The 55,931-nt window shown below is 66.3% G+C and carries 54 protein-coding genes, 2 pseudogenes and 2 riboswitches (2 of these 58 only partly in view); of the genes and pseudogenes, 32 read left to right on the top strand and 24 right to left on the bottom strand.

Annotated elements, in window-relative coordinates; genetic code table 11:
* On the top strand, nt 1-237 hold the 3' portion of the coding sequence (locus tag A3OM_RS0106400) for a hypothetical protein (protein WP_018042907.1). The gene continues 288 nt to the left of window position 1, outside the view; 237 of the gene's 525 nt are visible here — the last part of the coding sequence; its start codon lies beyond the left edge, outside the window; its stop codon occupies nt 235-237.
* 58 nt (nt 238-295) lie between these two features.
* Nucleotides 296-646, top strand: coding sequence for a hypothetical protein (locus A3OM_RS0106395; protein WP_018042906.1), 351 nt, complete (start codon nt 296-298; stop codon nt 644-646).
* A gap of 3 nt (nt 647-649) precedes the next feature.
* Here A3OM_RS0106395 and A3OM_RS0106390 read toward each other — a convergent pair whose 3' ends face one another.
* From A3OM_RS0106390 to A3OM_RS23560, 3 genes are read right to left on the bottom strand one after another with little or no spacing between them, the layout of a single operon-like run.
* On the bottom strand, nt 650-1,342 hold the full coding sequence (locus A3OM_RS0106390; protein ID WP_018042905.1) for a hypothetical protein: 693 nt from the start codon (nt 1,340-1,342) through the stop codon (nt 650-652).
* Between the two features lie 52 nt (nt 1,343-1,394).
* On the bottom strand, nt 1,395-1,925 hold the full coding sequence (locus A3OM_RS0106385) for a hypothetical protein (RefSeq protein ID WP_018042904.1): 531 nt from the start codon (nt 1,923-1,925) through the stop codon (nt 1,395-1,397).
* Nucleotides 1,912-2,238, bottom strand: a complete 327-nt coding sequence (locus A3OM_RS23560; RefSeq protein WP_018042903.1) for a hypothetical protein — start codon at nt 2,236-2,238, stop codon at nt 1,912-1,914. Before A3OM_RS23560 ends, A3OM_RS0106385 begins: the two co-directional genes overlap by 14 nt.
* A 54-nt stretch (nt 2,239-2,292) precedes the next feature.
* Here A3OM_RS23560 and A3OM_RS0106375 point away from each other — a divergent pair, with 54 nt between their 5' ends.
* The 7 genes from A3OM_RS0106375 (at nt 2,293) to A3OM_RS0106345 (ending at nt 6,464) form a co-directional block, all read left to right on the top strand.
* The gene (locus A3OM_RS0106375; protein ID WP_051074304.1) at nt 2,293-3,066 is read left to right on the top strand and encodes a hypothetical protein; all 774 of its coding nucleotides are present in this window, start codon (nt 2,293-2,295) and stop codon (nt 3,064-3,066) included.
* Nucleotides 3,067-3,174: 108 nt separating this feature from the next.
* Nucleotides 3,175-3,681, top strand: a complete 507-nt coding sequence (locus A3OM_RS0106370) for a hypothetical protein (RefSeq protein ID WP_018042901.1) — start codon at nt 3,175-3,177, stop codon at nt 3,679-3,681.
* Nucleotides 3,682-3,683: 2 nt separating this feature from the next.
* Nucleotides 3,684-4,292 carry a hypothetical protein gene (locus A3OM_RS26085; protein ID WP_018042900.1) on the top strand — a complete coding sequence of 203 codons (609 nt, stop codon included), beginning with the start codon at nt 3,684-3,686 and terminating at the stop codon, nt 4,290-4,292.
* A 54-nt stretch (nt 4,293-4,346) separates the two neighbouring features.
* Nucleotides 4,347-4,625 carry a hypothetical protein gene (locus tag A3OM_RS0106360; protein ID WP_018042899.1) on the top strand — a complete coding sequence of 93 codons (279 nt, stop codon included), beginning with the start codon at nt 4,347-4,349 and terminating at the stop codon, nt 4,623-4,625.
* A gap of 10 nt (nt 4,626-4,635) precedes the next feature.
* Entirely contained in the window at nt 4,636-5,289 is a 654-nt protein-coding gene (locus A3OM_RS23550; RefSeq protein WP_018042898.1) for a hypothetical protein, read from the top strand.
* Between the two features lie 45 nt (nt 5,290-5,334).
* Nucleotides 5,335-6,054: a hypothetical protein gene (locus A3OM_RS26080; protein WP_018042897.1), complete on the top strand. Its 720-nt coding sequence runs from the start codon at nt 5,335-5,337 to the stop codon at nt 6,052-6,054.
* A gap of 53 nt (nt 6,055-6,107) precedes the next feature.
* Nucleotides 6,108-6,464, top strand: coding sequence for a hypothetical protein (locus A3OM_RS0106345; RefSeq protein WP_018042896.1), 357 nt, complete (start codon nt 6,108-6,110; stop codon nt 6,462-6,464).
* 14 nt (nt 6,465-6,478) lie between these two features.
* Here the strand turns inward: A3OM_RS0106345 and A3OM_RS0106340 are convergent, their stop codons facing one another.
* Entirely contained in the window at nt 6,479-6,877 is a 399-nt protein-coding gene (locus A3OM_RS0106340) for a hypothetical protein (protein ID WP_018042895.1), read from the bottom strand.
* Nucleotides 6,878-7,022: 145 nt separating this feature from the next.
* Here A3OM_RS0106340 and A3OM_RS0106335 point away from each other — a divergent pair, with 145 nt between their 5' ends.
* Together A3OM_RS0106335 and A3OM_RS0106330 are read left to right on the top strand one after the other, a co-directional pair.
* Entirely contained in the window at nt 7,023-7,289 is a 267-nt protein-coding gene (locus A3OM_RS0106335; RefSeq protein ID WP_018042894.1) for a hypothetical protein, read from the top strand.
* On the top strand, nt 7,286-7,879 hold the full coding sequence (locus tag A3OM_RS0106330; protein ID WP_018042893.1) for a hypothetical protein: 594 nt from the start codon (nt 7,286-7,288) through the stop codon (nt 7,877-7,879). The genes A3OM_RS0106335 and A3OM_RS0106330 overlap by 4 nt, the downstream gene beginning before the upstream one ends.
* A gap of 205 nt (nt 7,880-8,084) precedes the next feature.
* Here the strand turns inward: A3OM_RS0106330 and A3OM_RS0106325 are convergent, their stop codons facing one another.
* Entirely contained in the window at nt 8,085-9,275 is a 1,191-nt protein-coding gene (locus A3OM_RS0106325; RefSeq protein WP_245257763.1) for a DUF3829 domain-containing protein, read from the bottom strand.
* Nucleotides 9,276-9,330: 55 nt separating this feature from the next.
* Between A3OM_RS0106325 and A3OM_RS26535 the strand changes: the two genes are divergently transcribed.
* Complete coding sequence (locus tag A3OM_RS26535; protein WP_018042891.1) at nt 9,331-9,465, top strand: hypothetical protein; 135 nt, start codon at nt 9,331-9,333, stop codon at nt 9,463-9,465.
* Nucleotides 9,466-9,762: 297 nt separating this feature from the next.
* Here A3OM_RS26535 and A3OM_RS23545 read toward each other — a convergent pair whose 3' ends face one another.
* The 3 genes and pseudogenes from A3OM_RS23545 to istA all read right to left on the bottom strand — a co-directional run bounded on the left by A3OM_RS23545 (nt 9,763) and on the right by istA (nt 12,722).
* Entirely contained in the window at nt 9,763-10,284 is a 522-nt protein-coding gene (locus A3OM_RS23545; protein WP_245257834.1) for a tyrosine-type recombinase/integrase, read from the bottom strand.
* A gap of 71 nt (nt 10,285-10,355) precedes the next feature.
* Nucleotides 10,356-11,225, bottom strand: coding sequence for an IS21-like element ISMex8 family helper ATPase IstB (gene istB, locus A3OM_RS0106310; protein WP_018042889.1), 870 nt, complete (start codon nt 11,223-11,225; stop codon nt 10,356-10,358).
* Nucleotides 11,222-12,722 (bottom strand): annotated as a pseudogene (istA, locus tag A3OM_RS23540) (IS21-like element ISMex8 family transposase). Before istA ends, istB begins: the two are co-directional and overlap by 4 nt.
* 98 nt (nt 12,723-12,820) lie before the next feature.
* Here istA and A3OM_RS0106300 point away from each other — a divergent pair.
* Nucleotides 12,821-13,825, top strand: a pseudogene (locus A3OM_RS0106300) (IS1182 family transposase); the annotation flags it as partial.
* A 197-nt stretch (nt 13,826-14,022) separates the two neighbouring features.
* Here the strand turns inward: A3OM_RS0106300 and A3OM_RS0106295 are convergent.
* From A3OM_RS0106295 to A3OM_RS26285, 3 genes are all read right to left on the bottom strand, one after another.
* Nucleotides 14,023-14,418, bottom strand: coding sequence for a hypothetical protein (locus A3OM_RS0106295; protein WP_018042885.1), 396 nt, complete (start codon nt 14,416-14,418; stop codon nt 14,023-14,025).
* Between the two features lie 680 nt (nt 14,419-15,098).
* Nucleotides 15,099-15,713: an LpxA family transferase gene (locus A3OM_RS0106290; RefSeq protein ID WP_026175778.1), complete on the bottom strand. Its 615-nt coding sequence runs from the start codon at nt 15,711-15,713 to the stop codon at nt 15,099-15,101.
* Nucleotides 15,714-15,733: 20 nt separating this feature from the next.
* A complete protein-coding gene (locus tag A3OM_RS26285) occupies nt 15,734-16,213 on the bottom strand; it encodes a response regulator (protein WP_280790504.1) in 480 nt (159 codons plus the stop codon).
* Nucleotides 16,214-16,416: 203 nt separating this feature from the next.
* Here A3OM_RS26285 and A3OM_RS0106280 point away from each other — a divergent pair, with 203 nt between their 5' ends.
* From A3OM_RS0106280 to A3OM_RS0106260, 5 genes are all read left to right on the top strand, one after another.
* Nucleotides 16,417-17,097 carry a hypothetical protein gene (locus A3OM_RS0106280; protein ID WP_018042882.1) on the top strand — a complete coding sequence of 227 codons (681 nt, stop codon included), beginning with the start codon at nt 16,417-16,419 and terminating at the stop codon, nt 17,095-17,097.
* Nucleotides 17,094-19,058, top strand: a complete 1,965-nt coding sequence (locus A3OM_RS0106275; RefSeq protein WP_018042881.1) for a hypothetical protein — start codon at nt 17,094-17,096, stop codon at nt 19,056-19,058. The genes A3OM_RS0106280 and A3OM_RS0106275 overlap by 4 nt, the downstream gene beginning before the upstream one ends.
* An 11-nt stretch (nt 19,059-19,069) precedes the next feature.
* Nucleotides 19,070-20,992, top strand: coding sequence for a hypothetical protein (locus tag A3OM_RS0106270; RefSeq protein ID WP_018042880.1), 1,923 nt, complete (start codon nt 19,070-19,072; stop codon nt 20,990-20,992).
* A gap of 308 nt (nt 20,993-21,300) precedes the next feature.
* Nucleotides 21,301-21,789, top strand: coding sequence for a metallophosphoesterase family protein (locus tag A3OM_RS0106265; protein ID WP_018042879.1), 489 nt, complete (start codon nt 21,301-21,303; stop codon nt 21,787-21,789).
* Nucleotides 21,786-22,655: a metallophosphoesterase gene (locus tag A3OM_RS0106260; protein ID WP_018042878.1), complete on the top strand. Its 870-nt coding sequence runs from the start codon at nt 21,786-21,788 to the stop codon at nt 22,653-22,655. The genes A3OM_RS0106265 and A3OM_RS0106260 overlap by 4 nt, the downstream gene beginning before the upstream one ends.
* A 234-nt stretch (nt 22,656-22,889) precedes the next feature.
* Here A3OM_RS0106260 and A3OM_RS0106255 read toward each other — a convergent pair whose 3' ends face one another.
* The 5 genes from A3OM_RS0106255 to A3OM_RS0106230 all read right to left on the bottom strand — a co-directional run bounded on the left by A3OM_RS0106255 (nt 22,890) and on the right by A3OM_RS0106230 (nt 29,654).
* The gene (locus tag A3OM_RS0106255) at nt 22,890-25,052 is read right to left on the bottom strand and encodes a molybdopterin oxidoreductase family protein (protein ID WP_018042877.1); all 2,163 of its coding nucleotides are present in this window, start codon (nt 25,050-25,052) and stop codon (nt 22,890-22,892) included.
* 256 nt (nt 25,053-25,308) lie between these two features.
* A complete protein-coding gene (locus A3OM_RS26075; protein ID WP_018042876.1) occupies nt 25,309-25,467 on the bottom strand; it encodes a hypothetical protein in 159 nt (52 codons plus the stop codon).
* A 101-nt stretch (nt 25,468-25,568) separates the two neighbouring features.
* Entirely contained in the window at nt 25,569-26,600 is a 1,032-nt protein-coding gene (locus tag A3OM_RS23530) for a universal stress protein (RefSeq protein ID WP_018042875.1), read from the bottom strand.
* Between the two features lie 340 nt (nt 26,601-26,940).
* Entirely contained in the window at nt 26,941-28,203 is a 1,263-nt protein-coding gene (gene hpnE, locus A3OM_RS0106235; RefSeq protein WP_018042873.1) for a hydroxysqualene dehydroxylase HpnE, read from the bottom strand.
* Nucleotides 28,204-28,217: 14 nt separating this feature from the next.
* Entirely contained in the window at nt 28,218-29,654 is a 1,437-nt protein-coding gene (locus A3OM_RS0106230) for a saccharopine dehydrogenase NADP-binding domain-containing protein (protein WP_018042872.1), read from the bottom strand.
* A 1,202-nt stretch (nt 29,655-30,856) separates the two neighbouring features.
* Between A3OM_RS0106230 and rnk (A3OM_RS0106225) the strand changes: the two genes are divergently transcribed.
* The 5 genes from rnk (A3OM_RS0106225) to A3OM_RS0106205 all read left to right on the top strand — a co-directional run bounded on the left by rnk (A3OM_RS0106225) (nt 30,857) and on the right by A3OM_RS0106205 (nt 35,270).
* Nucleotides 30,857-31,261 carry a nucleoside diphosphate kinase regulator gene (gene rnk, locus A3OM_RS0106225; RefSeq protein ID WP_018042871.1) on the top strand — a complete coding sequence of 135 codons (405 nt, stop codon included), beginning with the start codon at nt 30,857-30,859 and terminating at the stop codon, nt 31,259-31,261.
* A gap of 130 nt (nt 31,262-31,391) precedes the next feature.
* Complete coding sequence (gene rnk, locus A3OM_RS0106220) at nt 31,392-31,784, top strand: nucleoside diphosphate kinase regulator (protein WP_018042870.1); 393 nt, start codon at nt 31,392-31,394, stop codon at nt 31,782-31,784.
* Nucleotides 31,785-31,976: 192 nt separating this feature from the next.
* A riboswitch (glycine riboswitch) is annotated at nt 31,977-32,066 on the top strand.
* A gap of 319 nt (nt 32,067-32,385) precedes the next feature.
* On the top strand, nt 32,386-33,120 hold the full coding sequence (locus tag A3OM_RS0106215) for a L,D-transpeptidase (RefSeq protein WP_018042869.1): 735 nt from the start codon (nt 32,386-32,388) through the stop codon (nt 33,118-33,120).
* A gap of 58 nt (nt 33,121-33,178) precedes the next feature.
* The gene (locus A3OM_RS0106210) at nt 33,179-33,808 is read left to right on the top strand and encodes a trimeric intracellular cation channel family protein (RefSeq protein ID WP_018042868.1); all 630 of its coding nucleotides are present in this window, start codon (nt 33,179-33,181) and stop codon (nt 33,806-33,808) included.
* 100 nt (nt 33,809-33,908) lie between these two features.
* Nucleotides 33,909-35,270 (top strand): amidohydrolase, encoded by a 1,362-nt coding sequence (locus A3OM_RS0106205; protein WP_018042867.1) that lies wholly within the window; start codon nt 33,909-33,911, stop codon nt 35,268-35,270.
* A 42-nt stretch (nt 35,271-35,312) separates the two neighbouring features.
* Here A3OM_RS0106205 and A3OM_RS0106200 read toward each other — a convergent pair whose 3' ends face one another.
* Genes A3OM_RS0106200 through A3OM_RS0106180 form a run of 5 tightly spaced genes read right to left on the bottom strand, consistent with a single transcriptional unit; the run spans nt 35,313 to nt 39,980 of the window.
* Nucleotides 35,313-36,200, bottom strand: a complete 888-nt coding sequence (locus A3OM_RS0106200; protein WP_026175776.1) for a VOC family protein — start codon at nt 36,198-36,200, stop codon at nt 35,313-35,315.
* Between the two features lie 56 nt (nt 36,201-36,256).
* The gene (locus A3OM_RS0106195; RefSeq protein WP_018042865.1) at nt 36,257-37,204 is read right to left on the bottom strand and encodes an HlyD family secretion protein; all 948 of its coding nucleotides are present in this window, start codon (nt 37,202-37,204) and stop codon (nt 36,257-36,259) included.
* A gap of 54 nt (nt 37,205-37,258) precedes the next feature.
* Nucleotides 37,259-37,468 (bottom strand): DUF1656 domain-containing protein, encoded by a 210-nt coding sequence (locus tag A3OM_RS0106190; protein WP_018042864.1) that lies wholly within the window; start codon nt 37,466-37,468, stop codon nt 37,259-37,261.
* Entirely contained in the window at nt 37,465-39,510 is a 2,046-nt protein-coding gene (locus A3OM_RS0106185; RefSeq protein ID WP_018042863.1) for an FUSC family protein, read from the bottom strand. The genes A3OM_RS0106190 and A3OM_RS0106185 overlap by 4 nt, the downstream gene beginning before the upstream one ends.
* Nucleotides 39,507-39,980 carry a MarR family transcriptional regulator gene (locus A3OM_RS0106180; protein ID WP_018042862.1) on the bottom strand — a complete coding sequence of 158 codons (474 nt, stop codon included), beginning with the start codon at nt 39,978-39,980 and terminating at the stop codon, nt 39,507-39,509. Before A3OM_RS0106180 ends, A3OM_RS0106185 begins: the two co-directional genes overlap by 4 nt.
* 644 nt (nt 39,981-40,624) lie before the next feature.
* On the opposite strand from A3OM_RS0106180, the gene A3OM_RS25095 reads away from it, so the two are divergent.
* From A3OM_RS25095 to A3OM_RS0106135, 8 genes are all read left to right on the top strand, one after another.
* Nucleotides 40,625-41,385, top strand: a protein-coding gene (locus A3OM_RS25095) for an IS5 family transposase (protein WP_085984212.1) whose coding sequence is annotated in 2 segments (ribosomal slippage) — nt 40,625-40,964 and nt 40,964-41,385 — 762 coding nt in all. Because the reading frame shifts where the segments join, the coding sequence is not laid out codon by codon here.
* A 193-nt stretch (nt 41,386-41,578) separates the two neighbouring features.
* Nucleotides 41,579-41,789, top strand: a riboswitch (cobalamin riboswitch).
* Nucleotides 41,790-41,971: 182 nt separating this feature from the next.
* Nucleotides 41,972-44,134 carry a TonB-dependent siderophore receptor gene (locus tag A3OM_RS0106170; protein ID WP_026175774.1) on the top strand — a complete coding sequence of 721 codons (2,163 nt, stop codon included), beginning with the start codon at nt 41,972-41,974 and terminating at the stop codon, nt 44,132-44,134.
* Entirely contained in the window at nt 44,134-44,877 is a 744-nt protein-coding gene (locus A3OM_RS0106165) for an ABC transporter ATP-binding protein (protein WP_018042859.1), read from the top strand. The genes A3OM_RS0106170 and A3OM_RS0106165 overlap by 1 nt, the downstream gene beginning before the upstream one ends.
* A complete protein-coding gene (locus tag A3OM_RS0106160; RefSeq protein ID WP_018042858.1) occupies nt 44,874-46,268 on the top strand; it encodes a DUF3526 domain-containing protein in 1,395 nt (464 codons plus the stop codon). Before A3OM_RS0106165 ends, A3OM_RS0106160 begins: the two co-directional genes overlap by 4 nt.
* Entirely contained in the window at nt 46,265-47,752 is a 1,488-nt protein-coding gene (locus A3OM_RS0106155) for an ABC transporter permease subunit (protein WP_018042857.1), read from the top strand. Before A3OM_RS0106160 ends, A3OM_RS0106155 begins: the two co-directional genes overlap by 4 nt.
* Before the next feature lie 304 nt (nt 47,753-48,056).
* Complete coding sequence (locus A3OM_RS0106145) at nt 48,057-49,220, top strand: heparan-alpha-glucosaminide N-acetyltransferase domain-containing protein (RefSeq protein ID WP_026175773.1); 1,164 nt, start codon at nt 48,057-48,059, stop codon at nt 49,218-49,220.
* 313 nt (nt 49,221-49,533) lie between these two features.
* Nucleotides 49,534-50,073: a glyoxalase superfamily protein gene (locus A3OM_RS0106140; protein WP_026175772.1), complete on the top strand. Its 540-nt coding sequence runs from the start codon at nt 49,534-49,536 to the stop codon at nt 50,071-50,073.
* Between the two features lie 241 nt (nt 50,074-50,314).
* The gene (locus A3OM_RS0106135; protein WP_026175771.1) at nt 50,315-50,947 is read left to right on the top strand and encodes a tyrosine-type recombinase/integrase; all 633 of its coding nucleotides are present in this window, start codon (nt 50,315-50,317) and stop codon (nt 50,945-50,947) included.
* 246 nt (nt 50,948-51,193) lie between these two features.
* On the opposite strand, the gene A3OM_RS0106130 is transcribed toward A3OM_RS0106135, so the two are convergent.
* From A3OM_RS0106130 to A3OM_RS25090, 3 genes are all read right to left on the bottom strand, one after another.
* Nucleotides 51,194-53,314, bottom strand: a complete 2,121-nt coding sequence (locus A3OM_RS0106130) for a TonB-dependent siderophore receptor (RefSeq protein WP_157196448.1) — start codon at nt 53,312-53,314, stop codon at nt 51,194-51,196.
* Nucleotides 53,315-53,864: 550 nt separating this feature from the next.
* Complete coding sequence (locus A3OM_RS0106125) at nt 53,865-54,401, bottom strand: SMI1/KNR4 family protein (RefSeq protein ID WP_018042851.1); 537 nt, start codon at nt 54,399-54,401, stop codon at nt 53,865-53,867.
* Between the two features lie 244 nt (nt 54,402-54,645).
* Nucleotides 54,646-55,451, bottom strand: a protein-coding gene (locus A3OM_RS25090) for an IS5 family transposase (RefSeq protein WP_085984211.1) whose coding sequence is annotated in 2 segments (ribosomal slippage) — nt 54,646-55,115 and nt 55,115-55,451 — 807 coding nt in all. Because the reading frame shifts where the segments join, the coding sequence is not laid out codon by codon here.
* Nucleotides 55,452-55,627: 176 nt separating this feature from the next.
* Here A3OM_RS25090 and A3OM_RS25740 point away from each other — a divergent pair.
* On the top strand, nt 55,628-55,931 hold the 5' portion of the coding sequence (locus A3OM_RS25740; RefSeq protein ID WP_157196447.1) for a hypothetical protein. It continues 155 nt past the right edge of the window; the window shows 304 of its 459 coding nt (coding positions 1-304); it begins with the start codon at nt 55,628-55,630; its stop codon lies beyond the right edge, outside the window.

The following is a 55,931-nucleotide window of genomic DNA, read 5'->3' as shown; positions in this document are numbered from 1 at the left end:
CCGGTGGTCCGCCGGATCAACACCGTGTTCACGGGCGTGCATGCGGGCGATTACAGCGTCCGGGTGATGGCCGATCCGGCCCGGCCCGACCTCGTCACCACCGATCTCGCCCTCGACCGCCTGTGGAACCGCACCGTCACGCTTCTGGTCATTGCGGGAGCGCTGGCGGCCATCATCGTCGCGGCCCTCGCCGCGATGGTGCGCAACCGGCGGGCCGGCGCGGGGGCCATGGGTTGATGCGATCTCGGCTTTGGCGGGACGGATCGCTCCACACACCGCGCGAGGGGGGCGCCGCATGATCGTGTTCTGGACCGGGCGGGGCTACTGGGTCGTCTTCTTCGTGGCGCTGGCGATGTTCCTGCCCCTGATCGTCCTGCGGCAGGTCGACGGGCCGGAAGTGGACCGGGCGGTCTGCCTCACCATGAGTCTCGCGGCGCTCGCCGTTCTCGGCCTCGGCCTGCGCTGGAACCGCGGCACGACCTTCGGGCCGGCCGGGCGCGACCACGCCTTCTGGGGGGTGCCGATGCAGGTCTGGGCCGTGCCGATGCTCGTGTTCGCGGCCCTGCTCGGGACCGGTACCATCACCACGGCGGAGGCTCCGCGCGCCCGCTCTTCCTTCCAGGAATCCGGCGGCGTCGTCCGGTGAATCTCAGCCCCGCGTCACGAAGAACCAGTTCGGCGCGAGGCGGCGGTCGCTCTCGGCCCCGGAGCCGGCCGGAAACGCATCGTCCGGCCGGTACACGAACGACGTGCCCCAGGGCGTGCCCCCCGGGATCGGTTCGTCCAGGGCGATCTCGCCGCCGGGACCGCGGGTGAACCCCGCGAGCCCGAGGCGTTCGAGGGCGTGGCAGAGGGCGCGGTAGCGAGCGTAGGGAACCCCGAGGTCCCGCAGGACGTCGATCTCCCGCAGGCTGTCCGTGTCGCGCGCGCCTTGCGGACGGTACGGGGTGACGCGCCGGCCGTTGACGAGGCGGGTGCTCTCCCACCACGCCGTTCGCTCCGCCTCCGCCGGAGGATCGTCCCGCCCGCGTTCGAAGGACACCAGGGTGGGCATGGCCGCGATCTCGGCCACCACGGCGTCGAGCCGCGATCGGTTCAGGACGAAGTAGCCCGTCGTCGTTCCGAATGCCGCCCAGGTCATGCCGCCGCCGACGGCCGCCAGGGCGAGGAAGACCGCGACCCGGTGCGTCGCCGCGCGGGCGAACGCCGGCACCGCGGCGACGGCCGCGGCGATCCCCGGGACCGGCGCGTAGGCGACGAGGGCCCAGCCGAACACGACGACACCGCAGCCGCCGACGACGAGGGCCGCCCTTCGCGTCCCGTCGGACCGAGGGGCAATCATGGCGGGACGATCATCGCCGACAATCCCGGACCAGAATCCCCGACCGGCGCCGTCATCGAACGGCGGCCCGGCCGATGCGGGCGCGTCGCGCCGGGAGGTGCCGGCCCAGGAGCGCGAGGCCGAGCCAAGCCAAAACCCAAGCCAAAACCCAAGCCAAAACCCAGGCCGAAAGCCACGCAGCGAGCCAGATCTCGTACAGGTGGGCGTCGAGGGCGGCTTCCCCGTCGAGGCCGAGCCAGCGCGCGAGCCCGTGCGGGACCGGAAGGTCGGTCCAGAGGAGGACGCGCAGGACCGGGATCGAGAGCAGGCCGACGGCGAGGACGAGGCCGGCCGCCCGGTAGAGGGGCCGCGCCGCGCCCTCCACGATGCCGACGAGGCCGCCGACGAGGGCCGTGCCGAGCCAGAGTTCGACGGGCCGTAGGGTCGGATCGGTTCCGGGCTCCGCGGGCAGGAGGGGAAACAGCAGGAAGACCGGGGCGAGGCCGAGTGCCAGCAGCAGCCCGAGGAGCGGAACGTGCAGCAGGCGCAGGACGCGGCGGCGGACCGGATCGCCGGCGTCGGGCCCCCGCTCAACCGTCCGCATCGCGCGCGCCGTCGAGGGCCTTCAGGACGGCAGGGTCGCCCCGGTGGCGCCGTCGCAGGGTCCGCCCGTCCGCCTCGGCGGCGTCGCAGCGCAGGCGCTTCACGGCCGCCGCGATGGCCCGGCCGCGCGCCGCGTCCGTGGCCTCCTCCCCGCCCCAATGGTTGCAGTCCCGCAGCCGCGTCACGTACGCCGTCACGTCGCCCGGCAGAGCGGGCTCGGCCCGGACGGCGAGCGGTCCGAGGAGCGGCGCGGCGAGAAGCGTTGCGAGCGGCCCGGCAAAACCCTTGGCGACCTTGGCGAGAACGGTCCGCATGGCACTCCATCCTGCCTTTCCTCGGGGCTCCCGCGCCGTATACAGGGAACCCGCATGAGACGCAGCCTTCTCCCCGCCACCCGCTCCGCCACCCGCTCCGCCGCCCGCTTAGCGCTCCTCGCAGCGTGCCTCCCCGCCCCGTCAGTGGCGGCGGGATGGGAGGCGGCGCGGTTCGAGCCGCCCGCGAAGACCGAGACCGCGACGTCTGGAGAGGGCAAGATGTCGGGGGAGGGCAAGCAGATCACCTGCACCACCTACCGCGATCTCATGGTGCGCGAGAGCGACACCGACACGCCGGACCCCGAGGACGCGAGCCTCGTGCCGCTCGTGAACGGCGCCGCCCCCGCCTGCGCCGCCGCGCCGGGGCCGGGTGCGCGCATCCTGGCGACCGCCGGCCAGCGCTTCCTCGGCCGCACGGGCGGGTTCCTCGTCTTCGAGCAAGCGAGCACCAACGGCACCGTCCCGTTCGCGGTGCTCGACGCGGGCACGGGCCGCACCCTGATCCGGGACACGACCGCCGAGGCCGGCATCGACACCTTCGCGGTCGCGGACGGGACCCTGCGGCTCGGGTTCCTCCGCGGCGTGCAGGGGGCCTGCTCGATCCCGAAGCACGGCGCCGGGTGCTGGGCGCGGATCGCCCGCGACGGGCCGCTTCCACCCGCCGTCGCGGCCCTGCCGGCACCCGTGAAGGCCTGCGCCGGGAGCTATCGGGCCGGAAAGGCCCCGAAGGACACGCCCAGCATCGTCTCGTTTCCCGTACGCCTCACGGGGACCGCCCCGCCCACCGTCGAGGCCGGCGGCCCGGTGCGCTGCGCCCCGACACCGTGAAGGCGATCTCCCCGTGAGGGCGGCTCTCACTTTGACAGCGTGCCCGCCCCGTCATCGAACCGTCACGCCAAGCCCGCATCCGAGGCCGTCCTACCGAGGAACCACCGCATGATCTCACGCCGCCACGCCCTCGCCGCCGCGCTCGCCCTGTCGGTCCTGTCCGCCCCCTCGGCCATGGCCGAGCCGACCATCGGCCTCGCCGAGCGCCGAGCGATCGCGGCCTACCGCCAGGACCGCTACCCCGCGCAGGAAAAGGCGATCCAGGAGGCGGCGGGCTTCGCCGTGCCGGTGGAGGTGGCGTGGGACGACCTCACGCTCCCGGGCGACGCCAAGTACTATTCCGACCCGGACTATTTCGAGAAGACGATCTTCGAGCCCCTGGCCGTTGGGCTGAAGGAGGTGGCCAAGGACAAGATGGGCCGCGACGCCCTGGCCGCGAAGCTCAAGACCATCCGCGTCCGCTTCGACGAGAACACCGCGCCCGCCTCGAACTACGCCAAGCGCCTCACGTTCGACGGCGGGGTCCTCGACGTGAACTGGCGGCCGTTCACCAACGTCGCCGACTCGAAGGACCGGGTCGAGGCCGTGGTGAAGCTGCTGGAGAAGGGCCTCTGACGGTGCGTGGCACCGCCCTGGGCCTCGCCGCCCTGCTCGCCGCCTGCGGCGCGGCGGCGGCCGAGCCGGCCGCCCGGTCCGGCACCTACGACAGCCTGACCCTGGCGGTCTCCGGCAATGCGGTGACGGGGGTCTTCGCCGAGCAACGGGGGGCGGCCGAAGCCGGGAGCCCGCAATTCGCCTGCGTGTTCCTCCTGCGCGGCACCCTCGCGGGCGACCGGGCCAAGGTCGAGACGTGGTTTCCCGACGAGCCGGAGCGCATCCCGGGGGACCTCGCCTTCACCCCGGACGGCGCCGCCCTGACCCTCGCGGAGGATCACGGCGGGTGTTCGATGACCACGGGCACCATGGTGGGGACCCCCTACGCGCTCTCGCGGCGTGCGGCGTCGACCCCGGACGGATGGATCGGCGTCGGCCTCGTGACGGCCGAGCGCACGGCCTTCCGGCCGGAACCCGGCCCGGCGCCGGCCCGGGCGCCCTACCTCGTCCGGCTCGATCCCGTCGCGGTGCTGGAGCGGCGGGACGCCTGGGTGCGCGTGCGCTACCGGGGCGAGAAGGCCCCGGTCATCGGCTGGCTGCCTGCGGCCGACCTCGCCGTGGTGACGCCCTGACCCCCTCGCCGCCCGAACGGGCCGAAGGCCCGCCCCCGACCCCAGGACGATCCCATGCGCCGAACGCTGTCCCACACCCTCCTCCCGCTGATCCTCGTGGCCGGCCCGGCCGTCGCCCAGGCCCCCGCCGTGCCGCCGCGCCCGGCCACGACCTGGGTGCCGGTTGAGGAGCCCATGAGCGCGCTCCTCAACGGCGGCCACCGCATCGTCTCCGCCTCCGGTCCGAGCTTCACCCTCGAGCGGGGCGGCAAGTACGTGGTCTGCGAGGTGTGGCCGGCGGGCGGGATGCGCGGGGCTGCCGAGACCACCTCGACCTGCCACCGCGTGAACTGAGGCCGGCAGGATGGAAGCCACGAACGCGTCCCTTCGCGCGCGGTTCGACGCCCTGTGGGCGCGGACCGTCGGCACGCCCGGCGCGGCGGCGTGGCGGGCCCTCGACGCGGGCTACGGCGCGGCGGACCGGCACTATCACGGCTGGCCCCACGTCGCGGCGCTGCTCGCGGGGCACGATTCCGTGCGGGCGCATCCCGATTTCGCGGGCGTCGACGGCGACGCCGTCGACCTCGCCATCGCCTTCCACGACGCCGTCTACGACACCGCCCGCGCCGACAACGAGGCCCGCAGCGCCGACCTTCTGCGTGCCGAGGCGGGGGCGGCCGCCGGGGATGCGCGCGTCCGGGCCGCGATCGCGATGATCCACGCGACGGCGGCGCACGGCCCGAGCGCGGACCCGGCGACACGGCTCCTCCTCGACCTCGATCTCGCCGTGCTCGGTGCGCCGCGCGCCGTCTACGCGGCCTACGCGGCGGCGATCCGCCGGGAATACGCCGCCGTTCCCGAGGCGGCGTGGCGGCTCGGGCGCGCCCAGATCCTCGACCGCTTCCTCGCCCGGCCGCGCCTCTACCAGACCGACCTCTTCCACGACCGCTTGGAGGCGGCCGCCCGCGCCAACCTCGCGGCGGAAGCGGCCGGGCTCCGCGCCGGGCCCACGGAATAGGCAGACTCGCGGAATAGGCGGACTCACGGAATAGGAACGTCCCGCATGCGTCCCTCGCGTCGCGTCGCGCGCCTCGTCGCGCTCCTCGGCCTGCCCCTCGTGCTCGCGGCCTTCGCGGCGGAGGGCCGGTTCGGCATCACGCGGTACCGCCTCGCCGGGACCGCGTACGCCGTGCCGCACACCTACGAGTTTTCCCGAAATTTCCGCCTGCCCTGGCTCGACGCGCTCCCGGGGCTCGGCCGGGAACCGGCGGATTCGCTCTGGCTGATGCTGCCCGCCGCCGAGGTCGCGGCGGGCCTCCCCGGCTACAGCCCCCTCAGCCACGGCCATACCGGTCCGTTCGCCACCGACCTCGTGGTCCACGTCGTCGGCGACCCGGACGGGCGCCGCTTCGCACCCCTCCACGCCCGGCAATGTTGCATTTTCGATGCGCGGCTCGCCGAGGGCGCGCCGTGGCGGCCCGACCCGTCCGGCGGCGAGCGCCTCGTCCATTCCGAGGGCGTCGACCACCGGCGCTTCTACCGCCTCCCGTCCCGGCACGCGGCGCGGCCGGCCGACCAGGCCCCGCCCGGCTGCCTCGCCTCGGACACTTCGGACAAGCGCGAAGTCTCCACCTGCACCTACCTCGTCCACCGCGACGGCCTCACCTACGATTTCTCCCTGCGCCCGGAGAATCTGGCCGTGGCCGACCGCGTGCCGGCCTACGTCCTGGCCCGCCTCGCGGCCTGGAAGCGTCCGGCGCCGGCCCGGGAGGAAGCCCCCTGATCCGCCGCGACCCGGCCTACTGGCAGCGCCTGCGCAAGGACCGTCCCTCGAACGTGGCGGCCGGGCTCGCCGTCGTGGCGGGCCTCGCCGCCACCGTCTCGGTCACCGCCTGCCTCGTGCCGGGACCGCACGGCGCCGCCCGGGCCCAACCCCTCTATTGGCTGTCGATGCTGCCCCTGGTCTGGTGGGCGAACGGCCTGGTGCGGTTCGAGCCGCGTGCGGTGCGGTGCTGGCGGGCCGCCCTGGCCCTGGCCTGCCTCGGCGCCGGCGCGGGCCTCGCGGCGGCCCTGTGGCGGGCGGAGGATTGGACGCTGCCCGCCCTCGGCTTCGCCGTCACCCTCGCGAGCGCCGGAGCGAGCCTCGCGGTCCACCGCGACAGTCTGGTCGCCCGCGAGGGGCCGGCGCGCTGAGCGCCACGGACCCGTCAGCGCTGGCGGATCGGCCGCAGGGGGCCGTGGAAGAAGCCGGGCTCCATCCCGATGGCGGCGGCGCGCTCACCGATCACCGCGAGGCCGCTCAGCAGCCCGGCGACAGGGGAATCCAGCAGGCCCGGATGGTTCAGGGCCTTGCCGATCTGGCGGCCCTCCCACCAGAATTCCGCGAACAGCAGGGCGAGGAGGCCGAGCAGCCCCCAGGTCTCCAGGCCCTGCCCGAGGAGATAGACGCCGTAGGGCGGCGACAGGATCGTGCTGAGCTTGGCCAGACCGATCACCCCGGCAAAGCCCAGGACGAGGATCAGGAGCAGGCGGACCAGCAGGCGCCGATACAGGCGCAGGGCCAGGTTGAGTTCCTCCACGGAGGAGTGGTCGAGCGTCAGGGACATCCGGGTTCCTCCCATGCGGTTCTTCCCGCCTGATACGGTCCGGGATGTGTGACCGACGGACGCCCGCCCCGCAACCGGCGCCGGGGCGGGTGACATCCCAGGGCCGGACGCCCATGCTCGCCCGTCGATGCGAGGAGCCCGAGCCGTGCTGGTGATCCTGGACCGCCTGTTCTCCCGATCCGGCGCGCAAGCACCCGCGACGGGCCGCCTCACGCCCGAGCGGGCGGCGGCAATCGCGGCGCGCGCCGCGGCGGGAACGGGCCTCGCCACCACCGGCACGGCCGTGCCGACCCGGACGGACACCGGCCTCGTCTGGGACGTCCGCGAGGTCGCCTATGGCAGCGGCTGGCGCGTGTGTGTCGACGACGCCACGGGCGCGCCCGGCCCGGTCGGGCGCTGGGGCCTCCGGTGAGCCGGGCGGTACGGGGACGAGCGCTCGCCGCGCTCGCCCTCCTGGGGCTCGCGGCCGGCCTCGCGCCGCAGGCCGTGCGGGCGCGCGACGGGGGCGCCTACCCGCTCGCCTGCCGCGACGTCCACGCGGATTTCGCCCGCACGGAGCACTGCGCCCGCCGCGCGGGGGACTTCGTCCGCATCGACCCCGTCCGCCTCGCGCGCATGCCGTTCCGGGGTGGGGTGACGGAGATCGTCGTCGATGGAGTCGGCTCGCTCTGGGCGCGCCGCGACGGGCTGGCGCTGCCGGTGTTCCCCCTCGACAACGGGCCGGATCCCTTCGCGCAGGGGTTGGTGCGCGCTCGTCACGCCGGCAAGGTCGCGTTTCACGATGGGCGCCTGCGCCGGGTGCTGGCCACGAATTTCGACTGGTCGTTCCCGTTCAACGCCCGCGGCGAGGCCCTGGTTTGCCAGGGCTGCCGCTCGGACGGGCGCGAGCCATCCGCCATGGTCGGGGGCCGATGGGGGTTGATCGACCGGCGCGGCCGGCTGACGAGGCCGTTGGCGGAAGGCCGAGGCGCCGCCCGGCGCTACTTCGACTGGCCCCGATGAGGAGCGGACGACGCGATCGCGATCCCGCGCAAAGGTTTAGCGACCGCTCTCCGTCCGTCCTCATTAAGAGACGCCGGTGCTACCCGTGGAACGTACGCTCCTTGACGTCAACCTGCTCGTCTCCCCGCAGACTTACGGAGGCGTAAGGACGAGCGTTTACCTCGAAGGAGACATCAGTCCTGTCTTCAGCGATCTTCGGCTGACCTCAGCCTGGACGCACCCGACTCTCATTCTTATGGCAAGATTCTAGATCGCGTACCGAGCGGTTGTAGGTCTCGTTGAAGCGTTGCGCCGGTTGGCTCGGATCACTCTTGGCGCGAATGTCCCGGGCGACGTCCCGGCCATGCCCAATCACGCTTGCAACCGTATCGGTGTAGCCGGTGCAGGATGAGTTCGCCTTCGGGCTCATGCCGTCGAGAACCGTGCCGAGGTGGCGGTTGGCGTTTGAGACCTCGCCGAGTGCGGCCAGGAAGGGAGCGACATCCGCCTTCGGTCCCAGTGCCTCGAACCGCCGGACTGCGCGGCGCAGGGTGAGGCTGGTGGAGAGGAGGCGCCGTGCCGGCGCATCCTCCGGCAGCGCCGCCAGGCGGAGCTCATCCCGGGCGATCTCGCGCTCGAACAGGGCCGTGCCATACGCGTCCATCGCCTTGGCGGCCGCGTCGACTCTGGGAACGAGGATCGCGTGCTGCTCGCGGGCGAACTTGAAGCCATCCTCTTTGAACTCGCGTGTGGTCTGATAGCGCGTGAGCGCCTTCAGGATGGGATTGACCTCACGCAGGGCTGCCAGCAGCCGGGAGGCTTGAGCATCCACCTCTGGCACGACGCCCGGCAAGGCAACGGCCTTCTCCAACTCGTCGATAACCCCATCGAAATCCACGATGCCGAAGTGGTACCAGGCGTTGGCGCCGAACTTCGTTCCGAGCTTGAGCACCCGCTCGTTGTCGCGCCGGTAGTCGGCCAACTGCTGCTCCAGGGGATGCGACCGGACGAGGTGGTTCTGGGCCTCGGTGTAAGCATTGGCCTTTGCCAGCGCCTGAGCCTCGGGCGTCGGCGCCGGGCGGGCGGTCGCCCGAGCCGAGCCCGGCGGTGGCGGCGGGCTCTGCAACAGGGCCTGTGAGGCCGCGGGTGCGGCGGGAAAACCGCATTTGAATGCGTCGACCAAGCTTTTGCGCACGGCCTCATGAGCCTGGGCGCACTGATAGGCCACGGTCGGACGCGCCGCCTCGTTGCGCAGGACCGAGTCGCGGAAGCTCTCGCGCATCGTATTGATGCCCTGGCGGATGCCGGGGCGAGCGGCTTCCGGTACGCCGGGGCTGGCCGCGCATTGGGCATAGGCTTCCAGGAAGGCGTCGCAGCTCTCGACGCCCACCGGTGTCACCGGCGTGACCGCCACCACGGGTGTGGCCGAGATCCCCCACAGGAGGGCCAGCGCACAGGCCGAACGGTGAGACATGCCGAGCTTTCTCGTGGAGGCTGTGCTGCGCATTCTGGTCCTCGAAGTTGAAGCGCTTGGTCATGGAACGACGACGCTAGGGATTACGGATGGCGACATGGACCTCGTTGCATCGATCAAGTCGGAATTGTAGCCGAGGAGATGGTCCGAACCCTCCTCGGCGATGCCTTTCCTAATAATTACGTGGGCCTGGCTGGTCTCCGCCGGGGTTCTTCATCCCGGGGTAGATCGGCAATGCTGGATGACCGCTTTGTCGATCTGCCGCCAATCAGCGGACAAACCGCAATCCACCTGGGGCGGAAAGGCTGGGTTGGTTCGAGAACGCCTATATCTGGGACGGCATCATGTCGGGGTAAACGACTGCTTCAGGTGCGCTGCATTCTTGGAGCCTGCATGGCCTCCTCAACATTGCCGTTGAGGAGGCCGGGCTTCAGATTTCGGTCGCTTCCGCCAGAGCGAGCGCGTCTTCAACGTCCACGCCAAGGTAGCGTACCGTGCTCTCGATCTTCGTATGCCCGAGCAGAATCTGCACAGCGCGTAAGTTGCCGGTTCGCTTGTAGATCAATGCTGCCTTTGTACGGCGTAGAGAATGTGTGCCGTAGTCCTCGCGCCGTAGTCCTATGCCCGTCACCCATTCATCTACCAGACGAGCGTACTGCCGGGTGCTTATGTGCGCCTCGTGGTCGATCCGGCTGGGAAAGGCGTAATCGTCAAGCCCGCCCCCTCGGCACCTCAGCCAAGTCAGAATGCTGGTACGTGCTGGTTCGAGCAGTTCGAATTGCACGGGCGACCCAGTCTTTCGCTGAACGACAATGACGCGCGCCCGTACATGCCCGCCGCTGACAATCTCGCCGATCTTCAGTTTGACGATGTCACAACCGCGCAACTTGCTGTCGATAGTGTAAAGGGCGGACCAATTCCAGGCCGCTGTGGCGGAGTAAAACCAGGCCAGTGGCGGCCGGCAGCTTGAACGATGAAGGGGCCCGATCGGGCCCCTTCATCGTTTATCGCCGATCCTGAGGCTCAAGCCGGCAGGATCTCGCCCGTCTCGGGATCGTGGGGATCGATGGTGACCTGGTTTTGCTCCGCCCTGCCATCGCCGCAGCCGCGTCGGCTGCGGGAGGCCTTGAGGCGGTAGCTGTCGCCGTTCAGGCTGAGGATGCTGACGTGGTGGGTCAGCCGATCGAGCAGCGCGCCGGTGAGCCGCTCCGAGCCCAGGACCGAGGTCCAATCCTCGAACGGCAGGTTCGAGGTCACCACGGTCGAGCCGCGCTCGTAGCGTTGCGAGAAGGTCTCGAACAGCAACTCGGCTCCTGTGGCCGACAGCGGCACGTAGCCGAGTTCGTCGACGATCAGCAGCTTCACCGAAGCCAGTTCGCGCTGCAGCCGGAGCAGGCGGCGCTCGTCGCGTGCCTCCAGGAGCTGGTTGACCAGAGAGGCCGCGGTGGTGAACGCGACCGAGAAGCCCTTCTGGCAAGCTGCCAGGCCGAGAGCCAAGGCGATGTGGGTCTTGCCGGTGCCGGAGTTGCCGAGTGCGATGACGTTCTCTCGGCCAAGGATGTAGCCGCAGCGCGCCAGCTCCAGCACGAGCATCTTGTTCAGGCTCGGGATCGCGGCGAAGTCGAAGGTGTCGAGGCTCTTCACCGCCGGGAAGCGTGCCGACCGGATCCGGCGTTCGACCATGCGCCGTTCGCGATCGATCAGTTCCAGCTCGACGAGCCGCAGCAGGTAGCGCGGGTGGTCGATGCCGCCCTGGGCGCACTCCCGGGCGACCTTGTCGTACTCGCGCAGCACCGTGGGCAGCTTCAGCTGCTTGAGGTGGTGGGCGAGCAGGATCCCCGGCATGCCGCCGGTGGTGCCGCCCGGCATCGTCTCGTCACGTGCCGCGCTCATGCTGCCACCTCCGGCACCAACACCGTGTAGTCGGCGGCCGCGGTCGTCCTCACCGTCATCCTCGGCAGATGCGGGTAGGCCGCCAGGTCGAGCCGGGGCGGTCGTCGTTCGAGCCGGGCCAGCGCGATCAGCTTGACCGCGTCGAAGCCGATCGCACCGAGGCGGATCGCGTCGGTGACGGACGAGGCCACGACGTCCTTGGGCATCGCCTCCATCAGGCGCAGCACCTGGATGAACTCCCGCTTGCCGCGGTTACCCATGCGCGCCTCCAGGAGGTGGCGTAGGTGCTGGAACGCCTCGGGCAGATCCCAGCCCTGGAGCGCGGCCGCCTGGTCGAGAGCGTTCGGTTTGATCTCGATCAGCGCGAGGTAATGCAGCGGGTCGGACACGAACACGCCGGTGCCGTAGCTGCGCTCATGCCGCGCGATCTCGATGCCGCCGCATAGGATCACGACCTCCTCGACGAAGCCCTTCACCAGCACGTCCCGGAAGCCGTAGGCGGTCGGCACCGAGTAGTCGTTGCAGCGGTAGCGAACCAGCGCGGTCGAGGAGACCCGCCCACCCCGCTTCTCGCACGGCTCCAGCGGGACCGCCGGCAGGGCACGCAGGACGGCACGATCGGCGACCAAGCGCGTGCCGATGCTCTCGGCATGCTGTCCGGCCCGCTCATCCTGCCGGGTCCGGCAGCGGCGCTCCAGATCCGCGTTCAGCGCCTCGAAGGAGGCCGCCTCCGGGGCCGGGGTCATGAAGTTGGATCGGGCGTACTTGACCAGCCCCTCGACCTTGCCCTTGTCGTTGCCCCTGCCGGGACGTCCGAAGCGATCTCGGAACAGGTAGTGGCTAACCAGCTCGGTGAAGGCACGGGTAAGTTCGCGCTGGCCTCCGCCGCAGATCTTGGCCACCGCGATCCTGGTGTTGTCGTAGAGAATCGATAGCGGCACGCCGGCGAAGAAATCGAAGGCGGCGACGTGCCCGTCGAGGAACGCCTCGGTGGTCTCCCGCGGATACGCCTTCACGAAGCAGGCGTCGGAATGCGGCAGGTCCATGCAGAAGAAGTGGATCTTCCGGCGCACGCCGCCGATGGTGGCGATCGCTTCGCCGAAGTCGACCTGCGCGTGGCCGGGTGGGTGCGCCAACGGCACGAAGGTCTCCCTCCCGCTCGCGCGTGCGATCCGGACGTGGTCCTTCCAAGGCCGTGTAGCCGCCGCCATAGCCGTGCTCGTCGCGCAGACGCTCGAAAATCCGCTTGGCCGTGTGACGCTGCTTGACGGGTGCGATCCGGTCCGCCTCCAGGATCGCATCGATCACCGGCAGCAGCGGCCCCAGCTTCGGCTTCTCGATCGGCTTCGAGCGCGTGTAGCCCGGCGGCAGCGAAAACCGGCACATCTTGGCAATCGTCTCGCGATTGAGCCCGAATACCCGGGCTGCCTCACGACGAGAGTGGCCGTCTATGAAAACAAACTGCCGAACGGCCGCGTAGACTTCCACGGCAAACATCCTGGGCCCCTCCCGAAAGAGAAGCCTCTCAAACTGGCCGACTTTTACGCCGCCCGCATCAGCACGCCGCCGACGCTCCAGTGGATGGTTTTGTCACCGCCCTACACAACCGCGACAAGAACTTCACCGCCGCCAAGGTCGAAGCCCGGATGGCGCAGGTCGAGGCGAGCATCGGCCGTTACCTCGCGGCGCTGGACCGGGCTGACCGCGAGCCGAGCGACATCGCCGAGGCGCGCACGACGCGGCTCAAGGAGAAGATCGCGGGCTTACGCGAGCAGATGCAGGTTCTCCAGGCGAGAGGCCGGCAGGTCGAGGCTGCGCCCGATCGCCAGATCTCGCTGACCGATCCCGATGCGCGCTCCATGGCGACCAGCGGCAAAGGCACCGGCATGGTCGGCTACAACGTCCAGGCGGCCGTGGATGCCGAGCATCACTTGATCGTCGCCCATACGGTGACCAACATCGGCAATGATCGGACCCAACTCGCGCCGATGGGGCTTCTGGCGCAGGCAGCGACAGGATGCGACACGCTTACGGTGCTGGCCGACCGGGGCTACCTCAACGGCGAGCAGGTCCTGGCCTGCGAGGGGACCGGCGTGCTGCCCTGCGTGGCAAAGACCCTGACCTCGGGCCATGCCAAGCGTGGCCTCTTCACGGGACAGGACTTCGTCTACGACGCCGAAAACGATCACTACACCTGTCCCGCCGGCCAGCACCTGACCAAGGGGCCGGCCCAGTCCGATCGCCGGGCCGAGGGCGACGAGTTGGACCACTACCGCAACCTGACGGCCTGTCTCGATTGCGCGCTCAAGCCCCGCTGCACGCCGGCGGAGACGCGGCGTGTCAAACGCTGGGTGCACGAGGGCGTCCTCGACGCAATGCAGGCGCGGCTCGACCGAATGCCAGACGCGATGAAGATCCGTCGCCAGACCGTCGAGCACCCATTCGGCACGCTGAAGGCCTGGATGGGAGCGACCCACTTCCTGACCCGGACCTTGGCCAGGGTCAGAACAGAGATGAGCCTGCAGGTTCTGGCCTACAACATGAAGCGGATGATCCAGATGTTCGGGGTCGGTCCGCTGATGGCGGCGATCCGAGCCTGAAGGCCACCACTTCGCTCGGCGACACTCTCAGGACATTCGCCTTGAACCTGAGGGATCTGCGTTCTCACACGGCCTCGGTCGGTAAAGGACGAGGCCAGGACGGGCCCAGCGTTTGTCACCATCACGAGGGCGGCCGGCAGAACGAGGTTGATCCGCATACGGGTCTCCTTGAGGGGCGGCCGCCCCGTGAGACGATCCTACTTCAGCAACATCGCGAGGGAAGCGCCGGCGGGCGAGGAGAGCTCCTTGGCGTCGATGGTGCCCTCGGCATCCGGGTCTGCGGCCTTAAAGCGCGCAGCCACCACGGCGAGGTATTCCTTCTTGTCGAGGGTGCCGTCGGTATCTGGGTCGGCGGCCTTCATCTCGGCGGCCGTCATCAGGCCGGCAAGCTCCTTAGCATCGAGGGTGCCGTCCTTATCGGGGTCGAGCATGTCGAACTTCATGGACGCGGCGGCCTGGGCCTCCTTGAGGTCGATGGTGCCGTCCTTGTCGGGATCGAACGCCGCGACGGTGGCGGGGGCGGCGAACGCCGGGGCGGCGACACCGAGGGCGAGGACGGTGGCAAACAGGGCGGCAGGCAGGCGATAGGTCATCGAGAGATATCCTTAAGTCAGCTTGAATCACAGTATGCGACTTCAAGACGTCGTCGCGCGATAGTCTTCGGAACGGCGAGTCGTGCCGAGTCGTGTCGCACTTTCGCTGGCCGTTACCTAATCTACCCGGGATAATCCGGCAAGTTGGACCTCCAATTTTTCTTGGAGCATGGGATTTAAGTGTGGCCGTGGATGCGTGCCGATGCGGCTGCGGAGCCTGCCGCCAATGTGAAACGGCACTGCCCTGGGGGCCGCGCCGCGTTTTGCGCCGACATAAAGAGGTTCGGACGAGACGTGTCACATACCAAACCGTTTGATACCTTCGGGATGGCGGATTTGGGTTTCGCTCAGACGCCACGCGGGCTGGCTGCTACGGCGACCGCTTTGATCAAGCGGAGACCCTATCAGGCGTCTGATGCGGTCTTTGAGCGCGTGGATGGTAGGACTCGGATAGACCTACATCGCTGCCAACGAACAAGAGGGGGCGGAACCGAAACGTCCACTTCACGGCGGTGGGCTGAGGTCCGCTCGCTACCCCGAGCCGAAGCTGCTGGACGGCCGATGAATGACCGCTTGTTAGAAGCGCCTATGGCCAACCAACCGACCGGTTTGGGTCGGGACCCGTCCGTCCGTTCTATGACCGGGTCAGGTGAATATCCGCCGGTCCGCTTTCGGAGCGATCAGGAAGTTGGGCGCTGATCGATCAATCCAAGGCGGGAGACCACCGTTCCGGGAGCAAGAATGGCGCCGGGTGCAACGACCGCATTCGCGCCGATGCGGCATCCGTCGCCGACAAGCGCGCCGAACTTCAGCGTGTCCGCTTCCAGCGTCTTGCCGTTATAGCCGATACGAAGGCGGGGATCGGCCAACTCGTTCCGGTAGTTCGCGATGATCGAGCCCGCTTCAAGGTTGACATCCCGGCCAAGGATGCTGTCGCCGACGAAGTTGAAATGGGCGAGCTTCGACCCTTGGAACATAATGGTCGTCTTGAGTTCGGACCCGGGTCCTACGATGCAGTCGCTGTCGAGCCAGCATCCACCTCTAATCAAACTTCCCATCGCAATAAGACAGCTTGGTCCAACGATCAGGGGGCCTTTCATCACGGCACCGGGCTCGACCTTGGTGGTGTGATGGAGGGCGATATCGCCCTTGATCTCGTAATCGGCATCGAGGGTCTTCAGAAGTCTCGCGACCATGCCAGCCAAGTCAGGGATGACATCCCACGCCTCTCCCGTCGCCCACTCGGCAAAAGGCGAACGACGCCAAGCCGCAATATGCGCATCAACGATGTTCATTCGGCACGCGCTCGTGGTTCTCACAACTCGTAGGGTGCCAGACCGTGTACCGCGTGCCTGCCTCGGTCAATCGTTTGCCACGGGCTCGAACGGCAGGTTTGGAGCGCTGCGAAGGCGTTGTTGAGCGTCCGAGTTGGGTCGATTTCTGCCGTGGTGATGGGGTGGTGCCAACAGTTAAATCTGCTTCGAGCGGGCCCTGGCTTCGTAACACTCAGGTTCCGCGTGGTCCCAGCAGGATGACCGTTGCCCACGACGGCGTTCTCGGCGTAGCCGGTGATGTAAAGGACCTTCAGGCTCGGTCGACCGACCCTGGCCGCGTCGGCCACCTGGCGTCCGTTCATCCCGCCGGGCAGGCCGACGTCGGTCACCAACAGTTCGATGCGCACGTTCGAGCGTAGGACCTTGAGACCTGCCGGGCCATCCGACGCCTCGATGGCGGTGTAGCCGAGATCTTCCAATACCTCAGTGACCAGAATTCGAACGGTGGGTTCGTTATCGATATCGCTTGCGTCCAGGTCACCGCCAGCCGTCCGTCTGTAGCTGGAGGTCGTATCGAAACTTGCCGGGATCCGCCTTGACGTCGCCGATAGGCGTTTCGGTACGACTTGCCCGGGCGTATGCCGGCCCCCGCAGGAACTCCTAAGGCCACGTTTGCATTATTCCCCGACGCGCCTCGCCCTATGCGTGCGCAGGGCCGGTACCGATGACCGCAGGCTTATCCGCCTCAACCCCCATTACGCCTAACAAGGCCTCTGCCACCCCCGTCCCACCCGGCAATCACTACCGCGACGCGATCAGGCTGCTGTTCATCCTGGCGTTGGGGAGCGAGCCGTCCGGTGAGGGACCGGACGCGATACACGTCTTCCGGGGTGAGAAGCGGGCGATGGCCATCGACTTCCTGGTACGGTATCCGGACTACTTAGCAGACGAGCTCCTGAGCCTTTACGAGGCGGAGAGCGACCCTGACATCCTCACCGCGGTCCAGGGGATCTTCGACGCCGGCGAGCCGGACGTCAGGTTGGTGCGCATGGTGCGATGGCATCGGGGAGCGTTCCAGAACATCGAGACCCCCCTCGCCATCCTCCAGTCCCGCCACCTCGTCCGTGCCCTTCGCCAGGCAGGCCGACAGCGGCGCCACGACTTCATCGTCGAGCCGGCCGCCTTCGCGTTCATGCAGGACGTGATCGACCAGCAGCCCACGCTCGCCTGGTACAAGGAGCGAGCCGAGCTTGTGCTGAGGCTCGCGGGCCTGCGCAGCGGCTCCAGCCTCAAGGACGACCAGTACCTCCATCCGGAATACAGGGACGCGCCAATGGGGACGGAGATCCCCTCTATCCAAGGGAGGGTCCTGGCACGGCTCGAACGCTTGAGGGGGAAGGCATGAGCACGGCGACCACGAGCGTGGAGGACTGGATCGCGACGATCGCCGAGCGGGCCAAGGTCCCCTTGGACGAAGTGCGGGCGGTGCTCGACCGCCATGGCATCGAGGCTCAGGCGACCCTCCCTCGGCGACGACGCCTCTGTCTGGCGGCGCTGAGGCTCAAGGGTACGAAGCGTCTGTCAGAAGGCGATGAGCCCATCAATTTCGACAAAGGCGACCTGACGCCGGGGCTGTGGGCGATCCTCTCGCACGGCAATTTCCGCGGCAAGTCGAGCCTGCTCAACATTGTGCAGGCGGCGCTGCGCGGACAGTTCCCCCTGCACATCAAGCCAGATGTCTGGTCCTGGCTAACCGACATCGAGGTTGAGTTCCTGGTGGACCAGACCCGCTACCGGGTGGTCGCGCGCAAGCCCCTTGGAGAGAAGGACCCGCTCCTCGTTCGCGCGACCCTGTCCCGTCTGGACGGGGAGACCTGGTTCGACATCTACTCCGGACCGGCCGACGAGGCTTTTGCCAACGCCGTCGCCGACAACATGATGGACGAGTTCGGTTTCGCGAAGTTCCACGCCTTCAACAAGGACACCGGCTCGCACACCCATGGCTGGCAAGCCATCGCCAGCAGCCTCTTCGTTAACGGACCCGGCAAGGCGGTGTTCGGCGAGGTCGTCCAGGACGGCATGCCGTTGCGCTTGCTGCAGATGTTCATGGGATTGCCGTGGGTGTCGACCTACACGGCGGCCTCGACAGCCATGAAGAAGGTCACTGGCGAACGTGAGAAAGTCCAGGCGGCGTCGCCAGCCCGGGATAAGCTGGTAGCCCGCCTAGCCACGGTTGAGGATGAGCTCGGAAAGGCCCGCTCCGCGGTGAGGGAACGGGTCGACCGCGTGGCCCTGCGTCGGGAGCTGGTGACGAGGGACCAGATGCTGGTCGGTCTCCAGACGAAGGTCGAGGAGGAGCGTGACCGTGTCGCGGAGCTTGAGCGGCAGGCGGATACGGCTCGTTCGTCCTCAGCCAACCTCAGGCGGACCCTCCAGCAGATCGCGGACGAACGTGCGGCGGGACTGGTGTTCCGCGAACTCCGTCCCGTCTGCTGCCCGTCCTGCGACACCGGAATCGACAACCGCCGCTATGCGAGCGCGAGCGCCGAAGGAACCTGCGCGCTTTGCGGGACCACCCATGTCGAGGCCGAGGACGACCCGGAGTTCCTCAACGACCTTCAGGCTGACGCACGGGAGGCCGCTGCCGTCCTCGCCCGCCTTGAAGCCGAGCTTGAGGCGACCCGGAGGCGCCGCCGCGGCTTCGAGGGTGACCGCGACATTGAGCGCCGCAGGATCGAGGAGATCAAGGTCGAGCTCTCTTCGACCGAAGATACGGATGCGGAGGTCAGGGTTCGCACCCTTGAGGCGCAGGCGGCGCAACTTGCCGAGATCATCGTCGAATACGCCCCGGCGGCGGCGGTTCCGGCGACCGACGATGCCGAGGTCCTGAAACATGTCGCGAAGGTCACGAAGGACCTCTACGACGACATGCAGCGCGATCTGTTGAAGGAGGTTTCAGGGCACCTCACCCGGCTATCCCGTGACTTCGGCATCAAGAACGTCGAGGGCATGGACTGGACGGCAAACGGCGTCCTGAACATCCAGCAGGGCGGCACCCCCCTCACGTTCCAGAGCCTTGCCCCCGGCGAAAAGCTCCGGTTGCGGATCGCCGCGGCACTCGCGGTCATCGAGGTGGCACGACTGCGCCATTACGGGCGCCACCCTGGTTTCCTCGTGCTCGACAGCCCCGCCGCGCAGGAGATGACCGCCGACGCGTTCGCGGCCCTGATGGCGAGCGTGCGCACCGCCGTGAGCCAAGCGGACGACGTACAGGTCGTGGTCGGTGCCGTCGCACGCCCCGAGCTCCTCGATGTTGTCGAAGGCCGACGGACGCTTCACGCTGTGGGAGACCGATTCCTTTTCTGACGGGACCCGCCGTGATAGCGGACTTCGTGCAACGGCTTCTGGCGGATCTCGAAGGCGGCGCGGGGCTGGATGGTTTGACCCCCTCCCAGTTGGCGGACCGCGTCCGGACCGATGCGGATGGCATCGATGGAGCCGACGTCTTCGTCGCGCTCGTCGGCCATTCAAGGTCTGAGTTCGCCATGCCGGCCGTGACGGAGCTCGTCAGGTCGGGTTTCGATACCCTCTCCATGGTCGAGATCGCGTCATGGCTCGGACGTGGGGGAGTAGTGCCCGCTTCCTCCGGCCGGACGCTCGGACAGGCGTTCCTCACCAGGGCCAAGGATAAGGCGTCCGACTACGGATCGCGTGCCCATGCACTCAAGGCCGCGATGGTCTTGGCGCAATCCGACCGGTCGCTCCTGCGCCGGCTTCAATCGGACCTCCTCGACCTCGATCTCACGGACGATGGCGATTTCCTCCGACATGCGGCGCGCATCGCCGGTGCGGTGCTGGCCCATGAGGAGGACAAGGACCTTAGGGACATCCTCAACAGGCTGGTCGACGTCGAGGATGCCGAGGACGAGGCGGCGATGGAGCTTGGCTTCGACACCTTGCGGATGGGCCTCGACGCGGAAACCCCCGATGCCGCGATGACCGCCTTTCGAGGTGCGAGGGACTGGTTCCGGAGGGCGGAGGACGCGAGCGGGGGCAGGCCGGATGCAACGCTCTATCGACGGTGCCTCGATGCGCTGGTGACGTTCCAGTCGGGTCACGCGGTGGACGACCTGCGTAGCCGGATCGACGGGATCAAGGCATCGGCTTTCGCCTACACGGCTTACCTGACCACACCCGACCGTCCCGAGGAAACGTTATCGTGGCTTGGTTCCAGGACGGAGGCACGCGTCCGCTGGTCGATGCTGGCCCTCCGTCTCGGGGCACTCGACACCAGCCTGCTCAAGCGGGCGTGGCTCGACGCTGCAGCCGTCATTCAGGAGGAACTGCTTGCCGTCTACACCGCGAGCCGCAGCTTCCTGACGCAAGATGCCGAGAGCGGCCTGGAAGCGGTTCTTCAGCCACGCATCGTCGGGGCGTTGAGCAGGGAGCTGCATTCCCTGGCCCTGCTCGACCAGTGGCTTGAGGAGAACGCCGGATCCGGCCTGGTGCCCGCAGCCGCGAGACTGCGTGAACAGGTCGCCGACGCCAGGGAAGCCGTGGTCACGCACCGCCCTACCGAGGCGGCGGCCGGGAGCTCACCGACCGCCGCCGTCATTGAGCTCCTGCCCGAACCGTTACGCCAGTCCGCCCTGGCACGGGTCGCTGCGGGCTTGGCTGTGCTCGTCGAGGCCACGACGCCAATCGTCGTGCGTGGATTGTTCGAGACGGTGACGAACGACCTTCAGCGCAACGAGGATTATCGTGGCGACCCCGACGGCCGCATGCTGTTCGACATCGTCCTGTGGCTGACGATCCAGTTCGTTGTCATGCGCAGCAATGTTGGCGTGAGCACCCTGGCCCGCGGGCGGTACCTGTTCGAGCGGGACCGGAGCAAGCTGCCCGTCGAGAAGGACCTCCAGGACGATTACTACGAGTTCCTGATGGGCACCGTGCTTTCCGAACTCTGCACCGCGGAGAGGCGCGACGTCGGCGGGGGACGGGCCGACATCCATTTCGCGTTCACCCGCACCAAGACGGTCGCCGAACTCAAGCGCAGCGCGATGAAGCTCGCTAACGGGAAGCTCGTCGAGCGCTTCGGCCTCCAGCAGGTCTCTTACGAGGTCACGAATGTCCGCTATGGCATACTGATGGTGCTCGACCTGCGTGACCTAAAGGGGGGGCAGCCATATGTCTCCGAGAGGATCTCGGTCCATCACATCACCCCGGGTTGGGGATCGAGCGAGCATGCCGTCGTGCTCTTTAGGGTCCAGGGGTGTCGGGCCCCCCCGTCGAAAGTTTGACGACGCCGCCTTCCACCTCCGCCTTGATCCCTCTGCCTCAATGTAAGTCGATCCGTCCTGACGCCTTGTAGGGCCATGGACAGTCCGGAACCGTGACTTGCCAAGGCCATCCGTCCAGGTGATCACGCACTGGAGACAGGAACCGTTGACCATGAAACGTACGCCGCCGCCCCCGACCGACTAATTCCGGAGAACGATGCCGTGCGCCCAGCCTCCGCGACCGCGAGAGGTTTTTACTCCTATTTCACCCCGCATGCTTTGGACCGCCGACAGCCGCTTTGGGCACATGGGCATCATGAGCCCAAAGGATGCACATCCCACGGGTGTTCGCCTCGATCCAGGAGCACGACGAGGCCCTGGTCGCGAGCTGGAACGCCGCCGTCCGTCCCGAGGACACCGTCTGGCACCTGGGCGACTTCGCCTACCGCTGCTCGAAAGTTTACGCCCGAGCGATCTTCGCTCGATTGAACCGCAAGAAGCACTTGGTCCGGGGCAATCATGACCGCATCGGGGCTCGCCTGCCATGGGCTGGTCCAGTGACTGGCGTCGCCCATGTCGTGGTGCACGATCCGGTCACCGCCCTCCCGCAAGGGCTCTGGCTGAGCCACTACGCCCATACGGTCTGGCCGCGCATGCATCGCGGCGACATCCACCACTACGGGCATTCCCATGGCACCCTGCCGGGTAATGCCGCGCGTACCGATGTCGGGGTGGATTGCTTCGATTTGGCACCGGTGACCCTGGAGCGGATCCGCGAGCGCCTCGCCGAGAACGCCGCCGCAGGAGGTCGGCCATGACCGTACCGGCGGCGAGCCGCCTTTGGGTCTGGTCCGACCTGCATCAGGATTGGCCGGAAAATGCCTGGGACCCTGCCGCGCATGCCCCGGCGGACGGCTTCGACGTGGCCGTCGTGGCAGGTGACGTGCACATGTCTCTGATCCGGGCTCTGAACTGGCTCGGCGACCGCTTGCCCGGTGTGCCGGTGGTCTACGTGCCCGGCAACCACGATTTCTGGTGGGACCGGGGTGAGGAACGCTACACGATCTACGACCAGCTGACCCGGGGGCGTGAGCAGGCGGACGCGCTCGGCATCCATCTCCTGCTCGACGACGCGGTCATCATCGACGGCGTTCGGTTCGCAGGTGGCACCCTATGGACGGACTTTCGCCTAGGGTCGTTCAATCGGAACCACGGTATCCGTACCGCCCAGGGGCGTGGCGGGATGGTCGATTACCGCCGGATCCGCACGGGTCCGAGGTCGCGCAATCGCATCGAGCCCGAGGATGTGCTCGCGATGCACCGGGTCACTCGTGCCTTCATCGAGGACACCCTGGCCGTAAGCCATCCCGGTCCCACGGTGGTGGTGACCCATCACGCCCCGCACCCTGCGAGCCTACCGAGGGCCGACGCGGACCTTCGGTGGTGCGATGCCTCCGACCTGTCGGACGTCATCCTGGACCGGGGAACGGACGTCTGGGTCCATGGTCACGTCCACCATGCCTCCGATTATCGGGTGGGCCGGACGCGGGTCGTCTGCAACGCGAGGGGGCACATCGAGGAACGGACCGGGTTCCGGCCCGGGAAGATCATCGAGGTGGCCTTACATGCCTATCCGGGATCGCCGAACGCGGAGCAGGAAGACGACTCGTTGGGTAACGAGTAGCGCGTAGCGTTACATACTATCTGCTACGTTTTGGGCACCAATTCGGGGCAGAGCTACGTTTTTGTCTCGGTCCGCCCTTCGATCATGTCGATGGCTGAGGTATCCAATTATACCTGAGATCTTGCACCGCTCGCTCATGACGATCTCGGCGGGGTTCGACGGGACACCCGCACAAAAACAAGCGCCCCGCAGGGCGCTTGCGCTTGTCTTAAAGATTGCTGTCGAGCAATGGCCTCAATTAGCCCGCGACACCTCAACAAGGTTGTCTGAGTACGATGGAGCATGCCCCATGTCGGTGAAGGCTGACGACGAGATGCTGTTGACCGTGCCCTCGTTGAGCTGACGCCAGTAGCCCAGCGTCGCCACCACGATGCCGGCCTTCACGTCCTCGGTGATCCGCGCCACGCCCTTGAAGGCGCCGCGGTCGTTGGCGACCTGCACCCGGTCACCATTCCGGATGCCCCGCGCATCAGCGTCGTGCTGGCTGATCATCACGAACTGCTCGCCCTGGCCCTTCTGCTTGTCCTCCATGTTCGCGTAGCAGGAGTTCAGGAAGTAGTGGCTCTTGGGCGAGACGATGTTGAGCGGGAAGCGCTTGGCGAGCTCCGGATCGTTGGTGTGGGACTCTCGCGGACCGAGGTAGTCGGGCAGCGGATCGAGCGCCTCGCCGGGCTGGAAGCCCTCGTACATCTGCCGGAACGGCGGCGCGACGAAGTTCGTGGCACCCTCGACCATGAACATGCACTTGCCGGTGGGCGTCGGGAAGTTGCCTTCCTTATGCGGGGCGCGGTCGTCCGGCGTGCCGACTTTAAGCCGGGCGAAGCCATGCTCGCGCATGTACTGTAGGTCGATGCCCTCGCAGGCCGAGGCGTTCCAGTCGACGTAGTGCTCAAGGCACTCCGTGTCGGTCCACTTGAAGTTCTCCTCCTCGAACCCGAGCCGGGCGGCAAGCTGGCGGAAGATCTCGTTGTTCGGGATCGCCTCGCCGGGCGCATCCGCACATTTGGTGTTGTAGGTCAGGTAGAGGTGGCCCCAGGACAGGATCATGTCCTCCATCTCCGCTCCCATGGTCGCTGGGAGCACGATGTCGGCATAGGAGGCGGTGTCCGAGATGAAGTGCTCGGCCGAGACCATGAACAGGTCCTCGCGCATCAGCCCGGCGACGATCTTGTCGGTCTCGGGCGCCTGCGTGACCGGGTTCGAGTTCCAGCACATCATCGACATGATCGGCGGGTCGAGCTTCAGTTCGCCGGTGAGCGCGCGTCCGATCTGGAGGTTGCTGATGACGCGTGTGCCCTCCGGGATCAGGTCGGGACGGCACATCACGTCGAACTTGTAGGGATGCTCCCACACACCGAACTGGGTGACGCCGCCGCCGACATGGCGCCAGGCGCCCGTCAGGGCCGGGATGGACGACACCGCCCGGATGGTCTGGCCGCCGCCGTAATGACGCTCCAGCGCCACGCCCATGCGGATGCCCACCGGCTGCTCGGTCGCCATCTCGCGGGCGAGCTTGCGGATGTCCTCGGCCGGGACGCCGGTGATCTCGGCGGCCCATTCTGGCGTACGCGGAGCGGCACGCTCCTTCAGCTCCTCGAAACCGACCGTGTAGTTGTCGACGTAATCCTGGTCGACGAGGCCCTGCTCGATGATCGAGTTGATGAGCGCCATGGCAAGCGCGCCGTCCGTGCCGGGCTTCGGTGCGATGTGCCAGTCGGCGGCCTTGGCCGTGCGGGAGGCGTAGGTGTCGATGACGACGACCTTGGCACCCTTCTTCTGGGCGTCCTTGACGATGGCCCAGTGGTGCAGGTTCGTGCTGACCGAGTTGCAAGCCCAGATGACGATGTACTTCGAGTGGATGTAGCTGTCGGGATCGAGCCCGGCCGTCGGGCCGACGGTGAGCAACCAGGCCGTGCACGAGCCCTCGCCGCAAAAGGTACGCTCGGTGACGGTGGCGCCCATGCGGTTGAAGAAGGCGTCGCCGCCGTTCAGCCCGTGCACGAGGCCCTGGTTGCCGAGGTAGCTGTAGGGCGCGATGGCTTGCGGACCGTACTGGTCGATGATCGCCTTCCAGCGCGTCACGATGGTGTCGAGTGCCTCATCCCAGGTGATGCGCTCGAACTGCTTGGAGCCCTTCGGCCCGACCCGCTTCATCGGATAAAGCAGCCGGTCCGGGTGGTAGTGGCGCTTCTCGTAGTCCTTCAGCTTCACGCAGAGGCCGCCCCGGGTCATCGGATGATCCGGGTTACCGCGCACGCCGAGCAGCTCCCCGTCCTTGACCTCGAAGATCATCGAGCAGGTGTCCGGGCAATCGTGCGGACACCCGCCGAAGAAGGTTTCGGTCAGGCTCTCGGCCTGGGCAACAAGCAGGGAATCGGGCTTGACGATCTCGTTCATGTTTCCTCCACGGCCGAGCGTCCTGCCTTATTGTTCCTGGCAGGCCGGCCCAGCACATTGGAAAGATGCACTAAATTTCGAACGATTCCAATTCCAGGTCCCGTGGGTCACCGTCCCCTCCGGTGCGGACTTCCCTCCGCCACGGACCGCGCGATGCTGTGCCGGTCCAACCCAGGTCTCGGACCGGTCCGTCACGGCGTGAATACCCCCGTCGATGCGAGACGTTCCGGGGGTGAGCACGGGACAGCGATTGAGTTCACCAACGGGCGAATACGACGACTGCAGTCGCCGCAAACGCAGCGACAAGACAACCTTCGATGAGGTGTGGCATACCGAGGCGATCCAGCCAGCGTTCCACGCCCAGCACAAGCAGCATGACCCCGATGGCCAGGGCTCTTGCAGCGATGATCCTCATCGAGCCTCTCCGAGCAAGATCGCATCACTGGCTCTTGCCACCGCCCCCGTAGACCACCTGTCTCCATCCATGAGAACCGAGGCGGCAATCCTTCGATGCGGTCATGGCTGGGCGCGATGATGGGAGGCGACCGACTGTAAGTCCGGCGACGCGCCGGCGGCATGGTACGGCTTCGCACTTGTCGGCCTGCCTGTCGCGAATACCCACCCATTCGCAAGGCTTGAGGTGAGTGGCCTGCCCCCGGGCCATCCGGCACGGGTTGGCAGCCGCGACCGTCGCTCAAGAGGGGGACGAGGCGGGGGGACAACCAGGACGTCCGGACCTGCGGTCAAAAGCACGTCCTCTGTGACGCTTCCGAGAAATGCCTTCCTCAGACCCGTTCGAGCATGCGTGCCGATCACCACCAGATCCGAGGGGATCCGTTCGGCAAGGCCGGTGATGGCCTCGGTGGGGGAGCCCTCCTCTATCCGTCTGGACCACTCACGATTGGCAAGGCCGCCATTCGTAAGAAGCGTCTCGACATCCTCCGTGGACCTCGAACGGCAAGCCTCGACGTAGCTATCGATCTGATCGCGCCCGACCCCAAACCCGGACAGCTTGGACTTCCCCGGTGCCTCGAAGGCATGCAGGACGGTGACGTGAGCGCGGTCCACGAGCGTGAGTGAATCCGCGTATCGCAGAGCCCGCGCCGACGCCTGCGAAAGATCGACCGGGATGAGGACCCTCGCGTAGGGGAATGCGGCGAAGCGTCTTGCGACGAGGACGGGGCATGGAGCGCTCCGGACCAGGTTTCCGACGGTTCGTCCCGCGGTGCGACTGCCCGCCCGATGCGAGGAGCCGACCACGATCAGGTCGACATCATGAGCCCCCGCGGCACTCCGGATCTCATCTGAGGGGCAGCCTAGGACGACAAGCGGCTCGCATGGGACACGGTAGAGTTCGGGGACCACGGCCACCTGTTCAACGGTCATGCGTTGGGCCTCTCGAATATCCCGCGAGGTTTCCCGTCCACCCGGGCCGTCCACGACGTGCATCAGAATGACCGTCCCGCGGCTCTGTGCGGCGAGGATGCCTGCGCGACGCACCGCCCGTTGCGAGCGGGGCGAGAAGTCGGTGGCAACGAGAATACGCATGGATCCTTCTCCTGAGAGCGCTGACGATGACGAAAAGCTGTGTTGGTCGGCAACCTGACGTGCGTTTCCACGCTCGCGCGAGATCGAGCGAACTCCGGCCGCTGTTTCAAGCAGCCAGGAAGCCATCAGGGATTGTCGGGCTGGTTTGTATGAATGGTCACCGACCCCGAGCAGAGAGCGTTCGCCGCTCTCCAGCTTCGGGGCTTAGCGGCCTGCGACGAGGCGGCTGGCTCTCTTGTTCAGAGGATGATCCGAAATTAACATAGCAACTACTAGATAATCAATATCGCAAAGTATGCAAGTTTTATCCAAGAATATGGGCTCGTTATCCAAGAACGGGTCAGCCATTCGCTTCCATCACCGTCTGAGCTGCCTTATCCCCCGACCGAATGGCTCCCTCGATGCAAGCGGGCAGACCCGTGTCCGTCCAGTCGCCTGCGATGAAGAGGTTGCGGAATTCCGTTCGCGTCCGGGGCCGGAGCCGGGCCGCCTCAGGCGTCGGCGCAAAGGTCGCTCGCTTCTCGCGGATGACTTGCCAGGGCGGCGGCATGTCCGAAAGGCCCGACATGTACCTGCCTGTGACGTAGGAGATTTCGGTCCAAATCCGATGCGCGAGTTCCGGTCGGCTCAAATCGCCTACGTCCGTTGCGCTAACGGTAACCGAGATTCGATCCGGATAGGCGAAGATCCAGTCCGACAGCCCGTTAACCACGCCCGTCAGCCGCGGCATGGCGGGAGGACAATTCACGCCGAAGTGGACGTTCGCGATCCCCCGGTGATCCGTCGGGACCTCCAACCCCGGGATGGCGTCGGCCGTCGCTTTTGGGGGAAGCGCGAGGATAACCTGATCCCGAGGCCGCAGCCGCACAGGGCCGTCGCCGAGGACGAGGCCAGCGACGCGCCCCCCTTTATACGCGAGGCGGTGCAGACGGCTGTTATGGCGGACCACCGCCCCCCGCTCCTCCAGGAAGCGTAATGCCGGGTCGACGAAGGCCTTCGAGAGCCCGCCCTGGGCGACGACAGGCCGGCAGGAATGCCCGCCCTCGACGAAGGTCTCGCGCAGGACCTGAGCGGCAAGGGTCGCATCCGCGTCCCTTGGGTCGATGTTCAGTGCGGCCAGGAGGACGGGGCGCCAAAGCCGCTCGTAGAGTGTCCCCTCGCAAGCGAGGACATCCGAGACTTTCGCACCCGGCCGTGCCGAAAGGAGGCGAAGGATCGGTGCGTAATCGGTAGCCAGGGTACCCGGGACGCGCCGGCTGGGATCGAGGATCCACCAAGGCACGCGCCCCTTGTTAAGGCGCAGTGTCCAGCGCTCACCCGCGGCGAGGTCAACGAAGGGAAACTCTGCCCGCGCATGCACGGAGACCGCGTTGCGGCCTCCGATGCGGTCAAGGAAAGCAAATGTCGCCCTATTGCCCGACAGGACAAGGTGGTTGCCATTGTCGATTGTCATCCTGAGTTGCGGATCGTGATAGGACCTGCAGCGGCCGCCGGCATGACCAGCGGCCTCGTGGACGATCACCGTACGCCCAGCTTCCGCGAGGCGCACGGCCGCTGAAAGCCCCGAGAGCCCCGCGCCTATGACGTGAACGACCCCAGTCATCGCGTACCCTTCCGTTAACGGACGAGGACGTTGCGGAACTGCCAGGGATCAGTTTCGTCGATGTCTTCCGGGAAGAGGCCGGGGCGGCCGGCGAGTGGGGTCCAGTCGGTGTAAACGCCAACGACGGGGCCGAGATACGGGCTCTGGACTTCGAGACAGCGGCGGAAGTCCATCTCGTCGGCCTCGACGATGCCGGCCTTCGGGTTCTCCAAGGCCCAAACCATACCGGCGAGCACCGCCGAGGTCACCTGAAGGCCGGTGGCGTTCTGGTATGGGGCGATGCGCCGGGTCTCCTCAATGGAGAGCTGCGAGCCGAACCAGTATGCATTCTTCTCATGGCCGTAGAGGAGCACGCCGAGCTCGTCGATTCCGTCGAGGATCTCGGTTTCGTCCAGGATGTGATGCCTCCCCTGCACCTCGGCCGCCTTGCCGAACATCTCGTGCAGGGAGAGGACCGCATCGTTGCAGGGATGGTAGGCATAGTGGCAGGTCGGCCGATAGGCGGCGCGCTCGCCCTCCAGCACCGTGTAGTAATCCGAGATCGAGACGGCCTCGCTGTGGGTCACGAGGAAGCCGAACTGCGCCTGGGACGTCGGTGTCCAAGAGCGCACGCGGGTGTCGGCGCCGGGCTGGAGCAGGTAGATGGCGCAGCGAGAGCCCCTCTCCTGGTCGCGGGCGTTGTCCGGACGCCAGGTCTCGTGGGTTCCCCATCCGAGCTCGGCCGGCTGGTTGCCCTCCGAGACGAAGCCTTCCACCGACCAGGTGTTCACGAACACCCCCTGCGGTTTCGGGGTATTAGCGCGCTGGGTGTCGCGCTCGGCGATGTGGATGCCCTTGACGCCGACCTCGCGCATGAGGCTGGCCCAGCCAGCGCGGTCCTTCGGCTCGGGGATCTCAAGGCCGAGATCGCCGGCGACATTCAGGAGTGCCTGCTTGACGAACCACGAGACCATGCCGGGATTGGCGCCGCAGCACGACACGGCGGTGGTGCCGCCTGGGTTGGCGGCGCGCGCGTCGAGGATTTCCTGGCGCAGCGCGTAGTTGGTGCGGTCGCCCTGGCTCCGGTCCTTGTCGAAGTAGAACCCCGGCCACGGCTCGGCGACAGTGTCGATGTAGAAGGCGCCCAGTTTGCGGCAGAGCTCCATGATGGCGCGGGAGGACGTATCGACGGATACGTTCACGCAGAAGCCCTGGCCGCCGCCCTCGGTAAGGAGCGGGGTGAGGACGTCGCGAAAATTCTCCTTCGTCAGGGCCACCTGCTCGAAGCGCAGGCCATGCCGGTCGGCCAGGGCCCGGTGCGCATCCGAGGGCTCGACGACAGTGAAGCGGTCCTTGTCGTACTCGAAGTGGCGCTCGATCAGCGGAAGGACGCCGCGTCCGATGGACCCGAAGCCGATCATGACGATGGGGCCGGTGATGCGACCGTGGACTGGCCAAATGGGTTCGGTCATCGTTCTTATTCCTTTGCGGAGGGGAAGGTTCGGCGAGGCTTCAGGCGTGAACGCCAAGTTATTCGTCCAAGGGATTGGAATAATTAAGGATGAGCGGCGCCCGGATCGGACGAACCAATCCGATCACCATGACCCGTCCTGGATCATCGATAGAATGGCTCGGCCGTCCGCCATGCCATTGCGCCGCCGAGGCTGAGCAGCCGAAGTGAAACCGGCGGCTTTTCCCGAGATCGGAGTTAAAATGAGGCTGGCTGAGAAGCACCTAGCGTGAGGTCCAGGCCCCACCGGAAGACCACGACGTCGACGGACGGCGACAACAGGCGGAAACGACCGGCTTGCGCCCACGCCGATATCTCGTCGCTAGCTGAGGCTATGCTACGAGTTTCCACCAAGCCTGTCCGAAAACGGCATCTGAGCTAGGACTGGAATTTATTGGAAAACTATCCCTGGAACGGGCCCCGCCTCAAAAGGCTGGCCAAGTGCCAGGGCTTAGGAGCCTGCTTGCAGACTGCCCGCACGCCCCAAGAGACGAATGCTTTGTAAAAGGTTTGACATGATGGGGCGGAGCATAGGCGAAGCCGTACGGGTGTCAATCGACGCTTTCCGCAGGCCGAACTTTCTAAACTGGAAGGTGCGGCGAAACGGGAATTGACAAGCGGGTGGACTTCCGAGAGGATCGAAAGATCATGCGCAATTCTTGGCCTCCCCATCGGGACCTGCTCCGGGCAGGTAGACTTATCGCGGGCGAATAGCCCCGAGCCGGAGGTGCCTGCGTGCACTGACCGCTCGGGGATTGCGAGCTAGCTCAATTTAGAGCTAACCAATATAATCAAATATTTGACCGGCGGGAGGAGCCTATATGGCTTACCCCTCGGCTGACCTGCGTCGCGTCCTCGCTTTTCTATTGGCGGTGGGCCCGTACTTGCGGAGTAACAGCTATGGAAAATTCCAAGTCCGCCCCGACATCGCCTTCCGCGACCGAGATCCGCGATGACAAGGCTGGGGGGAGCGGGGCGGCACCTGCGCATGATGTGGTTCCGCTGGCGCGCACCGTGATCCCCTTCTCGCGTGGGAATTACCCAAGGCCGCAATCCGGGCAGGGCAACGACCGGTCCGCCGCGGCCAATTCAGACAAGGACGACGACCCCGGACCAAGCGCCGCTTGATCGTCCGAGGTCGAAATACAGCAAGGATCGACGACTATGTCGCAAAAGATGACGAAGCCACAAATCAAGATGACGAAGGACGATCATGAACGCCTGTCGCAGCTGGCTTCATTTGCCACCGACCGTTCGCCCGAGGTTGCCGACTTTCTCGCCGATGAAGTGGATCGTGCCAGAATCGTCGGTCAAAGGGCATGCGTGGCAGACCTCGTCCAGATGGGGTGCATGGTCGAATTCAGGGACGACGCAACGGGAAAGGTTCAGGCCGTGACTCTGGTCTACCCTGGCGAGGCGGACATCGAACAGGGAAGAGTGTCCGTCATGACGCCCATCGGGGCGGCCTTGATCGGGCTTAGTCTCGGCCAGTCGATAAATTGGCGAACCCGCACGGGCATCGTGAAACGACTGACGGTCCTCGACGTGAAAGTGCCGGAGACGGTGTAGGGGGCGTTCTGCCGGTCGCCTTACTCCGATACCGGACCGAACCATTCGATCTTAACTTACCTCATAGCTCAGAGAAGGGAGCTTTCACGCAATGACGGGTCACATCGTCCTCGGAGGATCGCCCCACTTGATGATCCCGGACACGGATTTCCTCGACCTGCGCCGGGTCGCATCCGGACATCCTCAAATGGATGCGAAGGCCACCGCACCTGATCTTCTTGCTGCCGAGTTGGACCGCGCTGAAGTCGTCAGGCCGGAGGCGTTGCCTTGGAACGTTGTGACGATGCATGCTCGCGTCGAGTATCGGGATGACGTCACCGATCATGTCGAGCGCCTGACGCTGGTCTATCCGGATGAGGAGCAATGGGACGAGACTTGCGTCTCGGTCCTGTCGCCTCTCGGCGCAGCTGTGTTGGGCTTGTCTGAAGGTCAATCCATACAGTGGCGTACACCCACGGGCGGCATTCGGGGCGTAACGATCATGCACGTCATCTTCCAGCCCTATCAGTTCGAGCCAAGCTAGTACGGCGAGGGTCTGATGAATTGCTTCCTTGATCGGAAATGACACCGCGCCCATCCGAGCGAAGCCCGTCTGACCCATTCCCACGACGTATCAGGAACAGCCTATGTGCCTCAACGCACCCACATTGATTGTAAGCTAACGAATTATCTGGCGTGCCGCTCGTTTGGCCGATACATCAGTGCTCAAGTCATCTATCGACGAGCGGGAGAGAGCCGGTGTGAACCGGCCGCCGAAGGAGCAACCGCCCCGGAAACTCTCAGGCACCCGGACCGCCCGTCGTTCAACACTCTGGAAAGCGGAGCGTCAGCTCCCGCCGACGGTGTATGCCCATGCCTGCGCGAAGGCCCGGGTGAAACTCTCAGGCCAATGACAGAGGGGGCCGCATGCATGACGCATGCGGAGCAACCTTTGGAGGCCTGCGCAATGACGTCCCCATAGCCTGACACGCCGCGAGCCCATGAGCTTGCCGCCTCACCCTCCGCGACCGGCCGGCTCGTCCCGCGAGCAGCAATGACGCCGCACGTCCGGCATCGACCGCGCGGCGCCCTCGAACCTGCCTAGAGCCGCGCCACTTTCGAACGCCCAATCAGGATACACGACGATGTTGGCTACCCGCCGATCCCTGCTCCTCGCCGCAGCCGTCCTCGCACCCGGTCAGGCGCAAGCCTTCTTCTGGGACACGCAGCCCGAAGCGCCGAAGGCACCAGTACCCGTCGATCCCGCGTCGAACCGCGACGCCTGGTTCACCGGCGCGATCCCAGACGATCCCTTCGACGTCCCTACGGTCGATCTGACGCTCGTACCCCCGGAATTTCGCAAGCAACTGGTGAATTACGACGGGCCGGAGCGCGCAGGCACGCTGGTCATCGATACGCACGCCCGCTTCCTCTACCTCGTGCGCGAGGGTCGGACCGCGATCCGCTACGGCATCGGGGTGGGCCGGGCTGGCTTCACTTGGTCCGGCACCGCCGTGATCAAGCGCAAGGCCAAGTGGCCGGGCTGGCGCCCGACGGAGGCCATGCTGAAGCGTCGGCCCGGCATCCCACGTTACGTCGAGCCTGGCGTCGAGAACCCGCTCGGGTGCCGCGCCCTCTACCTCTACCAAGGCGACAAGGACACGCTCTACCGCATCCACGGCACCAACGAGCCTTGGACGGTGGGCGGCACGGATTCCTCCGGCTGCATCCGCCTGCTGAACGAGGACATCTACGATCTCTACGGTCGTGTCCCGACCGGTACGACCGTCGTCGTGAAGACGTCGATGCCGGAGGCGATGGTGCAGCGTGAGTGGGATGATCACCCCCGTTCCGACAACCAGGTCCTGCTCTTCCGATGAATGCCGTGGTGCGAAGGCACCGCGACGAGACCGCTTCTGACCGCCAGGATGAAACCCGATGTTCGAGACTGCGACCGCCACCCTGGATTGGCTCGGCGTGATCGTCTTCACGGTCGCCGGGGCCCTCGTTGCATCGCGTAAGGAAATGGATTTCGTCGGGTTCGCCGTGTTGGGCACCGTGACGGGTGTCGGGGGCGGGACGCTCCGGGACCTCCTGCTTGGCCAGCCAGTGTTCTGGACGCAGCAACCGGCCTACCTCCTGGCCTGCGTGCTCGTTTCCTGCGCCGTGTTCTTCGTCGCGCACATCCCGCAATCCCGGTACCGATACCTCGTGCGCCTCGACGCCCTCGGCCTGGCGCTCTTCACCGTGGCGGGGGCGGAGAAGGCCTTGCAGGCTGGTGCGAGCGCCACGGTAGCCATCGTCATGGGAGTGGTGACGGCCACCTTCGGAGGCCTCCTGCGCGACCTTCTCGGGGGGGACAGTCCAGGTATCCTCAGCAGGGAAATCTACGCCTCGGCCGCCGCGGCCGGTGCCGCGGCCTTCGTCGCCCTGACCATCCTTGGCGTCCCGCGCGAGCTTGCGTTGGGCGCCGGCTTCCTCGTCGCCCTGCTGGTGCGGGCCGCTTCGCTCCGCTTCGGTTGGACGCTTCCGCGATATCGCCCCCGCGCCGGCATCCCCTATAATTGACAGGGCCGATCCATCGCGTCTCGCCGACGTCGAGACGCCTCGCAACGACGGACATCGTCGCAGCAGCGCTGCCGCGGTCCGACCAAAGGGATACACCAAGATGGTTATCGGCAAACGCTGCAGCCGGCTCGCGCTGGCAGCCTTCATTCCGCTCTCGACCATTCCTAATCCGGCCTTCGCCCAAGGCGGCCCTAAGGCTCTGCCCGGACCGACGGAGGCGCAACTCGCGAAGCTGAAGGTCATCTACGAGGACCTCCACGCCAACCCGGAGCTCTCGATGCAGGAGACGCGCACGGCCGGCATCGCCGCGAAATGGCTCAAGGACCAGGGCTTCGAGGTCACCGAGGGCGTGGGCGGCACGGGCGTGGTCGGCCTCCTGCGCAACGGCGACGGCCCGACCGTGCTTCTGCGCGCCGACATGGACGGCCTGCCGATGAAGGAGAACACCGGCCTTCCCTATGCCAGCACGAAAAAAGGGACGGATCCGGCGTCCGGCCGTGAGACGGCCATCGCGCATTCCTGCGGGCACGACCTGCACGTGACCTGGCTGATGGGCGCGACCCAGATCCTGGCCGCCAACAAAGAAAAATGGCACGGGACCGTGATGGCCGTGTTCCAGCCTGGCGAGGAGATCGGCGAGGGCGCCAAGGCCATGGTCGACGACGGGATGGTGAAGCGCTTTCCGAAGCCGGTCGTCACCTTGGGGCAGCACGTGCTGCCGTTCCCGGCCGGGCAGGTTCGCCTCGCCAGCGGCCCCGTTCTCTCCCGCAGCGACAGCATGAAGGTAACGTTGTACGGACGCGGCGGGCACGGCTCCGGGCCGGAATCAACCATCGATCCGGTGGTCATGGCCGCCGCAACGGTGATGCGCCTGCAAACCATCGTCTCGCGCGAGGTCTCGATGTCGGACAGCGCCGTAATCTCGGTCGGGTCGATGCTGGCTGGGTCGAGCGCCAACATCATCCCGGACGAGGCGCAGCTGCAGCTCAACGTTCGCACCTACGACGATGGAGTGCGTGATAAGGTGCTGGCCTCAATCAAGCGGGTCATCGACGGGGAGGCCGCCATATCCGGTGCTCCGAAGCCGCCTCTTCTGACGATGCTGGGGCAGTTTCCCCTGACTGTGAACGACGAGGAAGCGACCGCCAAGGTGACCGAGGCCCTCAAGCACCGCCTGGGGGCCGACACGGTGCGGACCGCCAGCAGCGCAAACGCCAGCGAGGACTTCACTGTCTTCGCCCGCGCCTGGGACGTGCCGTCGGTGTTCTGGTTCGTCGGAGGGACTGACCCGAAGCTCTACGCCGAGGCGGAGAAAGCCGGGACCCTGAACGAGCTTCCCTCGAACCACTCCCCTGAGTACGCGCCTGTCCTGACACCGACCCTGCGCACCGGCGTGGAGACGATGCTCGCAGCCTCTGGTCATTGGCTGGCCCCGGGCGCCGCGGATTCGCAGGCACGCTGAACCGAATGGCGCCGGGTAGGAACCCGGCCCCATTCCGAAGCTTCAGTGCTCCGGCGTAAGCCGTAGATGTGTTCCCCACGGATCGCGCATCATGAGCGTTTCCCCATCCTCGATGACAGACGCGCGTGCGACTTGGCAGCGGCTCCGTACCGATGCAAGCGTCTCACCCTTCGCGATCAAGGAGACCTCCGCGAGGCCGGTCGTCCCCTCGACGCGTACCGGAGCGCCACGGCTGTTCCAGATGTTGCCAGCAAGCTGGTGATGGTAGCCGCCAGAGCCGAGGAACAGGGCGCCTGGATAGCGGCACATGACATCGAAGCCGAGCAGGTCCACATGGAAGCGCTCCGTCGCGTCGAGATCGCCGACTTGCAGGTGGACATGTCCGACGCAACTGCCGGCCGGCATGCCGGCCCAGGGCCGGATGGCGGCACCGACGATGCCGGCGCGATCCAGACGCTCATTGCGCATCACAACGGAGCCGTCCTGCGCCCGTTGCCATTGCTGGCTGGGGCGGTCGACGTAGATCTCGATGCCGTTGCCCTCCGGGTCGGAGAGGTAGACCGCCTCGCTGACAAGGTGATCCGCCGCGCCCGTGAGCGTGACGCCGTTCCGGTCCGCGTGCAGGAGCCAAGCGCCAAGATCGCCGCGGGTCGGCAACAGGAAAGCGGTGTGGAAAAGACCCGCTTCCTGCTGTGTCCACGGCCGGGCATCCGGGTCCGCCCGTAGGACGACGAGCGTCGTGCCGCCCGTCCCGAGCCGTACGGTGTCGCCGGCCTCCGCCTCGACGCCAAGGCCGATCACATCCCGGTAAAAGGTCCTGACGGCGTCGAGGTCGCACACGACGAGGGTCACCGCACCAACATGGTAGGGTGCGTTGGCTAGAACGCCATCCGCCCCGTCATTCGCTAGGCTCAATGCCGGATCAGTCATGGTGTATCTCCGTGTCTGGATAACAGCTTGAGAGGAGTGGGATTGCCCACGGGGCTTCAGCGTGCGGTGGTCTCCCCGGCGACCGGGGGCGGGGCCCCCCGCCAGGAGCCGAACAGGCTGAAGTGCGAAGTCTCGCCCTTCGGTTCGACCGCGACCGTCGCGGTGCGGCCCGAGACCAGCCGGGTCTCGTCGGGAACGCGATCGAGCTTGATCCGCACCGGGATGCGTTGCGCCAGCCTTACCCAGGCGAAAGTCGGGTTGACGCTGGCGAGTAGACTAGACCCGGCGGTGCGCTCGCGATCCTCGATGCCCCCGGCGAAACTTTCGACATGGCCCGTCAGGGTCCCCGCCTCGCCCATAAGGCGGATGCTGGCTCTGTCGCCGACATGGATGCGCGGCAGCTTGGTCTCCTCGAAGTAGCCCTCAACCCGCAGGGTGTCGCTGTCGATGAGCGCCATCACCCCGCGCCCGGTGGAGACGTAGGTGCCGGGGCGCAGGCCCATGTTGGTGATGCGTCCGTTCACCGAGGCCTTCACCTCGGAACGTCCGAGGTTGAGCTTGGCGGTGTCTCGGTCCGCCATGGCCTGCTCATAGGTGGCCTTGGCCTCCAGGTCGGCGGCCTGGGCGGCCTCGACCCGCTGCTGGGACGCCGCAGCGTCGCTCAACTTCAGGTAGCGGGCGTAGTCGGCTGCGGCCTGTGCGGCGGTTGCCTTCTTGCCCTCGACCATCGCCTCCGCCTGACGGAGCGACAGGGCGAAGCGGTCGGGGTCGATCCGGAACAGCACGTCGCCCCGCTTCACCACCTGGTTGTCGGCGATGAGTACCTCACTGACGAGGCCAGAGACGTCCGGCGCCACCTGCACCACGTCGGCGCGCACGCGCCCGTCCCGCGTCCACGGCGCCTCCATGTAGTAGTCCCACAGCGCCAAACCGACGACGACGGCGGCGGCGGCGATCCCGAGGGTGATGAGGATGCGGAACGAAAGGGCGAGGAATCGAGGCATCGGGGATTCCGGAAGGTCTGGACATGGATGGAGCGGTCGAATTCTGTTGGCCGCTTAAGAGGTGAGCGGGACCGCCACCGAGACGACGAGACCGAGGAGCACGACGTAGAGGGCGAGGTCGAACAGCGGCCGGTGCCAGACGAGGCGATAGAACCCGGTCCGGGCCAGCACCCACCGGAGGGGTAGGCTGACGGCGAAGGCGATCAGCATCCAGGCCGCTAAGCTCGGAACGAAGACGCCGTAGAGGTCGAGTTCACCCGTCATGCCGCGAGCTCCGGTTGCGTGGTCGAGTTCCGGGTCGAACGGTAGGGGACCGCGTCGGGAAACAGGCCACGCCGGATGCCGACGAGGGCCATGAGCGCGGCGCGGCCCGAGGCTTGGCGAGCCGGATCGGCCGAGACCGCGTCAAGCGCACCATCGATGGTGCCGAGCAGGTCCGACGGCGGCTCCTCACGCTTGACTCCGAAGTGCCGTGACAGCGCGCCGAGCAGGAGCTCGACCGCTTCTCGGCCTTCCTTCGGGAGTTCCCGCCGATCACGCCGCAACTCGACCACGTTAATGCCGACCCGGACCTCGGCGAGGAGGTCGGCGGTCCACTCGGCATCGTCGGGAGGCAGGGAGGCGAGGCGCGGCGCGATCAGCCCGACCCGGTCCAGCATCAGGGCCGCGAGTTCGAGGCCGTTCTGCGCCCCCTGGCGCTCGGCCGCCCGGGCCAGGCTGCGGCGGTTGACGGCCCGTAGGCGCCGCGCCGACCACCCGGCACCCACCGAGCGCACAAGACGCGTGACGATGGCGGCCACCCACATCCCGACGATGACGGCGATGGACGAGTTCGCGAAGGCGGCGAAGTCGGCGCTGTAGCTGCCCTGGATGGCGATCATCGCCGAGCCGTTGACCGCCGCGCCCATCGCCAGGGGCGCGGTCTTCGGCTGGGCCATGAAGATCCCGCAGATCAGCAGGGCAGGAGCCAAAGCCAGGACCAGCATCTCGAACGTGGTGGCGAGCGGCAGGACCGCGAACAGATAGGTCCCCGCTCCGAGGGCGCCGAGGATCGCCGAGTTGGCGAAGCTGACGATGAACGGCGCGGGATCGTCCTGGGCGGCGAAGAAGCTGCAGCCCACCGCCGCCATCATCGGGGCGGCCGAACCGTGCGGCCAGCCGGTGGCAATCCAGATCGCGCAGGTGATCAAAATGGTCAGAAACACGCCCACGGCCGACAGCAGCGCCATGCCGTGGTCGCGGTGGCGGATCATGCGGGCCGCGGCAGTGTATCGGAAGGTGAGGTCCTCGGTGACGGGGGTGCCGTCCGCGATGTGCCGCTCCAGGATGCGGGCGTCCTGGCGCAGGTCGATGAAGTCGCGCAGCCGCGCCAGGAGACTGGCGAGCACCAACGCGCTCCAGGACGTCCGCGCGCCAAGCTCGGGTTCGAGTGCAACCGCAGCCGCCTTCAGCCGGTCGGCCTCGGTGCGCTCGGTCGTGCCGGAGGCGAGCCAAAGAGCCATTTCGTCGAGCAGGGTGCGCAGACGCTGCGGCAGAGCCCGCGCGCGCTCCAGCGTTTCGATGCGGTCCGAGATTGCCGAGGCGATGGGCAGGAACATCAGCATGTGTTGGCGCAGCGTCGCCATCGCATCGGCCGAGCGCTCGGCCCCAGTCATGTCGTATCGCAGCGGTGTCGCCAGGGCGTCGAACGCGACCGCGTCCGAGGCGAGCTTCAACCGAGTCGCCTGGGTGTCCTTCGTGGTGCGGGCGCGGCCGAGGACGTCGATGACCCAGCCGCGCGCATCACGCAGCCAAAGGTCAAGCCGGCCAGTGATCACGGGCACCACGGATTGCGGCAGCACCACCGTGTTGACGAGGCTGGCGCAGAGGATGCCGAGGGTGATCTCTTCGGCCCGCGCCACGGCTGTGTCGAACATCGTCCCGGGGTCGCCGACGGCCGGAAAGCCGATCAGGGCCGCCGTGTAGCCGCCGAGCATCATGAGGTAGCTGCGCGGGGTCCGGTCGAGGAGAGAGAAGTACAGGCAGGTCGCGACCCACAGTGCGATGGCCAGGGTCAGGAGCTCCGGCGAGTTCACGAGATTCGGCACGAGGGCGACCGTCACGACGGCCCCCAGCAGGGTGCCCAGCACCCGGTAGAGCGCCTTGGAACGAGTCGCGCCGGCGAGCACCTGGCTGGTGATGTAGACGGTGCCGAGCGCCCAGTAGGGGTTCGGCAGATCGATCCAGAACGCCAGGAACAAGGCCAGCACGCCGGCCCCGAAGGTTTTCAGCGAGAACGCCCAGTCGCGCCAGCCCGGAAGGGTCATTCGGGGGCATCTTTCGTGGCCGCTGCCGCGGCCGAGGCCCCTGCGGCGAAATCCTGGACTGTCCGGAACACCCGTAGGCTCGCCTCCAGGTCGGCAGGACTCACGTCGGCGAACATAGCCGCGCGCAAGCCGGCCAGTTCGACCTCTATCTCGGCGACGACCATCTTCGCCTCCGAGGTGAGGCTGAGCACCTTCGCTCGCCGGTCGCTCGGATCCTCGGTTCGCACAACCAGCCCGGCCTTCTCAAGTTGGTCGAGCAGGCGCACCAGCGACGGCCCCTCGATGCCGACCGCCTCAGCCAAGGCGTTCTGGCGCGGTGCGTCCCCCATCCGCGCGATCATGACCAGCGGAAGTGCCTTCGCCTCCGAGATCCCGTGCCTTTCCGTGACCGTGTTGGCCACGCGACGCCATTGGCGTCCCGTCAATATCAAGGTGTGGGAGTAGGCTTGGCTAAGGTCGCTCAGGTCCATCTCGTCGCCTCGTGGCAACCTGGTAGGAACGATCCACCGAATTGCGTATCTATAAATAGGAAGCTATTTATTAGCGGGTGAATTTCAAGGTGGATGCGGTCTCGTCCTCCGTTGCGCGTATAGGGCTCTTGATCGGAAGTGAGGTTCGTAACCTTCGGTATCTCCTTCCCTACCTGGGTGATCCGGATCTGGAAGGTCTCAATTTGATCGGTCGGCCGGGTCGCTGGAGTCTACATTCTTTCGAGCGGAGCCGAGTGTGACTTCGATCCGGTCACGCGGGACGATATGCCGGTTTTCGTTTATTCACGGCTCGCCGAAATGCAGATCGAGATAGCCGTTGGCGAGTTGCGTCGGATGTCGGTTGGGCAAGCAGACCGAGGCAATAGAACGATCTAAGTCTGCCTGGGAGCATTCATCAGAAAGGCTTCTTTGGCGTAGTTGGGTCGACATCTCCCCGTCCGCACTTCGACCACATTGGGTGGAATGCGGTCCGACTGCTTTCGACCAGAAGACGTCCATAAGCGCTTATCGTGGAGGCCATCGAGCATCGGCCGATTGCGCCACTAGGGCGTGGTGACGATTTAAGGATTTGGGATTCCCAGCAGGGCTGAATTCGGATTCAACGCTGATTTTGGAGATCGGCGATGGATTGCGACGCACTTCGGGACGACCAATGGGAGCGGATCAAGGATTTTGTGCCCGGCGGGACCAGAGGCAAGCGTGGTCCCCGCACGGACAATCGGCGGTTTCTCGATGCGCTTCTCTGGATGGCGCGTTCGGGCGGGCGCTGGCGCGACCTGCCTGAGCGCCTGGGCGATTATCGCTCGGTGAAGCGGCGTTACTATCGCTGGATCGAGATGGGGGTCCTCGACGCGATGCTGTCGGTGCTGGCGCGGGATGCCGACCTCGAATGGCTGATGATCGACTCGACCATCGTGCGGGCTCATCAGCATGCGGCCGGAGCCCGCAGGGAAAAAGGGGGGCGGATGCCCAGGGCCTGGGTCGGTCTCGAGGCGGACTGAGCACCAAGATCCACGCGGCAACGGAAGCGCTCGGCCTACCGGTCCGCCTGATTGGCTCTCCCGGACAGAACAACGACATCACAGTCGCCCATGACCTCGTCGAAGGCTTCGACGCCAAGGCGACCATTGCCGACAAAGGATACGACGCCGATCACTTTTGCGACGGTCTCGCCGAGACCGGAACGGAGATCGTCATTCCGCCCAAGCGAAACCGCAAGATCCAGCGCTCCTACGATGTCGAACTCTACAAAGAGCGCAACCGCATCGAACGCTTCTTCGCCAGACTCAAACAGTACCGACGCGTCGCCACACGATACGACAAACTTCTCGCCAATTTCATGGGCTTCGTCAAAATCGCTGCCATCGCCATATGGCTCAAATAGTTAAATCGTCACCACGCCTTAGGCGCAGGCTGCATAACCTTTCACCCCCGATGGATCAGAGCCTCCGCACCTGAAAAGAGCGGACTGTCCCAATCCATCTGGCGACGGACAACGGTCCGGGACCAGACTGATGCAATGTTACAATGTTGCGAGAAAATGACGCCCCCTCGATTGACTATGCGGCGGCGCCCGGCGAATGTCTGACCGTCAAGGTTCCTGCGGGTCGTCGGCTCGCGGGCTAAGAGGGAATTCGGGGTGCTCGCAGGAGCGCTTCCGAAGCTGCCCCCGCAACTGTTAGCGGTGAGCCCTCACCGTCCATGGTCACTGGTGCGACGCACTGGGAAGGCCGAGGCGAGGGCGACGACCCGCGAGCCAGGAGACCTGCCTTGCACAACGATACGTCTCTCGGGCGGGGTGTCCCGGCGGAGCGCATGAGCGGGCTTGGCTACTGACGCAGCCGGTCCCGCGAGGGCACCCGCTCGGCCGTCGCTCGACAACCTTGAGCGCACCGGTGCCCCTTCGTCCCAACCTGGCGACCTCGAAGGTTGCGATCCTGACCCTGCCCGTTCCGGCCAAGCGTCGTCGGATGTCGAGGCGTCGAGGATCGCACTACGCGCTTGCCGCAATCCTTTCGGCGGGCGCGCCTGCACTGGAGGCCCGGGCGCAGGAGGCCGTCACGCTGGAGGAACTCTCCGTGGAGGCTACTGGCGGGAGCGCTCCAGTGGTCGCTGGTGCTGGCCCCTCCCCGGGGATAGGCCTGATCGGTCCGACCCCGGGCTACCGGGCCGACCGGGCGGTGAGCAGCACGAAGACCGACACGCCCCAGCGCGACGTGCCCCAGATCGTCACCGTTGCGCCGCGCGAGGTCATCACAGATCTCGCCGCCACCCGCGTCGACCGGGTCTTCAACTATACGCCCGGCGTCGCCCAGCAGAACAATTTTGGCGGCCTGACGGTGTTCAGCTACGCCATCCGTGGCACGACTACCTCGGAACTCTACCGTAACGGCTTCCCGATCAACCGAGGCTCGCCGCCGCCGCCCGACACCCAGAACGTCGAGCGCATCGAGGTGCTCAAGGGCCCCGGTGGCGGCCTGTTTGGGCGCAGTGACCCAGGTGGCCTCGTCAACTTCGTCACCAAACAGCCGACCGCTGAGCGCTTCGTCGAGATGGGCGGTCTCTGGGGTTCTTTCGAGCAGTTCCGCGACACGGTCGATGCCGGTGGCGCGCTCAACGAGGACGGCACGCTGCTCTACCGATTTAACTTTGCGGGCGGACGCCAGAACAGCTTTCGCGATTTTGTCGACAGCGACCGGCTCCTCGTCGCTCCCGTCGTGAGCTGGCAGGTCACGCCGGACACGAAAATCACCGTCGAGACCGAGTTCCTGCGCAATCGCGTCGTGGTCGACCGGGGTGTGATTGCGATCAACCGCCAACTCGGCTTCCTGCCGATTTCCCGCTTCCTCGGCGAGCCGGGGCAGAGCACGTATCAGAGCTCGGACACGATGCAGGTGCGGGTCGAGCATCGCTTCAACGCCGATTGGCAGATGCGCCTCGCCACCCACTTCAACACCGGCTCGCTGGTCGGGGAATCGGCGGAGGTCCGTGGCCTCGCCGCCGACAATCGCACCGTCCTGCGCGACCGGAACTTCCGCGATTACCGCTGGGATACCGCCATCGGTCAGGCCGAGGTGGTGGGGCGCTTCGCCACCGGTGATCTCGGTCATACCCTGCTTCTCGGCTTCGAGCGGGAGAGCACGGATAGCCGCGTGGTCTATGATCGCTCGAACTTCCGCCAGAGCCCCTACAGCCTCGACATTTACGATCCCCGCTACGGCCAGGCCCTGCCGCCGCTCACGATCCGGCGCAACAACTTGGAACGAGTCACCAACACCGCCCTCTATGTCCAGGACCAGATCGCGCTCAGCCCCGAGTGGAAGGCGCTCCTCGGGGCCCGGTTCGATTTCTTCGAGCAATCTTTTCGCGAGCGAACGAACTCGACCCAGTCAGAGCAATCGCGGGTGGCGGCCACGCCGCGTGCCGGGCTCGTCTACCAGCCCCTGCCTGAGCTTTCGCTCTACACCAATGTCGGCACCAGCTTCCGGCCCAATATCGGCCCCGACGCCTTCGCGGTGGCCCGCGCGGAGCCGTTCGAGCCCGAGACTGGCATCGGCTACGAGGTGGGTGCCAAGCTCGATCTGTTCGGAGGCGCCCTCGGCCTGACGGCGGCGGCCTTCCGCATCGAGCGGCAGAACGTGCTGACGGCCGACCCCAACAACAGCGGCTTCTCGCTGGCGGCGGGCGGCGTGCGCAGCCAGGGCTTCGAACTCACGGCCGCAGGCCAGATCACCCCCGAGATCAAGATCCTGGCGGGCTACGTCTACGCCGACGCAGTGGTGACCAAGGATAACGTGCTGCCGGTGGGCGCACCGCTGATCAACATCCCGCGCCACTCGGGCAGCCTGCTCGCTGTGCACGAGGTCCAGGCCGGCCCCTGGAAGGGCCTCGGCCTGGGCGGCGGCGTGCGCGGGGTTGGCGAACGCGCCGGGGACGCATCGGGCTCGGGCTTCTCTCTGCCGGCCTACATCGCTGTCGATGCGCTGGCCTATTACCGCTACGAGAACATGCGCTTCGGCCTTAACGTCGAGAACATCTTCGACACCACTTACTATGAGAGTTCGAACAGCGTGTTCCGGGTCTATCCCGGCGCGCCCCGGCGCTTCACCGGCACGATCTCGGTGCGGTTCTGATGACTGAGGTCACGACCCATTCGGGCGACTTCGTCCTGGAGATCCGGGGGGCGGGCAAGCGTTTCGGCGAACGCCAAGCCCTCGATGGCCTCGACCTGTCGCTCCGTCCCGGGGAAGTCTTCGCCCTGCTCGGGCCGAACGGGGCTGGCAAGACCACAACGGTCAACCTGATCCTCGGCTTCCTAAAGGCGGATGCCGGCACGGTCCGGGTCTGCGGTGTCGATGCCGGCGCCGACCCGGTCGGCGCGCGCCGGCACGTGGCCTACATCCCCGAACAGGTGGCGCTCTATCCCGGCCTCTCCGGGGTGGAGAACCTGCGCTACTTCACGACCCTGGCCGGCCTCGATCTGACGAAAGCGAACGCACGCATGCTCCTCGCGGAGGCCGGCCTCGCCGAGCCTGCCCTCGCCCGTCCCGCCGGCTCCTATTCCAAGGGCATGCGCCAGAAGGTCGGCATCGCGGTGGCACTCGCGCGCCGTGCCCGGCTCCTCCTCCTCGACGAACCGACCTCGGGCCTTGATCCGAGCGCGGCGGCGGACTTCTCCACAACGGTCCGGGCGGCGGCGGATCGTGGCACCGCCATCCTGATGGCGACCCACGATCTCTACAGGGTGCGCGAGATGGCTGGCCGCGTCGGTGTCCTTAGCCGTGGCCGTATCGTTGAGGAGATCGACCCCCGGACCCTCGACCATGTCAGCCTGGAGCGGCTCTACATCGAGCGGCTGGCGGGGAGCGCGGCGTGAGGCAGCTCGCGGCCGAACTCGCGCGCACCGCCCGCGATGCGCGCCTTCGCTGGATCGGTGCCGTCCTCGTCCTGCTCCTCACGGTCGCGGGCCTCGGCGCCTGGCGGGATTCTATGCGCTATGCTGGTGAGGTCGCTCAGGTCGCGGCCGCCGAGCGCGCGCGCTGGCTCGGCCAGGATACCAAGAACCCGCATTCGGCCGACCATTTCGGCCTTTGGGTGTTCCGCCCCTCGGCACCGCTCGCCGTGCTCGATCCCGGTACCGAGCCCTACACGGGCCGGATGGTGCGGGTCGAGGCGCACGTTTTCAACGACGCGGTCTATCGCGCCATCCAGGATGCCGGACCGCTCGCGCGATCCGGCCTCGGCAGCGTCGCCGATATCGTCCAACTCGTGGTGCCGCTCGCCGCCATCCTGCTCGGCTTCTCCGCCTTCGCCGCCGACCGCGAGCGCGGCACGCTGCGTCTCGCGCTCGGCAACGGCGTCCCGCCGGGCCGGCTCTTCGCGACCCGGTTCGCGGCGCTCTTCGCCGCGCTGGCGCTCGTGGCAGGGCTTCCGCTCCTCGGGATCGGCGCGCTCGCAGTGGTGAGCGAGGAGGGTGCCGGCTGGCAGGCCGTTCCGCGACTGCTCACCTGGGTAGCGGCGCAGCTGACCTATGCCACCGTATTTCTGCTGCTCGCGATGCTCGTCTCGCTCGTCGCACGTACGGCCCGGGGCGCGCTTGCGGCGGCGCTCGCGGTCTGGGCCGTCCTTTGCGTCGCGGCCCCCCGCCTCGCAATCGTCGGTGTCGACGCGGTCATGCCCGCCCTGTCCTACCGCGAGGTCCGGACGCGGATCGAGTCCGGTTTTCGGGCGCATCGCACCGCCGAGGCGAACGATGTCCGTACGCGCGAGGTGCTCGCCCGCTATAGCGTGAGCGACCCCGACGAACTGCCCGTGGACCTGCGCGGCCTGATGATGTCGGAGAACGAGAACTACAACTTCACGGTCTACGACCGTGAGCTCGGCGCGTTCTTCGACAGCCTCGCGACCCAGGAAAGGGCGTTGGCCTGGGCTGGCCTGCTGTCGCCGCGGGTCGCCCTGCAGGCCCTCTCGCAGACGCTCGCCGGCACCGATTTCGCCCAACACGCCCACTTCGTCTGGGCGGCGGAGGCCTATCGGCGCCGAATCTCCGAACGCATGAACGCCGAGATCCGCGACCATCCCCAGCGCGGCGGGACCACCCTCGTCGCCGGACCGGATCTCTGGGGGGAGATCCCGCCTTTCGTCCACCGGCCATTGCCGTTCGCCACCACGCTGGCCAACGCACGCGTTCCGGCCTTCGTCCTCGCCCTGTGGCTCGGTCTGCTTGCGCTCCTGTGCCGTCCCCTTGTCCGGAGGCTGAAGCCGTGAGAACCGTCCGGTTTCCCGTCCTGCTCGGCGCCGAACTGCGCCTGATCCTGCGCGAGCGCCTGACCTGGGCGATCCTCGCCGCCCTCCTCGTGGCTCTCTGCCTAGCGGCGTGGACGGGCGCAGGGCGCGTCTCCATGGAGCGAGCCGCCCTCTTGCAGGCCGCCGCCAACACCGACCGGGTCGTGCGGGACGCCAAGGCCGCCCATGAGCGTTATGGCAAGCCCTCGCCAATCAAAGTGAACTACTGGCAGGACCCCACCGACGCCTTCGGCTACATGACCTACTTCATGGCCGCCTACGCGGTGAAGCCGCCGACGCCGCTTGCCGTATTCGCGGCCGGTCAATCCGACGTGCAACCCGCGATCATGCGGGCCAGCTTCGGCTTCAGCACGGTCTTCGACGACACCGCCTACGAACCCAGCTCGACCGCCCGGCTCAGGCTCGGCCCCTTCGATCTTGCCTTCGCGCTGGTCTACCTCGTACCTCTCGCCGTCATCGCACTCGCCGGCACGCGGCTCTCCTCCGAGCACGACAACGGCATCCTGCGCATGATCGCGTCGCAGCCCGTCGGGCCGCGTCGCGTGGCGAGCGCGAAGTTCGGGGCCGTGGCGCTGGTCGCCATCACAGCTGTGCTCGGTGGAACGGCGCTGGCGCTCATCGTATCGGGCGGTCTCGGAGAGCTCGGCGGTTGGGAGGGTACGCTGGCCCTCCTTGCGGCCACCCTGGCCGCCTACGTCGTCCTCTGGGTGTCGGCCTGCGCCCTGGTGGCCAGCCTGTGGCGCGGAGGCGTCGCCGCCCTCGCGATCCTCGTACTGGCCTGGGCCTGCGTCACAGTCGCTCTCCCAAGCACGCTCGGCCTCGCGGTCGAGGCCCTCGCACCAACGCCTTCTCGGATCGCTGCCATCGATGCGAGCCGGCAGGCTCAGGTCCGCTTCTACACCGGGGAGGAAGGCGCACGGATCACCTCGGCCTGGCTTGCAGGCAAGGTTCCGGAGGTCACGAGCCGGCCGGGGCTGGCGGAGGCGCCCGAGATCAAGCGCCTCGCTCGCGATGCGTTCTACGACGAGGCGCTGGCGAGCTACCGAGATGCCGCGCACGACCATGCCAGGGCGGCGGCGGTATGGAGCCGGCGACTGGCGATTCTGTCGCCCGCGACCGTCCTCGCAATCGCGCTGGAGATGGCGGCGGGAACCGACGCGGAGCGCCATTCGGCCTTCCTGGCGGCGGGCGCCGCTTATCGCCGGGACCTGCGTGCGTTCTTCGAGCCTCGCATTCTCGCCCAAGCTCTTGATCCGGTCCCAGTGTGTCAGGGCTGCCCCGCACGGCTCGACTTTGCCGCCTACGACGCCGTCCCGGCCTTCGTGCCCTCCGTCCCGCGCGCAGCGGCCGAACACCAGGCGGTGGTGGCTCTCGGTTGCCTGATAGCGGGAACCCTGCTCCTTGCCGCCTTGGCCTACCGTCGTCTTTCGGGATGGCCTGCTTGATGCGCCCGAAGCCGACCGAGGCCTCGGAGGATGCCAGCCCGATGGCGACCCAGCCCCCTGACGGTTCCGCCGCCCGCGCCCGGCGCGGGGATGCCGGGCGCGGCGCCTCGTCCGCGCGAGCGCGCCGCTACGTTCTCGCTCTTATGCCAATGATCGACGCCATGAGTGGGGAAGTCGGGCGAACGCCCCAGTGCCTTGCTCCGGAGCTGACGCGGCGGGGGGGCTGCAAGCCGCGCGGCGGTGCGGTCTGGACACCGGTCGATGTCGGCCGCCTCCTGCATAGGATCGGAACTGAGCGCGCGAGATGAGGCCTGCAATCTCCGAGGCAGCGCAGGCAGTGCGGTCCCGCATCGTCTCCATCGACGCCCTGCGCGGCCTCGTCATGCTGCTCATGCTCGTCGACCACGTGCGGGAGTTCATCTACCTGCACGCCCAGGTCCGAGACCCCATGGATCTGAGCCTCACGCCGCCCGGCCTCGTTCTGACCCGGCTCACCTCGCACCTCTGCGCGCCGGTCTTCATCCTGCTTACTGGCCTCTCGGCCAGCCTCCATGCGCAGAAGCATGACGACCGGCGGGCGACCAGCGTGTTCCTGGTGAAGCGCGGCCTCCTGCTGATCCTCATGGAGGTGACGCTGGTCAGCCTCGCCTGGACCCGCAGCCTGACGCCGCCGATCCTCTACCTACAGGTGATCTGGGCCATCGGCGTCAGCATGGTGGCGCTGGCCGCCTTGCTCTGGCTACCGCGCGCTGCCCTCATCGTCTTCGCCGCGGCGGTGATGCTCGGCCACAACCTGCTCGACGGACTCGTGCTCCAGCCCGGCGACACCGGCTACGTCCTCTGGTCGATCCTACACCAGCGGGGCTTCATCGAACTGCCTTGGGGCGTGGCGCGGACCTCCTATCCCGTGCTGCCCTGGTTCGGCGTGATCGCGGCAGGCTACGCCCTAGGGCCGCTCTTCGCCGGAGCGGTCGCGCCGGCCGCTCGTCGCAACGGGCTCCTGGCGATGAGCGGCGCGGCGCTCATCGCCTTCCTGATCCTGCGGGGCCTCAACGGCTACGGCGAGCCGGTGCCGTGGCAGACGGGAGCGACGACCCTAATGACTGCGCTCTCCTTCGTGAACCTCACCAAGTACCCGCCCTCGGCCGACTTCCTGTTGCTGACCCTGGGCCTCGGGCTCGGGCTCCTCGCCTTGTTCGAGGCGGTGCCGGCGCGAAGCCTCGGGTGGCTGCGCACCTTCGGCGGCGCGCCGCTGTTCTTCTACCTCGCGCATCTCTGGCTGTTGCGGCTTCTCCATGACGGCGCCCAGGCGCTCGGCCTCGGCGACCTCTCCGGCCGGATCGAGGCGGGAGCGCCGGTGCAGATCTGGCTGGTCGCGGCGGCCCTTGCCCCCCCGCTCTGGCTCGCCTGCCGTTGGATGGTCGGCCTGAAACGTCGGGCGGCGTTGCCGGGCTTGAGCTACTTGTAGGCCCGCCAGGAGATGCCCCCTTCCAGAGGCTCGATAGAAGCCTCGCAATGGCTCTCGTTGATGGACACCGACCGATGCGAGTTCATGGCTGGGCTGGGTGGAAAGCGGGCGTTCCACCCCCGATCCGAAGCAGCCCGATATTGCTTTGGCGAATACTCCCCCATATGGTTCCGCTCAGGTTGACACTACCTGCTGCTCGCACCCGTAAGGGGATGGTGAAAGTGTCGTTTTCGTATTCCGTACGCATCCTTCCCAGGGGCGAATGGGTCAGCAACGCGAGCCCTGACGACCGTTTGCCCGACTGAGGAAGACCATGCATTCTCATCTTGATCCCAAGGCCATGGCAAAGGCCCTGCGTGTCGCTTTGCACGAGCGCCACCAGATGACTATCACCCACGGAATGGCCCTCGAAATCGTCGCGGCCCAGCATGGCCTCGAAAGCTGGAATGTCCTCGCAGCGGCAAACGCCATCTCCGCCGCCGACGTCCGCTTCGGTCAGACCTGCCCGATCATGCGTATCTTCGACGAGGGAGTGGCTAGGGAGTTCTATCTCGACTTCCTCGGCTTCCACCTAGATTGGGAGCATCGCTTCGGCGATAATTTCCCTCTCTATGCTCAGGTCTCACGCGCCGGGCTGATCCTGCATCTTAGCGGTCACAACGGGGATGCGACCCCGGGATCTACGGTCTTCGTGCGGATGCAGGGGGTCAAAGGCTACCAAAAAGAGCTTGCAAGCAAAGACTACAAGCATGCAAAGCCGAGCGTTGAAGACGAGCCCTGGGGTCTCGTAATGAGTATAGCTGACCCATTCAGCAACCGCATTCGCTTCTGTCAGGACAAGCCGGACGTTTGAACCGATTGGGGGCAGGCATACTCCCTTATGTCTGCCCCACTTGGTCCGTTCGTAGATTTTCGTCCGTCACGCTGGCAGGAAGCATGCCTTCCCAAGGGCTGCTATGGGTCGGACGCAGCAGGGCTGTATTTTAATCTTGGCAGCTGAGTGGCACACATCCCGAACGTCTAATTGGTGATGCGCAGGTTACGTTCGCAGCACCCCTTCTCTCTGCCGGCAGCGGCCGGTTGGGAGATGAGAGATGGGACATTCAGAGTACGACCCAGCCTTCAAGAACCGCCGACCATGGAACGCAGGACGGAAGCTCGGCGCCAAACGCGCGCTCAAACCACAACAGGTTTGGGCCATCCGTTTCTGGCTCGACGGAGAGCGGCGTGTACGCGACCGGGCCATGTTCGACCTCGCCATCGACAGCAAGTTGCGCGGTTGTGACATCGTCAAATTGAAGATCGGTGAGCTCGTCAGCGGCGGGCATGTACGGGCGCGCGTCATTGTCGTTCAGCGAAAGACTGGGTCGCCCGTGCAATTCGAACTGCTCGAACCAGCACGTACCAGCATTCTGACTTGGCTGAGGTGCCGAGGGGGCGGGCTTGACGATTACGCCTTTCCCAGCCGGATCGACCACGAGGCGCACATAAGCACCCGGCAGTACGCCCGCCTGGTAGATGAATGGGTGACGGGCATAGGACTACGGCGCGAGGACTACGGCACACATTCTCTACGCCGAACAAAGGCGGCATTGATCTACAAGCGAACCGGCAACTTACGCGCTGTGCAGATTCTGCTCGGGCATACGAAGATCGAGAGCACGGTACGCTACCTCGGCGTGGACGTTGAAGACGCGCTCGCTCTGGCAGAAGCAACCGAAATCTGAAAGCCGGCCTCCTCGGCGGCAACGTTGAGGGGGCCATTCAGATTTTACAACCGCAGCGCGTCCAATGTCGTCGTCAAACTGGCGTTTGACTGTCTTGGATATAGACTTTCTTGGACTGACCCAGCCTTTCTGCACCGGGTGGATTTCAGCTGGTCTGCTTACGGGTAGTTCAAGCCTTACAGTGGACGAAGACGCCAGATAGATGGGCGATCCGTCGCAGAAGCACCTTCTTGGCAATGATAGAAGTCAAAAGCGTGCTGCGACACCGCCCATGATCGTGCGCGGCGTACCCGGTGTAGCGTAGCGGTTCTGGAAGGCGCGGTCGTAGTAGGTCGTGTCGAGTAGGTTGTCGACATTAAGATAGACCCGCACCTGCGGAGTGATCCAGTAGTAAGAGATTAGGTTGACGACCGTGTATTCCGGCAGGCGGAAGGTCGAGAGGGCGGTGCCGGCCAGGCGCTGACCGACATAAGTCACGCCACCACCAAGACCAAGTCCCCGTAATTCTGCCCCTTGGAACTCGTAGACGCTCTGCAGGGCGAGGGTGTCGGCAGGAATGTTGGCGATCCGCGTGCCCACGGGCAGCGTGTTGTCGCGGCTCACGGCGGCATCCGCATGGGTGTAGGTGCCGATCACCCGCCAGCCGGGTGCCAGATATCCAGCAACGGTCAGGTCGAAGCCCTGGCTGCGCACCTCGCCCGCCGCTACGCTGAAGTTAGGATCGACTGCATCGGCCGTGAGGACGTTGGTGCGCCGAATGTCGAACAGAGCCGCCGTGGCGCTCAGTTGTCCGTCAAGCAGGCTTAGCTTGGTGCCGACCTCGTAGCCCTCGCCTTGCTGGAAAGCGAAGGGGCGTCCCGAGCGATCCGTGCCGGTATTTGGCAGGAAGGAACGGCCGTAGCTGCCGTAGACCGAGACCTCATCGTTTAGATCGTAGGTGAGGCCGAAGCGCGGGGTCGCGACCGTGTCCTGCGGGCTCGTGGTGCGGCCGGTGCGGTAGTCTGTGGAAACGAGGCCTAGGTTCTCCACGCGCACGCCCAGAAGGGCATGGAGGCGTGGGGTGAGGTCTATCTGATCCTGAACGTAGCCGCCGAAGCTCTCGGTGTTCTGCAGGAAGTTGGTGATCGAGGCGAGAGGAGGCCGGGCGGATTGCCCGTAGCGGGGCGTGAGGAGGTCGAGAGTAAAGGGGAAGAGGTTCGCGTTCGAGCGGTTGAAGACCTCTCGATAGCGGTACGTGTCGTACTCGAAGCCCATCAGCAGAGTATGGCGGAAAGGGCCGGTCTCGAACTTGCCCGCGAGGTTGAGCTGCAGGTCGAGATCCGACCAGCTCAAGTCGCGATGCTCGAAAGTTCGGCGCAGGGTGCGCCCGTCGCTGAGGACGTTCATGGCGCCTACGCCGTCGCCGACGAGGCTCCCACCCAGCGCCTGGACCCCAGCAGTTACCACCCAGTCCTGATCGAGCTTGTGCTCGATGCGGAGCTGGCCGAGGGCGTTGTCGTTGCGCACCGGCGGGATGCCAGGCTCGCCGATGAAGCGGTTGCGTGGCAGGGCGCGGATGTTGCCGTTGATTGGTACGACGCCCCGGTCGAAGGTCGCGGCCGTGCTGACGAACTCGCCCTCCAAAGTGACCGTGGTGTCGGCGGTCGGCTTCCAGGCGATGACAGGAGCGAGGTAGAAACGATCGCTGTGCACGAAGTCGCGGAAGCTGCCGTTGTCCTCCACGGCGCCGGTAACGCGAGCGAGCACTCGGCCTTCCTCGTCGAGGGCGCCAGTGGCGTCGAAGGTGCTTCGCTTCTGGTTGAAGCTCCCGAACTGCGTGCCGATCGCGAGGGCGCGCTCGGCCAATGGCTGCTTGGTCACGATGTTGAAGGTGCCGCCGGGATCGCCACGTCCGTATAGGAAGGCGGACGGGCCCTTCAGCACCTCGATCCGCTCAATGGCGACCACGTCCGGAGAGGGCGGGTAGCCCCGGTTGATCGGGAATCCGTTGCGGTAGTACTCGCCCGTGTTGAAGCCGCGGATGGTGAACTCCGTCAAGCCAAGGCCTGCAAAGTTGTTGGCCCGGCCGACGCCGGCAAGATCGAGGGCGGTGTCGACCCGCGTTGCGGCGGCGTCCTGCAGAACCCGATCCGGTACGACGACAACCGTCTGGGGCACCTCGCGAAGGGGTGTGTCGGTGCGGGACGCGCTCACGCTATCCCGTGCAAGGTAGCCATCGACTTTGCGTGTAGATCCACCAGTAGGCGCGCCAGTGCCGGCCACTGACAATTCGTCGAGCTGCACCTCTTGAGATGCGTCTGCAGCAAGTTGGGCTACAGCCGGATCGGGCCCAAAGCCGATCAACGAACCCGATTGAGCCACAACCATGAATGTAGCTGATACGGCCAGCGCAGTGCTTCTCTTGGTCATTTTTCTCGGCACTGTTACGGGCGTAAACCAGCTTAGGTTAATTCTGCCCGTTACAATTTAGAAACATAAGCGGTCAAGCTCACGAGGTTCGAATCACACAGGATTAGTTTAGAGTTATTCGAACATACCTAGGCCTGGGTCTAGAAGCGTTACAATCTGTACCATCTTGGAGAAAGTGTGTTGCGAAAGTGTTACAGCGATAAGATCGTTCTATTGGTCGGCAGCGATATTCTTCGTGCACTTGGTTTGAAGTAGCATCCCGTTGGGGTAGCTCAAACCAACAGCGCAACCGTTGGAAGTCCTGATGGGTGGATGGCTGCTTTCAGGAAGTGCTCATAGATGGCCGTATGACCGACTGGGGTGGTTTCCTACCGATCTGCTTTGGGGCGGTGACCGATGGAAGCGGACATCGCCTACGCGCCCGCTCACGACCCAAATCGGACGCCTCAAACAGCGCGTCAGCCTTCCGAAAGCGGACGATCCCTCTTTAATGCCATGAGCGTCGAGATTAAAGGTAGTCGGGTGTCAAGCTGGCCAGGAAATCGGCGAAGCTGTTCTCTACGACGCCGACGGAATTCCAATCGTAACCCCGCGCTCCGAAAGTCTTGGCCTTGATGACTATATAAAGGATTCGCCCATGATGTTCGGGCGTGAGATCAATCAGGCAATGACCATAGCCGTCGTCGAACGTCAGCGGGTAAAGTGCCTCGGGGAGACGTGGTCCGGAGTTGCCGTAGAGCGGGTCGAGATACCGCTGCCGTGTTTCCGCGAGCGCATGTGGACCACCGATCGCACCTACGTCGATCCTCTTCTTCTTTTCGTTCGCAAAGGTGGTTTTCGCCTTGAAGCAGAAGATCGATTTGCTGCCGAGTTGACGCGCCCCGTAGGTGAGCCAGAATGCCTTGAGGTCTTCCGGCATGCGCACGTTCTCGGACAGTTCGAAGTCCTCGATATCCTTCGGGGTCACCGGTTTGGGAGGGCGTCCCATCTCGTCCGGCAAATCGAGAAGCGAGCGCAACGCCTCGTGCATCGTGATGTTTGTCAACCGAAGATCCGATGTCTGCCTTCTCGCATTATCGCCCGAAAGCGGGCTGCTTGAAAACCACCCCGAACCGAAGTTGCAGGAGAGCTGACGAACGGCCGCTTTGGAGAAGCGCCGACGGCGGCCCGGATGGCTGGGTTGGGTCGGGAGCCGTCCGTTCGCTCTACGACCGGGTTGGGTGGGGACCGGCCTTTGGCGCTGCGGCCGAAACCAGACGTTTAAGCCGGGAGAGATCGGTTTAGAGCGCCTAACAGAACCGTTTGATCTGGTTGAGGGTGATGAGGCTGGCCGCGAGGCTCGTGAAGGCCTCGTAGATGTCGCTGCGTCGCTCGTAGCGGACGGGCAATCGACGGAATCGGTTGAACCAGGCGTGGGTGCGCTCCACGACCCAACGGTGACGTCCGAGCTTCTCACTGCTCTCGATGCCCTTACGCGCGATGCGCGGCACGATCCCCCGCGCCCGGCACTCCTGGCGGCGAGGTCTGGCATCGTAGGCTTTGTCGGCGTGGAGCTTGTCCGGACGGCGTCGCGGTCGCCCTCGTCGACCGCTCCGCAGAGGCGGAACGGCATCGAGAGTAGCTGCCATCATGATGCTGTCGTGCCGGTTGGCCCCGCTCAGGCGGAAGCCGAGCGGCGTGCCACGCGCGTCGGTGACCAGGTGGCGCTTCGTACCCGGCTTGCCCCGGTCCGTCGGGTTCGGGCCGGTGGCAGGCCCCCCTTTTTGGCCGGGACAGACGCGCTGTCCAGGCAAGCCCGGTTCCAGTCGATCTCACCCGCTGCGTGCAGGCGCTCCAGCAGCACGTGATGCAGGCGGCCCCACACGCCCGCCGCTTGCCAATCCCGCAGCCGCCGCCAGCAACTCATGCCGGAGCCGCAGCCCATCTCCGCCGGCAGCATCTCCCACGGCAGACCCGAGCGCAGCACGAACAGGATGCCCGTCAGTGCGGCCCGGTTCTCGATCGGACGACGCCCGCCCTTCGGACGCGGCCGAGGCGGCGGGAGGAGCGGAGCGATCTCATCCCAGAGATCATCGGGGAGAAGCGGTCTGGCCATGCCAAACCAACGCTGAAAGCAACGCTCGGTGCCGTTCTGTTAGGCGCTCTTAGTTTAAGTGCACCTAAGCCGAACCTGGTAGGCGAAGCCCGTCGGTGTGTCGAACAACGAACATCAAATATGCATGCTCTTAATGTCCTTCTTGCAAAGGCTCGCTCTCCAATCCACGCTGGCACATGAGCGAGACGCATGATCCTTCAAGCGCCCCGGTAGCCGTGCTCTACGATTATGTGAGAGCCAAGCTGATCCGCCATGGCGTCGAGAACAGTGAGGACGGGCGGCTTATCCTTGCTGATAAACGCCTGTTCCTGCGCTTCGTCGGGCTTGAGCGTGCCGTACGCGATGGCAGCTTCGATGCAGTCCGCGCCCGCGTAGACGACATTGAGCGACATGCTATCGCAATCGGACGCCGCCAAGTGGCGTTCTTCGCCTGCATGTACCTGAGCCTGTCGTACCTCGCGCCGCGCCGATACCATCTTA

Origin of the sequence: Methylobacterium sp. 88A, assembly GCF_000376345.1 — a bacterium.
Taxonomy (GTDB): domain Bacteria; phylum Pseudomonadota; class Alphaproteobacteria; order Rhizobiales; family Beijerinckiaceae; genus Methylobacterium; species Methylobacterium bullatum.
This window is presented reverse-complemented; position numbering and strand designations above follow the sequence as displayed.

What these genes read in the sequence shown, in the direction of transcription:
- A3OM_RS0106395 (WP_018042906.1), top strand. Translation starts at nt 296, where the DNA reads ATGATCGTGTTCTGGACCGGGCGGGGCTACTGGGTCGTCTTCTTCGTG.
- A3OM_RS0106390 (WP_018042905.1), bottom strand. Translation starts at nt 1,342, where the DNA reads ATGATTGCCCCTCGGTCCGACGGGACGCGAAGGGCGGCCCTCGTCGTC.
- A3OM_RS0106385 (WP_018042904.1), bottom strand. Translation starts at nt 1,925, where the DNA reads ATGCGGACGGTTGAGCGGGGGCCCGACGCCGGCGATCCGGTCCGCCGC.
- A3OM_RS23560 (WP_018042903.1), bottom strand. Translation starts at nt 2,238, where the DNA reads ATGCGGACCGTTCTCGCCAAGGTCGCCAAGGGTTTTGCCGGGCCGCTC.
- A3OM_RS0106375 (WP_051074304.1), top strand. Translation starts at nt 2,293, where the DNA reads ATGAGACGCAGCCTTCTCCCCGCCACCCGCTCCGCCACCCGCTCCGCC.
- A3OM_RS0106370 (WP_018042901.1), top strand. Translation starts at nt 3,175, where the DNA reads ATGATCTCACGCCGCCACGCCCTCGCCGCCGCGCTCGCCCTGTCGGTC.
- A3OM_RS0106360 (WP_018042899.1), top strand. Translation starts at nt 4,347, where the DNA reads ATGCGCCGAACGCTGTCCCACACCCTCCTCCCGCTGATCCTCGTGGCC.
- A3OM_RS23550 (WP_018042898.1), top strand. Translation starts at nt 4,636, where the DNA reads ATGGAAGCCACGAACGCGTCCCTTCGCGCGCGGTTCGACGCCCTGTGG.
- A3OM_RS26080 (WP_018042897.1), top strand. Translation starts at nt 5,335, where the DNA reads ATGCGTCCCTCGCGTCGCGTCGCGCGCCTCGTCGCGCTCCTCGGCCTG.
- A3OM_RS0106340 (WP_018042895.1), bottom strand. Translation starts at nt 6,877, where the DNA reads ATGTCCCTGACGCTCGACCACTCCTCCGTGGAGGAACTCAACCTGGCC.
- A3OM_RS26535 (WP_018042891.1), top strand. Translation starts at nt 9,331, where the DNA reads ATGCCGAGCTTTCTCGTGGAGGCTGTGCTGCGCATTCTGGTCCTCGAA.
- istB (WP_018042889.1), bottom strand. Translation starts at nt 11,225, where the DNA reads ATGAGCGCGGCACGTGACGAGACGATGCCGGGCGGCACCACCGGCGGC.
- A3OM_RS0106295 (WP_018042885.1), bottom strand. Translation starts at nt 14,418, where the DNA reads ATGACCTATCGCCTGCCTGCCGCCCTGTTTGCCACCGTCCTCGCCCTC.
- A3OM_RS0106290 (WP_026175778.1), bottom strand. Translation starts at nt 15,713, where the DNA reads ATGAACATCGTTGATGCGCATATTGCGGCTTGGCGTCGTTCGCCTTTT.
- A3OM_RS0106280 (WP_018042882.1), top strand. Translation starts at nt 16,417, where the DNA reads ATGACCGCAGGCTTATCCGCCTCAACCCCCATTACGCCTAACAAGGCC.
- A3OM_RS0106275 (WP_018042881.1), top strand. Translation starts at nt 17,094, where the DNA reads ATGAGCACGGCGACCACGAGCGTGGAGGACTGGATCGCGACGATCGCC.
- A3OM_RS0106265 (WP_018042879.1), top strand. Translation starts at nt 21,301, where the DNA reads ATGCACATCCCACGGGTGTTCGCCTCGATCCAGGAGCACGACGAGGCC.
- A3OM_RS0106260 (WP_018042878.1), top strand. Translation starts at nt 21,786, where the DNA reads ATGACCGTACCGGCGGCGAGCCGCCTTTGGGTCTGGTCCGACCTGCAT.
- A3OM_RS0106255 (WP_018042877.1), bottom strand. Translation starts at nt 25,052, where the DNA reads ATGAACGAGATCGTCAAGCCCGATTCCCTGCTTGTTGCCCAGGCCGAG.
- A3OM_RS26075 (WP_018042876.1), bottom strand. Translation starts at nt 25,467, where the DNA reads ATGAGGATCATCGCTGCAAGAGCCCTGGCCATCGGGGTCATGCTGCTT.
- A3OM_RS23530 (WP_018042875.1), bottom strand. Translation starts at nt 26,600, where the DNA reads ATGCGTATTCTCGTTGCCACCGACTTCTCGCCCCGCTCGCAACGGGCG.
- hpnE (WP_018042873.1), bottom strand. Translation starts at nt 28,203, where the DNA reads ATGACTGGGGTCGTTCACGTCATAGGCGCGGGGCTCTCGGGGCTTTCA.
- A3OM_RS0106230 (WP_018042872.1), bottom strand. Translation starts at nt 29,654, where the DNA reads ATGACCGAACCCATTTGGCCAGTCCACGGTCGCATCACCGGCCCCATC.
- rnk (WP_018042871.1), top strand. Translation starts at nt 30,857, where the DNA reads ATGTCGCAAAAGATGACGAAGCCACAAATCAAGATGACGAAGGACGAT.
- rnk (WP_018042870.1), top strand. Translation starts at nt 31,392, where the DNA reads ATGATCCCGGACACGGATTTCCTCGACCTGCGCCGGGTCGCATCCGGA.
- A3OM_RS0106215 (WP_018042869.1), top strand. Translation starts at nt 32,386, where the DNA reads ATGTTGGCTACCCGCCGATCCCTGCTCCTCGCCGCAGCCGTCCTCGCA.
- A3OM_RS0106210 (WP_018042868.1), top strand. Translation starts at nt 33,179, where the DNA reads ATGTTCGAGACTGCGACCGCCACCCTGGATTGGCTCGGCGTGATCGTC.
- A3OM_RS0106205 (WP_018042867.1), top strand. Translation starts at nt 33,909, where the DNA reads ATGGTTATCGGCAAACGCTGCAGCCGGCTCGCGCTGGCAGCCTTCATT.
- A3OM_RS0106200 (WP_026175776.1), bottom strand. Translation starts at nt 36,200, where the DNA reads ATGACTGATCCGGCATTGAGCCTAGCGAATGACGGGGCGGATGGCGTT.
- A3OM_RS0106195 (WP_018042865.1), bottom strand. Translation starts at nt 37,204, where the DNA reads ATGCCTCGATTCCTCGCCCTTTCGTTCCGCATCCTCATCACCCTCGGG.
- A3OM_RS0106190 (WP_018042864.1), bottom strand. Translation starts at nt 37,468, where the DNA reads ATGACGGGTGAACTCGACCTCTACGGCGTCTTCGTTCCGAGCTTAGCG.
- A3OM_RS0106185 (WP_018042863.1), bottom strand. Translation starts at nt 39,510, where the DNA reads ATGACCCTTCCGGGCTGGCGCGACTGGGCGTTCTCGCTGAAAACCTTC.
- A3OM_RS0106180 (WP_018042862.1), bottom strand. Translation starts at nt 39,980, where the DNA reads ATGGACCTGAGCGACCTTAGCCAAGCCTACTCCCACACCTTGATATTG.
- A3OM_RS0106170 (WP_026175774.1), top strand. Translation starts at nt 41,972, where the DNA reads ATGTCGAGGCGTCGAGGATCGCACTACGCGCTTGCCGCAATCCTTTCG.
- A3OM_RS0106165 (WP_018042859.1), top strand. Translation starts at nt 44,134, where the DNA reads ATGACTGAGGTCACGACCCATTCGGGCGACTTCGTCCTGGAGATCCGG.
- A3OM_RS0106145 (WP_026175773.1), top strand. Translation starts at nt 48,057, where the DNA reads ATGAGGCCTGCAATCTCCGAGGCAGCGCAGGCAGTGCGGTCCCGCATC.
- A3OM_RS0106140 (WP_026175772.1), top strand. Translation starts at nt 49,534, where the DNA reads ATGCATTCTCATCTTGATCCCAAGGCCATGGCAAAGGCCCTGCGTGTC.
- A3OM_RS0106135 (WP_026175771.1), top strand. Translation starts at nt 50,315, where the DNA reads ATGGGACATTCAGAGTACGACCCAGCCTTCAAGAACCGCCGACCATGG.
- A3OM_RS0106130 (WP_157196448.1), bottom strand. Translation starts at nt 53,314, where the DNA reads ATGGTTGTGGCTCAATCGGGTTCGTTGATCGGCTTTGGGCCCGATCCG.